Annotated in this window: 47 protein-coding genes and 7 tRNA genes (1 of these 54 running past the window's edge); 19 read left to right on the top strand and 35 right to left on the bottom strand. The window is 66.1% G+C overall.

Annotated features, from left to right (window positions below; genetic code table 11):
* The 13 genes from M2299_RS14640 to M2299_RS14580 form a co-directional block, all read right to left on the bottom strand.
* A tRNA-Val gene (locus M2299_RS14640) sits at positions 1-29 on the bottom strand; it reaches 46 nt to the left of the window's first position.
* Positions 30-40: 11 nt separating this feature from the next.
* Complete coding sequence (locus M2299_RS14635; protein WP_004146343.1) at positions 41-313, bottom strand: HU family DNA-binding protein; 273 nt, start codon at positions 311-313, stop codon at positions 41-43.
* A gap of 218 nt (positions 314-531) precedes the next feature.
* Complete coding sequence (lon, locus tag M2299_RS14630) at positions 532-2,985, bottom strand: endopeptidase La (RefSeq protein WP_025878144.1); 2,454 nt, start codon at positions 2,983-2,985, stop codon at positions 532-534.
* Positions 2,986-3,127: 142 nt separating this feature from the next.
* On the bottom strand, positions 3,128-4,417 hold the full coding sequence (gene clpX, locus M2299_RS14625; RefSeq protein ID WP_025878143.1) for an ATP-dependent Clp protease ATP-binding subunit ClpX: 1,290 nt from the start codon (positions 4,415-4,417) through the stop codon (positions 3,128-3,130).
* A 126-nt stretch (positions 4,418-4,543) separates the two neighbouring features.
* A complete protein-coding gene (clpP, locus tag M2299_RS14620; protein ID WP_025878142.1) occupies positions 4,544-5,170 on the bottom strand; it encodes an ATP-dependent Clp endopeptidase proteolytic subunit ClpP in 627 nt (208 codons plus the stop codon).
* 76 nt (positions 5,171-5,246) lie between these two features.
* The gene (gene tig / locus M2299_RS14615) at positions 5,247-6,542 is read right to left on the bottom strand and encodes a trigger factor (protein ID WP_025878140.1); all 1,296 of its coding nucleotides are present in this window, start codon (positions 6,540-6,542) and stop codon (positions 5,247-5,249) included.
* Positions 6,543-6,733: 191 nt separating this feature from the next.
* Positions 6,734-6,818 (bottom strand) — tRNA-Leu (locus tag M2299_RS14610).
* 123 nt (positions 6,819-6,941) lie between these two features.
* Positions 6,942-7,265, bottom strand: coding sequence for a hypothetical protein (locus M2299_RS14605; protein WP_280884576.1), 324 nt, complete (start codon positions 7,263-7,265; stop codon positions 6,942-6,944).
* 472 nt (positions 7,266-7,737) lie between these two features.
* Positions 7,738-7,813 (bottom strand) — tRNA-Lys (locus M2299_RS14600).
* Positions 7,814-7,964: 151 nt separating this feature from the next.
* Positions 7,965-8,040, bottom strand: a tRNA-Lys gene (locus tag M2299_RS14595).
* A gap of 79 nt (positions 8,041-8,119) precedes the next feature.
* Positions 8,120-8,196 (bottom strand) — tRNA-His (locus M2299_RS14590).
* Between the two features lie 173 nt (positions 8,197-8,369).
* Positions 8,370-8,446, bottom strand: a tRNA-Arg gene (locus tag M2299_RS14585).
* A gap of 39 nt (positions 8,447-8,485) precedes the next feature.
* Positions 8,486-8,562 (bottom strand) — tRNA-Pro (locus M2299_RS14580).
* A 181-nt stretch (positions 8,563-8,743) separates the two neighbouring features.
* Here M2299_RS14580 and M2299_RS14575 point away from each other — a divergent pair.
* Both M2299_RS14575 and M2299_RS14570 read left to right on the top strand, forming a co-directional pair.
* Positions 8,744-9,502, top strand: coding sequence for a Bax inhibitor-1/YccA family protein (locus M2299_RS14575; protein ID WP_025878135.1), 759 nt, complete (start codon positions 8,744-8,746; stop codon positions 9,500-9,502).
* Positions 9,503-9,599: 97 nt separating this feature from the next.
* A complete protein-coding gene (locus tag M2299_RS14570; RefSeq protein ID WP_099841982.1) occupies positions 9,600-10,232 on the top strand; it encodes a flavin reductase family protein in 633 nt (210 codons plus the stop codon).
* Between the two features lie 4 nt (positions 10,233-10,236).
* Here M2299_RS14570 and M2299_RS14565 read toward each other — a convergent pair whose 3' ends face one another.
* From M2299_RS14565 to grxC, 6 genes are all read right to left on the bottom strand, one after another.
* Positions 10,237-10,998 (bottom strand): sulfite exporter TauE/SafE family protein, encoded by a 762-nt coding sequence (locus M2299_RS14565; protein ID WP_099841981.1) that lies wholly within the window; start codon positions 10,996-10,998, stop codon positions 10,237-10,239.
* A gap of 27 nt (positions 10,999-11,025) precedes the next feature.
* Positions 11,026-11,934 carry a LysR family transcriptional regulator gene (locus M2299_RS14560; RefSeq protein WP_025878130.1) on the bottom strand — a complete coding sequence of 303 codons (909 nt, stop codon included), beginning with the start codon at positions 11,932-11,934 and terminating at the stop codon, positions 11,026-11,028.
* Between the two features lie 53 nt (positions 11,935-11,987).
* Positions 11,988-12,731 carry a cysteine hydrolase gene (locus tag M2299_RS14555; protein WP_025878128.1) on the bottom strand — a complete coding sequence of 248 codons (744 nt, stop codon included), beginning with the start codon at positions 12,729-12,731 and terminating at the stop codon, positions 11,988-11,990.
* A gap of 219 nt (positions 12,732-12,950) precedes the next feature.
* The gene (locus tag M2299_RS14550) at positions 12,951-13,955 is read right to left on the bottom strand and encodes an isocitrate dehydrogenase (RefSeq protein ID WP_033830456.1); all 1,005 of its coding nucleotides are present in this window, start codon (positions 13,953-13,955) and stop codon (positions 12,951-12,953) included.
* 350 nt (positions 13,956-14,305) lie between these two features.
* The gene (locus tag M2299_RS14545; protein ID WP_005408260.1) at positions 14,306-14,698 is read right to left on the bottom strand and encodes a carboxymuconolactone decarboxylase family protein; all 393 of its coding nucleotides are present in this window, start codon (positions 14,696-14,698) and stop codon (positions 14,306-14,308) included.
* A complete protein-coding gene (gene grxC / locus M2299_RS14540; protein WP_025878124.1) occupies positions 14,695-14,985 on the bottom strand; it encodes a glutaredoxin 3 in 291 nt (96 codons plus the stop codon). Before grxC ends, M2299_RS14545 begins: the two co-directional genes overlap by 4 nt.
* 92 nt (positions 14,986-15,077) lie before the next feature.
* Between grxC and M2299_RS14535 the strand changes: the two genes are divergently transcribed.
* The 9 genes from M2299_RS14535 (at position 15,078) to lpxH (ending at position 29,165) form a co-directional block, all read left to right on the top strand.
* Positions 15,078-16,778, top strand: a complete 1,701-nt coding sequence (locus M2299_RS14535; RefSeq protein WP_181950205.1) for a M48 family metalloprotease — start codon at positions 15,078-15,080, stop codon at positions 16,776-16,778.
* Positions 16,779-16,894: 116 nt separating this feature from the next.
* A complete protein-coding gene (phoB, locus tag M2299_RS14530; protein ID WP_025878121.1) occupies positions 16,895-17,584 on the top strand; it encodes a phosphate regulon transcriptional regulator PhoB in 690 nt (229 codons plus the stop codon).
* A gap of 105 nt (positions 17,585-17,689) precedes the next feature.
* Positions 17,690-19,021: a phosphate regulon sensor histidine kinase PhoR gene (phoR, locus tag M2299_RS14525; protein ID WP_025878120.1), complete on the top strand. Its 1,332-nt coding sequence runs from the start codon at positions 17,690-17,692 to the stop codon at positions 19,019-19,021.
* 4 nt (positions 19,022-19,025) lie between these two features.
* On the top strand, positions 19,026-21,113 hold the full coding sequence (ppk1, locus tag M2299_RS14520; protein WP_025878118.1) for a polyphosphate kinase 1: 2,088 nt from the start codon (positions 19,026-19,028) through the stop codon (positions 21,111-21,113).
* A 686-nt stretch (positions 21,114-21,799) separates the two neighbouring features.
* A complete protein-coding gene (ppx, locus tag M2299_RS14515) occupies positions 21,800-23,326 on the top strand; it encodes an exopolyphosphatase (RefSeq protein ID WP_025878116.1) in 1,527 nt (508 codons plus the stop codon).
* A gap of 315 nt (positions 23,327-23,641) precedes the next feature.
* The gene (locus tag M2299_RS14510; protein ID WP_280884575.1) at positions 23,642-26,569 is read left to right on the top strand and encodes a TonB-dependent receptor; all 2,928 of its coding nucleotides are present in this window, start codon (positions 23,642-23,644) and stop codon (positions 26,567-26,569) included.
* A gap of 166 nt (positions 26,570-26,735) precedes the next feature.
* On the top strand, positions 26,736-27,881 hold the full coding sequence (locus M2299_RS14505) for a glycosyltransferase family 1 protein (protein ID WP_280884574.1): 1,146 nt from the start codon (positions 26,736-26,738) through the stop codon (positions 27,879-27,881).
* Entirely contained in the window at positions 27,862-28,401 is a 540-nt protein-coding gene (locus M2299_RS14500; protein WP_025878111.1) for a phosphatase PAP2 family protein, read from the top strand. Before M2299_RS14505 ends, M2299_RS14500 begins: the two co-directional genes overlap by 20 nt.
* A 17-nt stretch (positions 28,402-28,418) precedes the next feature.
* On the top strand, positions 28,419-29,165 hold the full coding sequence (lpxH, locus tag M2299_RS14495) for a UDP-2,3-diacylglucosamine diphosphatase (RefSeq protein ID WP_180831509.1): 747 nt from the start codon (positions 28,419-28,421) through the stop codon (positions 29,163-29,165).
* An 87-nt stretch (positions 29,166-29,252) separates the two neighbouring features.
* Here the strand turns inward: lpxH and M2299_RS14490 are convergent, their stop codons facing one another.
* Positions 29,253-30,506: a zinc-dependent metalloprotease gene (locus M2299_RS14490; RefSeq protein ID WP_025878107.1), complete on the bottom strand. Its 1,254-nt coding sequence runs from the start codon at positions 30,504-30,506 to the stop codon at positions 29,253-29,255.
* Between the two features lie 226 nt (positions 30,507-30,732).
* On the opposite strand from M2299_RS14490, the gene M2299_RS14485 reads away from it, so the two are divergent.
* A complete protein-coding gene (locus M2299_RS14485; protein ID WP_100436578.1) occupies positions 30,733-32,199 on the top strand; it encodes a DUF2235 domain-containing protein in 1,467 nt (488 codons plus the stop codon).
* A gap of 74 nt (positions 32,200-32,273) precedes the next feature.
* Here M2299_RS14485 and M2299_RS14480 read toward each other — a convergent pair whose 3' ends face one another.
* From M2299_RS14480 to M2299_RS14450, 7 genes are all read right to left on the bottom strand, one after another.
* Complete coding sequence (locus tag M2299_RS14480; protein ID WP_032977403.1) at positions 32,274-33,098, bottom strand: ferritin-like domain-containing protein; 825 nt, start codon at positions 33,096-33,098, stop codon at positions 32,274-32,276.
* A 10-nt stretch (positions 33,099-33,108) separates the two neighbouring features.
* Positions 33,109-34,575 (bottom strand): amidophosphoribosyltransferase, encoded by a 1,467-nt coding sequence (purF, locus tag M2299_RS14475; protein ID WP_025878104.1) that lies wholly within the window; start codon positions 34,573-34,575, stop codon positions 33,109-33,111.
* Between the two features lie 30 nt (positions 34,576-34,605).
* Positions 34,606-35,385: a CvpA family protein gene (locus tag M2299_RS14470; protein WP_025878103.1), complete on the bottom strand. Its 780-nt coding sequence runs from the start codon at positions 35,383-35,385 to the stop codon at positions 34,606-34,608.
* A 46-nt stretch (positions 35,386-35,431) separates the two neighbouring features.
* Positions 35,432-36,469: an SPOR domain-containing protein gene (locus M2299_RS14465; RefSeq protein WP_280884573.1), complete on the bottom strand. Its 1,038-nt coding sequence runs from the start codon at positions 36,467-36,469 to the stop codon at positions 35,432-35,434.
* An 81-nt stretch (positions 36,470-36,550) separates the two neighbouring features.
* Entirely contained in the window at positions 36,551-37,822 is a 1,272-nt protein-coding gene (folC, locus tag M2299_RS14460) for a bifunctional tetrahydrofolate synthase/dihydrofolate synthase (RefSeq protein ID WP_280884572.1), read from the bottom strand.
* Positions 37,823-37,864: 42 nt separating this feature from the next.
* Positions 37,865-38,509 carry a histidine phosphatase family protein gene (locus M2299_RS14455; protein WP_025878100.1) on the bottom strand — a complete coding sequence of 215 codons (645 nt, stop codon included), beginning with the start codon at positions 38,507-38,509 and terminating at the stop codon, positions 37,865-37,867.
* A gap of 199 nt (positions 38,510-38,708) precedes the next feature.
* Positions 38,709-40,871 carry a S46 family peptidase gene (locus M2299_RS14450; protein ID WP_025878099.1) on the bottom strand — a complete coding sequence of 721 codons (2,163 nt, stop codon included), beginning with the start codon at positions 40,869-40,871 and terminating at the stop codon, positions 38,709-38,711.
* A gap of 289 nt (positions 40,872-41,160) precedes the next feature.
* Between M2299_RS14450 and tdh the strand changes: the two genes are divergently transcribed.
* Positions 41,161-42,183: an L-threonine 3-dehydrogenase gene (tdh, locus tag M2299_RS14445; RefSeq protein WP_032952044.1), complete on the top strand. Its 1,023-nt coding sequence runs from the start codon at positions 41,161-41,163 to the stop codon at positions 42,181-42,183.
* Positions 42,184-42,368: 185 nt separating this feature from the next.
* On the opposite strand, the gene M2299_RS14440 is transcribed toward tdh, so the two are convergent.
* Positions 42,369-43,061: a TorF family putative porin gene (locus M2299_RS14440; protein ID WP_025878097.1), complete on the bottom strand. Its 693-nt coding sequence runs from the start codon at positions 43,059-43,061 to the stop codon at positions 42,369-42,371.
* 212 nt (positions 43,062-43,273) lie between these two features.
* Between M2299_RS14440 and kbl the strand changes: the two genes are divergently transcribed.
* Positions 43,274-44,479 carry a glycine C-acetyltransferase gene (gene kbl, locus M2299_RS14435; RefSeq protein WP_059066100.1) on the top strand — a complete coding sequence of 402 codons (1,206 nt, stop codon included), beginning with the start codon at positions 43,274-43,276 and terminating at the stop codon, positions 44,477-44,479.
* Positions 44,480-44,601: 122 nt separating this feature from the next.
* Here kbl and M2299_RS14430 read toward each other — a convergent pair whose 3' ends face one another.
* The 4 genes from M2299_RS14430 to M2299_RS14415 all read right to left on the bottom strand — a co-directional run bounded on the left by M2299_RS14430 (position 44,602) and on the right by M2299_RS14415 (position 47,667).
* On the bottom strand, positions 44,602-44,940 hold the full coding sequence (locus M2299_RS14430; RefSeq protein WP_080149947.1) for a hypothetical protein: 339 nt from the start codon (positions 44,938-44,940) through the stop codon (positions 44,602-44,604).
* A gap of 84 nt (positions 44,941-45,024) precedes the next feature.
* On the bottom strand, positions 45,025-45,834 hold the full coding sequence (locus tag M2299_RS14425; protein WP_207759515.1) for a pseudouridine synthase: 810 nt from the start codon (positions 45,832-45,834) through the stop codon (positions 45,025-45,027).
* Between the two features lie 20 nt (positions 45,835-45,854).
* Entirely contained in the window at positions 45,855-46,361 is a 507-nt protein-coding gene (locus M2299_RS14420; protein ID WP_025878093.1) for a hypothetical protein, read from the bottom strand.
* Positions 46,362-46,578: 217 nt separating this feature from the next.
* Entirely contained in the window at positions 46,579-47,667 is a 1,089-nt protein-coding gene (locus M2299_RS14415; protein ID WP_032977421.1) for an OmpA family protein, read from the bottom strand.
* 358 nt (positions 47,668-48,025) lie between these two features.
* Between M2299_RS14415 and M2299_RS14410 the strand changes: the two genes are divergently transcribed.
* The 5 genes from M2299_RS14410 to M2299_RS14390 all read left to right on the top strand — a co-directional run bounded on the left by M2299_RS14410 (position 48,026) and on the right by M2299_RS14390 (position 53,374).
* The gene (locus M2299_RS14410; RefSeq protein WP_280884571.1) at positions 48,026-49,045 is read left to right on the top strand and encodes a zinc-binding alcohol dehydrogenase family protein; all 1,020 of its coding nucleotides are present in this window, start codon (positions 48,026-48,028) and stop codon (positions 49,043-49,045) included.
* A gap of 106 nt (positions 49,046-49,151) precedes the next feature.
* Positions 49,152-49,781: a hypothetical protein gene (locus M2299_RS14405; RefSeq protein ID WP_100435861.1), complete on the top strand. Its 630-nt coding sequence runs from the start codon at positions 49,152-49,154 to the stop codon at positions 49,779-49,781.
* Positions 49,782-49,887: 106 nt separating this feature from the next.
* Positions 49,888-51,918, top strand: a complete 2,031-nt coding sequence (locus M2299_RS14400) for an NADPH-dependent 2,4-dienoyl-CoA reductase (protein ID WP_280884570.1) — start codon at positions 49,888-49,890, stop codon at positions 51,916-51,918.
* Positions 51,919-52,217: 299 nt separating this feature from the next.
* Positions 52,218-52,676 carry a cell wall hydrolase gene (locus M2299_RS14395; RefSeq protein WP_025878087.1) on the top strand — a complete coding sequence of 153 codons (459 nt, stop codon included), beginning with the start codon at positions 52,218-52,220 and terminating at the stop codon, positions 52,674-52,676.
* Between the two features lie 86 nt (positions 52,677-52,762).
* On the top strand, positions 52,763-53,374 hold the full coding sequence (locus M2299_RS14390; protein WP_280884569.1) for a glutathione S-transferase N-terminal domain-containing protein: 612 nt from the start codon (positions 52,763-52,765) through the stop codon (positions 53,372-53,374).
* A 65-nt stretch (positions 53,375-53,439) separates the two neighbouring features.
* Here M2299_RS14390 and M2299_RS14385 read toward each other — a convergent pair whose 3' ends face one another.
* From M2299_RS14385 to prpE, 3 genes are all read right to left on the bottom strand, one after another.
* Positions 53,440-54,483: a suppressor of fused domain protein gene (locus tag M2299_RS14385; protein ID WP_100435859.1), complete on the bottom strand. Its 1,044-nt coding sequence runs from the start codon at positions 54,481-54,483 to the stop codon at positions 53,440-53,442.
* A 46-nt stretch (positions 54,484-54,529) separates the two neighbouring features.
* Positions 54,530-55,033 (bottom strand): hypothetical protein, encoded by a 504-nt coding sequence (locus tag M2299_RS14380; RefSeq protein ID WP_025878083.1) that lies wholly within the window; start codon positions 55,031-55,033, stop codon positions 54,530-54,532.
* A 227-nt stretch (positions 55,034-55,260) separates the two neighbouring features.
* The gene (gene prpE, locus M2299_RS14375; RefSeq protein WP_099841971.1) at positions 55,261-57,141 is read right to left on the bottom strand and encodes a propionate--CoA ligase; all 1,881 of its coding nucleotides are present in this window, start codon (positions 57,139-57,141) and stop codon (positions 55,261-55,263) included.
* Positions 57,142-57,671 lie beyond the last annotated feature (530 nt).

Raw genomic sequence — 57,671 nt, 5'->3', positions numbered from 1 at the left:
GAGACGCTCTACCGCTGAGCTAAGCACCCCAGCGAGCCGCTTAGTTTACAGCATCCTTCAGGGCCTTACCAGCCTTGAACGACGGATTCTTCGAAGCAGCGATCTTGATGGTGTCGCCGGTCTTCGGGTTACGGCCGGTGCGGGCAGCACGGTCGCGGACCTGGAAGGTACCGAAGCCGACCAGGGTGACCGCATCGCCGTCCTTCAGCGCCTTGGTGACGGCAGCAACGACGGCATCGACAGCGCGGCTGGACTCGGCCTTGGTCAGGTCGGCAGCTTCAGCAACGGCATCGATCAATTCGGTCTTGTTCATTCTTTACAACTCCTTTGGCGGTGGGTTCCGCGTATTCGACAGGGAAGCAACCGCACGACGTCTGCATGCGGTTGCCATGTGGAAACGGTTCGCCGAATTCAGTGAGCGCTGACTGCGATCACTCATTCGCGAGTGCTGCTTTTATACCAGCGGCCCTACCCCCACGCAAGCTGGAAAGCCAGCAACGACGCGGGTTTCAAGCATTTCGACAGGACGCATCAATGCTTGACGCGCGCGTTTCCACTCGGTTTGGCCTTGCTGCGCACCGTGACGCGCTGCGCACTCTTGCGCGTCTTCTTCGGTGCCAGCGGACGTTCCAGGGCCAGATCGAGCACTTCCTCGATGTACTTCACCGGCACGATCTCCAGGTCGCGGGTGACGTTGGCCGGAATGTCGGCAAGATCCTTACGGTTCTCATCGGGGATGATCACCGTGCGGATTCCGCCGCGCAGGGCCGCCAGCAGCTTCTCCTTGAGACCGCCGATCGCGGTGACGCGACCACGCAGGGTGATTTCGCCGGTCATCGCCACGTCGGCGCGCACGGCGACCTTGGTCAGCATCGACACCAGCGAGGTCACCATTGCCGCACCGGCACTGGGGCCATCCTTCGGCGTCGCACCATCGGGTACATGCAGATGCACGTCGTGCTTCTGCAGGAAGTCCGCATCGATGCCGAAGCGCTCGGCGCGCGAACGCACCACCGACAACGCCGCCGACGCTGATTCCTTCATCACGTTGCCGAGCTGGCCGGTCAGGATCAGCTGGCCCTTGCCCGGTACCAGCGTCGATTCGATCTGCAGCAGATCGCCACCGACTTCGGTCCAGGCCAGGCCCGTGACCAGGCCGATCTCGTTCTCTTCTTCGGCACGGCCGAAGTCGAAGCGACGCACGCCCAGGTACTTGTCCAGGTTCTTGCTCGACACGCTCACCAGCGCCTTGGACTTGCGCGCACCCTTCTTCGCCTTCGCCACCGGCTGCGGCCCACCCAGCGCGATTTCCTTCACCACCTTGCGGCAGATCTTGGCGATCTCGCGTTCCAGGTTGCGCACGCCGGATTCGCGCGTGTAGTAGCGCACGATGTCCTGGATGGCATCGCTGCCGATCTCCAGCTCTTCCGGCTTCAGGCCGTTGGCCTTGATCTGCTTGGGCGACAGGTAACGGGTGGCGATGTTGAGCTTCTCATCCTCGGTGTAACCGGGGATGCGGATCACTTCCATGCGGTCCAGCAGCGGGCCGGGGATGTTGAGCGAGTTGGAGGTCGCCACGAACATCACTTCGGACAGGTCCAGGTCCACTTCCAGGTAGTGGTCGTTGAACGCGTTGTTCTGCTCGGGATCGAGCACTTCCAGCAGCGCCGAGGACGGATCGCCACGGAAGTCCATCGACATCTTGTCGATCTCGTCCAGCACGAACAGCGGGTTCTTGCTGCCCACCTTGTTGAGGTTCTGCACGATGCGGCCCGGCATCGAACCGACATAGGTACGACGGTGGCCACGGATCTCGGCTTCATCGCGCACGCCGCCCAGCGACATGCGCACGAACTTGCGGTTGGTTGCCTTGGCGATGGACTGGCCCAGCGAGGTCTTGCCCACGCCCGGCGGCCCGACCAGGCACAGGATCGGACCCTTCATCTGCTTCACCCGCGACTGCACCGCCAGGTATTCAAGGATGCGTTCCTTGACCTTCTCCAGGCCGTAGTGATCGGCATCGAGGGTGTCCTGCGCGGCCTTCAGGTCCTTGCGCACCTTGCTGCGCTTCTTCCACGGCACGCCCAGCAGCCACTCCAGGTAGTTGCGCACGACCGCTGCTTCGGCAGACATCGGCGACATCTGCTTGAGCTTGTTGAGCTCGTTGCGCGCCTTGGCTTCCACCGGCTTGGGCATGCCCGCTTCGGCGATCTTGCGCGCCAGCTCTTCCAGTTCGCCCGGCGCATCGTCCAGGTCACCCAGTTCCTTCTGGATGGCCTTCATCTGTTCGTTGAGGTAGTACTCGCGCTGGCTCTTTTCCATCTGCGACTTCACGCGGCCGCGGATGCGCTTTTCCATCTGCTGCACGTCGATCTCGCCGTCGACCAGGCCGACCAGCATCTCCAGGCGTTCGCCCACGGCCAGCGTTTCCAGCAGGCGCTGCTTGTCCGACAACCGCACGCTGATATGGGCGGCGATGGTATCGGCCAGGCGTGTCGGCTCATCGATGCCGGCCAGGGTCTGCAGCAGTTCCGGCGGCAGCTTGCGGTTGGTCTTGACGTACTGCTCGAACAGCGACATCAGCGAGCGGGCGATGGCCTCGATTTCGCGCGGCTCGCGTGCATCGGCGGCTTCGATTTCCACGGCCTGGCCGTGCAGCGATCCATCGCGTTCGCTGACGCTGGTCACCTGCACGCGCGACAGGCCTTCGACCAGCACCTTGATGGTGCCGTCGGGCAGCTTCAGCAGCTGCAGCACCTGCGCCAGCGTGCCGACCTGGTAGAGGTCGGCGGCCTGCGGGTCATCGGTCTCGGCCGACTTCTGCGCCAGCAGCAGGATGCGCTTGTCTGCTTCCATCGCCTGTTCCAGCGCGTGCATGGACTTGTCGCGGCCGACAAACAGCGGGATGACCATGTGCGGGAATACCACTACGTCGCGCAGCGGCAGGACCGGCAGGTCGAGGGTCTCACTTGGGGAACGGGCCATGGGGGCTCCAGGGAAGGGGAAAACCGTCTCCGGGAGGGCATCTTCCGGAGACAAAAAAAGCCGATGGCCCCGTTATGGGGCCATCGGCTTTCAGATGCAAGACGTTCCGAGAAAATTCTTTCTATTCAACAAGTTGAAAGAATCATTCGGCGCCAGCGGCCTTCTGTTCAGGGACCGGCGGCGTCTGGTAGATCAGGTACGGCTCGGACTTGTGCTCGATCACCGATTCATCCACGACAACCTTGCTGACGTTTTCCTGCGACGGCAGGTCGTACATGGTGTCCAGCAGGACCGATTCGACGATGGTACGCAGGCCGCGGGCACCGGTCTTGCGCTTGAGCGCCTTCTTGGCGATGGCCGACAACGCGTCCGGCCGGAACTCCAGCTCGACGTTCTCCATCTCGAACAGCTTCTTGAACTGCTTGGTGATGGCGTTCTTCGGCTCGGTCAGGATGCGGATCAGGGCCGGCTCGTCCAGCTCTTCCAAGGTCGCGACCACCGGCAGGCGGCCCACGAACTCGGGAATCAGGCCGAACTTGATCAGGTCTTCCGGCTCGACTTCAGCCAGCACCTTACCCACTTCCTGCTTGCGCTCACTGCTCTTCACCTTGGCGCCGAAACCAATGCCGCCGGCGTCGTTGGAGCGCTGCTGGATCACCTTGTCCAGGCCGGCAAACGCACCGCCGCAGATGAACAGGATGTTCTTGGTGTCCACCTGCAGGAATTCCTGCTGCGGATGCTTGCGCCCACCCTGCGGCGGAACGCTGGCAACGGTGCCTTCGATCAGCTTCAACAGGGCCTGCTGCACGCCTTCGCCGGACACATCGCGGGTGATCGACGGGTTCTCGCTCTTGCGCGAGATCTTGTCGATTTCATCGATGTAGACGATGCCCTGCTGTGCCTTCTCGACGTCGTAGTCGCACTTCTGCAGCAGCTTCTGGATGATGTTCTCCACGTCCTCGCCCACGTAACCGGCCTCGGTCAGCGTGGTGGCGTCGGCCATGGTGAACGGCACGTTGAGCAGGCGGGCCAGGGTCTCGGCCAGCAGGGTCTTGCCCGAACCGGTCGGACCGACCAGCAGGATGTTCGACTTCGCCAGCTCGACTTCGTCGTTCTTCTGGCGGCTCTCGATGCGCTTGTAGTGGTTGTACACGGCCACGGCCAGGGTCCGCTTGGCGCGGTTCTGTCCGATCACGTACTGGTCGAGCACCTCGAGGATCTCGCGCGGCTTGGGCAGCGAACTGCGCGCCGACTGCGCCTTTTCCTCAAGCTCCTCTCGGATGATGTCGTTGCACAGCTCCACGCACTCATCGCAGATGAACACGCTCGGACCGGCAATCAGCTTGCGCACTTCATGCTGGCTCTTGCCGCAGAAAGAGCAGTAGAGGATCTTGCCGGTGTCCGTGGAACGACCTTGGCGGTCTTCGCTCATGCTTCGCTTACCCAGTTACCCCACCCGCTGAACGGGGGTTCGATTCGAGAATAACACAGGGCCGGAGGGACATCAGTCCACCCGACCCTGCAGGAACGGGGCCTGCCATGGCCCCGTGAGTGCCGGTCAGCCGGCCTGGATCGACTCTTCCGGACGACGCTCCAGGACCTGGTCGACCAGGCCGTAGGCGACCGCATCGACCGCGCTCTTGAAGTTGTCGCGCTCGGTATCGCGCGCGATGGTCTCCAGCGACTGGCCGGTGTGCTTGGCCAGCACTTCGTTCAGGCGCGCACGCAGGGTCAGGATCTCGCGTGCGTGGATGTCGATGTCGGTGGCCTGGCCCTGGAAGCCACCCAGCGGCTGGTGGATCATCACCCGCGAGTTCGGCAGCGCATAGCGCTTGCCCGCCGCACCGGACGCCAGCAGCAGCGCGCCCATCGAGGCGGCCTGGCCAACGCAGATGGTGCTCACGTCCGGCTTGATGTACTGCATGGTGTCGTAGATCGCCATGCCGGCGGTGACCACGCCACCCGGCGAGTTGATGTAGATGCTGATGTCCTTTTCCGGGTTTTCCGCTTCCAGGAACAGCAGCTGCGCCACCACCACGTTGGCCATGTGATCGTCGATCGGGCCAACCAGGAAGATCAGGCGCTCCTTCAACAGGCGCGAATAGATGTCGTAGGCACGCTCGCCGCGGCTGGTCTGCTCGACCACCATGGGAACCATGTTCAGGGCTTTGGTTCGGTTGTCCATTTCGTGAGGTACCTATCTTGGGGGGAAACACCCCCGCGCCAGGGCTGGCGCGGGGTATCCGGCAATCCGCCAGGGATTACTGGCGGATCGCGTCCTGGAACGACAGCTTTTCTTCAGTGTGCTGGGCGCGCTCGGCGATCCAGTCGATCACCTGCTCTTCCATCACGCGGTTCTGCAGGCCAGACATCAGCTGGGGGTCGTTGCGGTACATCTCAATGACCTGTTCCGGCTCTTCGTAGGTCGAGGCGATCAGACGCATCGTTTCATTCAGACGCTTCGGCTCCAGGCGCAGGTCGTTGCTGCGGGCCACTTCGCCGACCACCAGGCCGACCAGCACGCGCTTGGCAGCAGCGTCCTTGAAGCCTTCGTGGGCGTCGGCCGGGATCTCGCCCGGGTTGCGGCCACTGCGGCGGATCTGCTCGACCTGCTGGGCCAGCATGGCACGGGCTTCGTTCTCGACCAGGCGCGGCGGCATTTCCACCGACGAATAGGCCGCGATCAGCTGCTCGCCGACTTCACGACGCAGGCGGTTCATCAGTGCGCCCTTCAGCTCACGCTCGAGGTTGGCGCGGATGTCGCTGCGGAACTGCTCGACGTCGCCACCCTTCACGCCGAAGCTCTTGATGAAGGCTTCATCGACGGCCGGCACGACCGGCTCGGACACGTCGCTGACCTTCACGGTGACCTGCACGGTCTTGCCCGCCAGCGCCGGCACGCGCCAGTCAGCCGGGAACTCGACGTCCAGGGTCTTCTCTTCGTCCTTGGCCATGCCGACCAGGCCCTGTTCGATGGTCTCGAACATCATGCCCTGGCCGAGCACGATGCTGCCCTTCTCGGTGCCTTCGGCCGGCAGGCGCTCGTCACCGGCCTGCGACCAGGTTTCCAGTGCGACCAGGTCGCCGTCCTGCGCGGCACGGGTGACCGGCGACCAGCTGCGACGCTGCGTCTGCAGGTTCTCGATCATCTGGTCGATGTCGGCATCGGTGATTTCGGCGGTGTGGCGCACCACGGTCAGCTTGCTGACGTCGATGTCACCGAAGTCCGGCACCACTTCGACGGTGGCCACGAAGGAGAACTCACCCTCGTCACCCTTGTCGATGCGAGGGCTGCCGACGATGCGCAGGTCGTGCTCACGCACGGCGGCGTCGAAGGTTTCGCGCAGCAGGCCGTCCAGCGCCTCGCCACGGACCTGCGCGCCGAAGCGCTGCTCGATCACCTTGGCCGGCACTTTGCCCGGACGGAAACCCTTGATGCGGGTGGTGCGGGCGATTTCGCCCAGGCGGCCGTTGATGTGGCTCTGCAGACGGTCTTCCGGCAGCGAGAAGCTCAGGCGGCGTTCCAGGTTGCCGATGGTTTCAATCGAAGCTTGCATGTTGACTCCTGCCACCGGTGGCGCCCTGGCCCCCGGCTCGATGATGGATGAAACGGTTGTAAGGACACGACGTCGATGACGCGCCTGCTTGCCGCAGCCCTTTAGTTTCGCCCAATTCGGGCGGCGCCGCCAGCACGGCCGGGCGCAGGGGTTGACGCGGAATGCCCGACTGGGCGGGGGACGGGCCGGCCTGGTGCGAAAGGGGGGACTCGAACCCCCACGCCTTGCGGCACTGGAACCTAAATCCAGGGCGTCTACCAATTCCGCCACTTTCGCGTGGCCGGCTCAGGTGTTCATTGTTGCAGGCGGGGGCGGAAAGCGGAAGGCTTCCACAAAACTGAACAGGGAAATTACCCTTTGGAGCCGGCCTGGGCGCATCCCGCCCCAGGCCGATCCTGGTCAGCGGGCGGCCGGCGCGGGCCCGGGTGTTTCGCCCGCAGGGACGCCGGCCGCATCGTCACTGGGTGTTTCCAGCGTGGCGCCATCGACGGAGCGCGCCACTTCAACCGCGCCAGCAGGCAGCGCCTCCCCTGTCGCCCCGGTCGACTGCGTGGCGTCGCGACCCTCCACCGGCTGTGCCGCGATGTGGTCGACATCCGCAGATCGCTCGACCGTCCGCGCGTAGTCCGGTGCAGCGGCGGTAGCCGCCTCGTCCGCCCTGCAGCCCGACAGGGCGACCACCACGGCGGCCAGCATCACGCCCATGCTCTTGTTGAACGTCATCGAAGCACTCCTCATGCATGCGCCTTCGGCGCGGAGCACCTATTGGGAGCGATGCCGGCAGCAACCGGTGAGAAGCAGCTCACAGCATTGAACATGCTGATGACGCATGTGACGCTGATTTCAGCCACGCTTCAGTAGATCCACGCCATGCGTGGATGAACCCATCAATGCCTGCGATATCCACCCATGACGGGGATCTGCCGACGCTGCCGCAGGCAAGAAAAAAGCCACTTGGCGGACCAAGTGGCTTTCGTCTGGTGGGCTGTCAAGGATTCGAACCTTGGGGAGGCGGCTGCGCATTCGCGCTGCCGCCCCACGCGCTGCTGCACACCGCGCGGGCCCCTCTCACCAACGCCCACATCCCCCCGGCTTCGCCGCGCCCCCTTGACTCAAGGGGGCTATCCTCCAGCCGGCTCCACGCCAGCGGAGACATAAAGAAAAAAGCCACTTGGCGGACCAAGTGGCTTTCGTCTGGTGGGCTGTCAAGGATTCGAACCTTGGACCTATTGATTAAGAGTCAACTGCTCTACCAACTGAGCTAACAGCCCGAAATCGGGGGGCGAATTATGACCCGATCCGCGAGGGCGTTGCAAGCACTTTCTTCAACGTCGTTGAAACAAGCACTGCAACCAGCGATCCATCGCGAAGGGTTACATCTTGAAGAAAAAAGCCACCGGGCGGACCCGATGGCTTCTGTCTTGGTGGGCTGTCAAGGATTCGAACCTTGGACCTATTGATTAAGAGTCAACTGCTCTACCAACTGAGCTAACAGCCCTTGAAACTCAGGCGCACATTATAGCCGGCGACCTGTTTATTGCAATACCGTTTCGGCGATGCCGATGCGGTTGAATCAGTGGGGTGGCTGAGGGGATTCGAACCCCCGACCACCGGAATCACAATCCGGTACTCTAACCAACTGAGCTACAGCCACCACTGAAACTTTAGCTTCACCGCCAATGCTGCCGACGCTGACGCTTGATACGTTGCCCGAGGACTGTCACCGAAGTTCAGGTCCGCCGAAGCGAGTCCGATATTCTGGTGGAGTCTGCATGCTTTTGCAAGCACTTCTTCACATCCGCCAGCTACGTTCCGGTGTCGCACCAATGGCGCGCCCGACAGGAATCGAACCTGTAACCGCCGGCTTAGAAGGCCGGTGCTCTATCCAGTTGAGCTACGGGCGCCCGAACCGGAACGGCGTCCAATCCGACGTGACGTGGGATTGGTCGGGGTAGAGGGATTCGAACCCCCGACATCCTGCTCCCAAAGCAGGCGCGCTACCAGACTGCGCTATACCCCGGTGTTGCAATCCCCTCGGGCATGGACCCGGGGAGCTGGCCATTGTGGCCAAGCGCCCTGCGAACTGTCAACGCGCAATCCCAGCCCTGCCCCGCCATGACCACAGCTTGCGCAGTCATCGGCTATGCTCGCAGCCAGCGGCCGGATGGCCCAATCGCCCCCTTTTCGCACGGAGACCTCGCATGCGCAGCGGCAACCCGGCTCTTTCCGAGTCGACCTTCCTCGATCTGGCCAGTGGCTCGGTGGTGACCAGCCCCGACCAGGCCATGACCCTCAATGGCACCGTCAACAAGACCGGCTTCCTGCTGCTGCTGACCGTGCTGACCGCGGCCTTCGCCTGGAACCAGACCGTGGACGACTACGGCCAGGTGATGGCCGGCGCCAAGCTGTACGCCATGGGCGGGGCGATCGGTGGCTTGGTGCTGGCCCTGATCACCGTGTTCAAGAAGGAATGGTCGCCGGTCACCGCACCGCTCTATGCGCTGGTGGAAGGCCTGTTCCTGGGTGCCATCTCAGCCGTGTTCAACATGAAGTTCCCGGGCATCGTGTTCCAGGCCGTGCTGCTGACCTTCGGCACCCTGTTCGCACTGCTGTTCGCCTACCGCAGCGGCCTGATCAAGGCCACCGAGAACTTCAAGCTCGGCGTGGTCGCCGCCACCGGCGGCATCGCCCTGCTGTACCTGGCCTCGTTCGTGCTGGGCTTCTTCAACATCAACGTGCCGGTGATCCATGACGCCAGCTGGCTGGGCATCGCCTTCAGCCTGTTCGTGGTGGTCGTGGCCGCGCTGAACCTGGTGCTGGATTTCGACTTCATCGAAACCGGCGTGGCCCAGCGCGCGCCGAAGTACATGGAATGGTATGGCGCATTCGGCCTGATGGTGACCCTGGTCTGGCTGTATGTGGAGTTCCTGCGCCTGCTGTCGAAGATCCAGCAGCGCTGATCCAGCCCATGCCGTAAACGACAAGGCCGCGGTCCGTCGGGATCGCGGCCTTTTTTTGTAGCGTCGAGCACGCTCGACTCCCGCGGAGACACGCCCAATGGCAGACACCCTCCCTCCCCGCTTCCACAGCTATCGCCCGGCCGATGGCCATCGCCTGCCACACGATCCGTTCAACGCCATCATCGGCCCCCGACCCATTGGTTGGATCTGCAGTCGTGATGCCGACAGCAATGTGAACCTGGCGCCCTACAGCTTCTTCAACGCGTTCAACTACACGCCGCCGATCATTGGCTTCAGCAGCCAGGGCCGCAAGGACTCGCTGCGCAACATCGAAGCCACCGGCGAGTTCGTCTGGAACCTCGCCACATTTGATCTGGCCCAGGCAATGAACGAGAGCTGCCGCGCAGTCGCGCCAGACGTGGACGAGTTCGTCCTGGCCGGGCTGACACCACTGGCCTCGGAGCAGGTTGCACCGCCGCGCGTTGCGCAGAGCCCGGTGAGCATGGAGTGCCGCTGCACGCAGATCGTGCGTCTGCGCGACGCGGCCGGTAACGACACCAATGGCTGGCTGGTACTGGGAGAAGTGGTCGCCGTGCATATCGATACGCGGTTGCTCGTCGACGGCATCTACGACACCGCAGCGAGCGACACCATCCTGCGCGGTGGCGGACCGGCCGACTACTTCCGGATCACCGCCGACCAACGCTTCCGCATGCTGCGGCCCGCCTGAGCCCTCATCCCGCCACCCCACGGGACAGCAGCAACGGCAGCGACGAGGCCAGCATGGCCACACCGGAAGCGGTCAGCAGGCCGAGGACGATCTGCCGGAAACGCGCCTCACTGATACCGATATACAGCTTCGCCCCCAGCAGCGTGGGTACCAGCATCGCCGGCGCGACAATGGCGAAGTACGGCAGCATCTGCCGGGTGACCATGCCGGTACCGACATAGGTGGCCATGGTCACCGCCAGCATCGCCAGATTGAAGTTCTGGATGACCGCGCGCTGCTCGTCCTTGCCGAAGCCGCGCAACGTGCTCCACAGGGTCGGCACCGGCCCGGCGAAGCCACCGATGCCACTGAGCACACCACCGGCCATGCCGGCCAGCGCGTCGCCGAACCGGCCGCCAACGGTGACCGGTGGCAACGAACGCGCCATCAGCATCACCGGGCACCACAGCGCCAGGAAACCTCCCAACAGCGCCTTGAACCAGGCCATGTCCAGCTGCGGCAGCACCAGCACGCCAAGCGGAATGCCCGCCAACCCACCGAGCACGAACGGCAGCAGCAGGCGCAGGTTGAAGCCACGGCGCACGGTGAATACCGCCAGCAACTGGCCGACCAGCGCGCCGAACACCGACAGCGTCGCCGCAAGCCGGGGATCCAGCCCCCACGCCCAGAACGACATCGCGACCATGCCGAACGCGAATCCCGACAGGCCCTGCACGAACCCCGCGACGATCGCGCCCAGCGCGACCAGCAGATACACCGGCTCCATCCCCACTCCTCACCACTGCCGTGCGACTTACCCTGCCGCACCCGACGCTGCAGCGTAATGCGTGGCGAGATGATCGACCAGCGCGCGCACCTTCGGCGCCAGCGCACGCGCATGGGGATACAGCGCGAAATAGCAGCGCGTGCCACCGTGCCAGCTGGGCAGCACGCGGATCAAGCGGCCGGCGCGAAGATCTTCCTGCACCGTAAGCGCGGTGAACAGACTGATGCCCATCCCGGCCAGCACGGCCGCATACAGTGCCGGCGTGGCGTCCACGCGCAGTCGTTGGCCTGCTTCCACGCTGGCGATGACACCGCGCGGTCCGTGCAGCTGCCACGGCGTCATCGCCGCAACAGGGTTGAACCCCAACAAGGTGTGGTTCTGCAGGTCGGCCACCTGTCGAGGCAGTCCCTGCCGGGCGAGGTACGCCGGTGCCGCAACCAGGATGCGCGGGCATCGCGCCAGTTCACGGGCGACCAGCTGACTGTCAGGCAGGGACGGTGCGATGCGCAGGGCGAGGTCGAAGCCCCCGCCGACCACATCGACCAGCTGATCGTCGGCCGACAGTTCCAGCGCAACCTGCGGATAGCGCGCCAGGAAGCCAGGCAGCCAATGCGGCAGCTCCTGGCTGGCGACCACCTGCGGCACGCTGACCCGCACGCGCCCGCTGGGCTGGGCCTGGCCGGCCCGCGCACGGTCATCGGCGGCCTCCAGCCGGTCAAGCAGCGCCACCGCCTCGCGGTAGTAGTCGCGCCCGGCCTCGGTCAACGACAGCCGCCGGCTGTTGCGATCCAGCAGCCGCACCTGCAGGTGCTCTTCAAGTTGACGCAACTGCCGCGACATCGCCGAATGGGTGGTACCCAGCCGCTCGGCGGCGGCAGTGAAACTGCCGGCGTCGACGATCGCGCGCAGGGCTCGCAGGGCGGCGAAATGGTCCATCGGCAGCGCGCTCCAGTCGGCGGGGCCCGCAGGCTGCGGACCCCGCCAGCTTATCAAGTGCCGTTGCCTGCCTTGCGCACCGGCAGGGCCAGAATCGCCGAGGTGGTCATCACATCGCCAAAGGCATCCTCGATCTGCGCCAGCGACGCCTCATGCAATGCGCGATGGCCGATGGTCCCGCCATTGGCCAGATCAAGATCACGGCTGGCAGAGGCATCGGAAGCCACGATCACCCGATAGCCGCGCGGCGCCGCAGCAGCATCGCGTGCAGCACCGGCAACGCAGGCGTGGGTCTGCAGCCCGGTGACGATCAGGGTGTCGATACCGGCATCCTTCAACACCTTGTCCAGGGCCGCTGCCGAGGTACCGGCGAACACGCTGACGTTGTCCTTCTGCACCACGGTCTCGCCCTTGCGCGGTTGCATGTCACGGTGGAATGCGGCGTTGACACTGCCTTCTGCAAACAGCGGCGCGCCTGCCGGCAGTACGTGCTGCACATGGATCACGCGGATGCCGTTGGCATCAGCGAAGTCGACCACACGACGCGTCTGCCGCAGGGCCGCTACACCATCGGGAATGACCATGCGACCACCGGCGAAACCGGACGCGGCGCTGGCGTCGAAGTACTCGTTCTGGAAGTCGATCACCAGCACGGCCGTCTTCGCTGCGTCGAGCGAGGTGGCAGCCGCAGCGCCGGCCATATGGCGGATGGTGGGGTGGACCGGCTCGGCGGCGACAACCGGGACGGTGGCAGCCATGCCGATCAGGCCGGCCAGGCCGAAAGCAGTGAGGTTCATGGTCAAACTCCTGTGCGGTGGAAAGTGGGCACAGGATGAGGAGCATTGAATGCACGAACCAGCCGCCGTTGAGCACACAATCTGTGCGGTTTTCGCACAGATCATTTTCATTGCAGATGATGCCGCCATCCACGCATGGCGTGGATCTACTGGCCGGTGAAACGCAGCGGGGCGCCCGAAGGCGCCCCGCTGTGGACCCAATCGGAGTCGAACCGCCGCTTACAGGCGGCTGGCGATCGCCTTGGCGAAGCCCATCGTGTTGCCGGTGCCGCCGAGGTCGCCGGTCAGCGAATCCTTGGCTTCCATCGTGGCGACGATGGCCTTGCGCAGGCGCTCGGCGTTTTCCGGCTGGCCGACGTGGTCCAGCATCTGTGCCGCCGCCAGCAGCAGGGCGCATGGATTGGCCTTGCCCTGGCCGGCGATGTCCGGCGCGGTGCCGTGCACGGCTTCGAAGATCGCCGCGTCCTTGCCGATGTTGGCGCCCGGGGCCAGGCCCAGGCCACCGACCAGACCGGCGCACAGGTCGGAAATGATGTCACCGAACAGGTTGGTGGTGACGATCACATCGAACTGTTCCGGACGCATCACCAGCTGCATGCAGCAGTTGTCGACGATCATTTCCTGGAACTCGATGTCCGGGTACTGCGCGGCGACTTCGCGCGCCACGGCCAGGAACAGGCCCGAGGTCGACTTGATGATGTTGGCCTTGTGCACGGCGGTGACCTTCTTGCGGCCGACACTGCGGGCCAGCTCGAAGGCGTAACGCACGATGCGCTCGGAGCCCTTGCGGGTGATGCGGGTGCCGGAGAAAGCGGTCTCGCCGTCGGCCGACACTTCCTGGCCTTCGGCCAGGTACGCACCTTCGGTGTTCTCACGAACGGTGATCAGGTCGACGTTGTCGAAACGCGACTTGGTGTTCGGGAAGGTGTGGGCCGGACGCACGTTGGCGTACAGGTCGAAGTGGCGGCGCAGGCTGACGTTGATCGAGGTGAAGCCGCCACCAACCGGCGTGGTCAGCGGGCTCTTCAGCGCGACCTTGTTGCGCGCGATCGATTCCAGGGTCACCGCCGGCATCAGATCGCCGTGCTTCTCCAGGGCCACCAGGCCGGCGTCGGCGTCTTCGTACTCCAGGCCAGTGTTGAGCTGGTCGAGCACGAACAGGGTGGCGTCCATGATTTCCGGGCCAATGCCGTCGCCGCGGATGACCGTAATTTTCTGCGTCATTGATCGATGTTCCGAACAGGGGGAAAAACGCCGTCCGGACGTGCCCGGAAACGCCGGCGCAAAGGAAGTTTCACCCGCAATTATGCCTGAGCCGGGGCCGAGGTCCCAAATAGACCATGGTCCCAGTCCCCGGCTCAGGCAGAATTGCCCGCGCATTCCTCCTAATCCCCGCGCCTTCGGCGCGCCCCCTTTAACAACAAGGGGGCTCCTGGGCTGCGGGATCGCGGGGAGGCCCGGCGCATGCGTGGTAGTGCCGGCCGCTGGCCGGCAACCTCTGCCGATTTGGGTCCACCAGATGCCGGCCAGCGGCCGGCACTACCAGAGGGCCCGGTTCGCGGGAGCGGCCAAGCTCAGTGCTCGTGCGCTGCCGGGGCGGCGGCGCCACCTTCGAGCTGGTCGAGGAAGTCCACCGCGCGGCGCAGGTGCGGGATCACGATCGAGCCGCCGACCACCAGGCCTACCGAGAAGGTCTCGAAGAACTCCTCACGGGTGACGCCGGCGTCCTTGCACTGGGCCACGTGGTAGCTGATGCAGTCGTCGCAGCGCAGCACCATCGAGGCCACCAAGCCCAGCAGCTCCTTGGTCTTCACGTCAAGCGCGCCGGCCTGGTAGGTCTGCGTATCCAGCGCGAAGAAGCGGCGCACCACCTGGTTCGGCTCGCCCAGGATGCGTTCATTCATGCGCTTGCGGAAGTCGGTGAACTCGGCGATCCGGTCCTTGCTGCCGTCGTCGGCCGCGCTCATGCCTGGCCCTGCCCGGCCAGCAGCGGCTCGAGCTTGCCTTCACGATGCAGGGCCATCATGTCGTCGTAGCCGCCCACGTGGACGTCGCCCACGAAGATCTGCGGGACGCTGGTGCGGCGGGTCTTGGCCATCATCTTCTCGCGCTCGACCGGATCCAGGTCGATGCGGACCTCGGTCCATTGCTGGCCCTTGCTCTTGAGGAAGTTCTTGGCGGCCACGCAGTACGGGCAGACGGCGGTGGAATAGATGGTGATGGCGGGGGTAGCGCCGGCGGACTGGGCTGTCACGGGAAACTCCACGATGGATCGACGGTCCATATATGGTACCGGTGCGCTGGAATTTCCACGCCACGCCCGCAACACTGTGGATTGATTAACGAATGGTTGCCCCCTGCCCTGCCACGCTGGGCCGACCCTGCCCGAGGACCGACCGCTTGCGACCCCTGCTGCTCACCGCTGCCCTGACCCTGGCCCTGGCCGCCCCGCTGGCGCAGGCCCAGGAGAAGCTGCCGGACATCGGCTCCTCGGCGGGCGAACTGCTGACCCCGGCCCGGCAGGCCGAGTACGGCGCGATGATGCTGCGCGAACTGCGCAACTATGGCTACCTGCTGGACGATCCCCTGGTCAACGACTGGCTGCAGACCATGGGCACCCGCCTCGGATCCAACAGTGACCAGCCACGCCAGCCCTACACGTTCTTCGTGATGAAAGACCGCCAGATCAATGCCTTCGCCACCCTCGGCGGCTATATCGGCGTCAATGCCGGCCTGGTGCTGACGGCCGAGCGCGAGGACGAGGTGGCGGCGGTGCTGTCGCACGAAATCGCCCACGTCACCCAGCAGCACGTGCTGCGCGGGGTCGAGCGCGCCCAGCGCGACCAGATCCCGATCCTGCTGGGGATGCTGGCGGCGGTGGTTGCCGCCCAGGCCAGCAACAGTTCGTCCTCGGGCAACGCGACCATGGCCGCGATCAGCTCGGGCATGGGCCTGATGCAGCAACGGCAGATCGACTACACCCGCTCCAACGAATCGGAGGCCGACCGGCTGGGCATCCGCACGCTGTCGCGCAGCGGCTACGACGTGGATGCGATGGCCGGCTTCTTCGAACGCATGTCCTCGGCGATGCGCGGCAACGATGGCGGCTACAGCGTTCCCGACTTCCTGCGCACCCACCCGGTCAACACCACCCGCATCAGCGAGGCCAAGGCCCGTGCCGAACAGATGAAGAAGGACACGGTGCTGCTGACCACGCGCACGCCCAGCGGCGAGCGCAAGGAACGAGTGGATCCCGCCGACCCGACCTTGGGCGATCCGCTGCTGCGCGGCATCAACCCGCTGCTGCCCGGCAGCGTGCTGCGGGTTCCGATCGGCCAGCTCAGCCGCGGCGCCAGTGGCGATTTCAACTGGGCCCGTGAGCGCCTGCGCGTGCTCAGCGCCGACAGCCCGGCCGACCTGCAACGCGAGTACACCGATCTTGCGCGCAGGCAGAAGGACGGTCTGGATGACGCCCAGCGCTATGGCCAGGCGCTGGCCACGATGCGCGGTGGCCGCAGCGGTGCCAGCCAGGCCCGGCAGACCCTCACCGACCTGCTGAAGACCCACCCGGACAGCCTGTGGGTCGCCCTGGCCCTGGCCGAAGCGGAGTCGCGCACCGGCCAATCCACCCAGGCCAATGCGCGCTTCGAGCAGCTGCTGCACGAACACCCCAACAGCCGGCCGGTGGCCCTGACCTACGCCGAGATCCTGAACGAGCAAGGAGGCCAGGCCGCGGGCCAGCGCGCGCAGGCGATGCTGCGCCCCCTGCTGTCGCAAAGCGGTAACGATCCGGTCTTCCAGCAGCGCTACGCCCGCGCCAGTGAACTGGCCGGCGACAGTGTCCGCGCCAGCGAGGCCTATGCCGAGGCGGCGTTCCTGGGCGGGCGCCCGGAACAGGCCCTGATGCAGCTGCAGGCACTCAAGCGCAACCCCGCGCTGGACTATGTCGGTCGGGCCCGGGTGGATGCGCGGATCGAGTCGATCACGCCCACCGTGCTCGAGCTGCGCCGGCAGGGCGTGCAGGACCCGGATCTGGACCGCCGCTGAGTGCGGCATGACCGGCAGATGGCAGCAATGCCAGATGCCGGCCAGGCAGTCACAAACATGTCATCAAACCGTAGTCTACTGGCACCACTCCAGTAACTGAGCCCTACGGTGCCCTCGTGCAGAAACGCATCCTGATCGTCGATGACGAGCCCGCGATCCGCGAAATGGTCGCCTTCGCCCTTCGCAAGGGCGATTACGAACCTGTCCACGCCGGTGACGCCCGCGAGGCCCAGACCGCCATCGCCGACCGCGTCCCCGACCTGATCCTGCTCGACTGGATGCTGCCCGGCACCAGCGGCCTGGACCTGGCCCGGCGCTGGCGCAAGGAAACCCTCACCCGCGAAGTGCCGATCATCATGCTGACCGCGCGCGGCGAAGAGAACGACCGCGTCGGCGGCCTCGAAGCCGGTGTCGACGACTACGTGGTCAAGCCGTTCTCGGCGCGCGAACTGCTGGCGCGTATCCGCGCGGTCATGCGCCGCGCCCGCGACGATGACGAGGACGGCAGCGTGGCGGTGGGTGCGATCCGCATCGACGGTGCAGCCCATCGCGTGTTCGCCAACGACCAGCCGGTGCCGATCGGCCCGACCGAGTACCGCCTGCTGCACTTCTTCATGACCCACCCGGAGCGCGTGTATACCCGCGCGCAGTTGCTGGACCACGTGTGGGGCGGCAGCGTGTATGTGGAAGAACGCACCATCGACGTGCATATCCGCCGCCTGCGCAAGACGCTGGAACCGTTCAACGCCGAGAACATGGTGCAGACCGTGCGCGGCGCCGGTTACCGCTTCTCCACCGCAACCTGAGCCTCGTCGTGCCGGCGCCGTGCACCCCACGGTGCCGGCGTCGGCAACTCTGCTATAACTTCCGGTTCACCTGCGTGAACCGCCGCAACCCACGACGAGACCGCAATGCCCCGCCACATCCGCTCTGCCTGGTTGAAGACACTGGCCACCGTGGCCACCGTGTTGCTGTTGGCCGGTCTGGTCGGTTGGTTCACTGGCCACCTGTGGCTGTGCATCGCGCTGGCGGCACTGGCGACGCTGGTCTGGCACTACTGGCGGCTGCGCCGCGTGCTGCGCCGGCTGACCGCGCGCCAGCGCTGGGACACCGCCGCCGAAGGCACCGGCGTCTGGAACGAGCTGGACCGCCTGCTGTACCGCAACCAGGTCGAGATGCGCGTACGCAAGCGGCGACTGCTGGACATGCTGCGCAGCTATCGCGCTGCAGCGGCCGCGCTGCCCGACGCCGTGGTGGTGCTGGACCGCAACAGCCAGCGCGTGCAGTGGTTCAACGAAGCGGCCACGGCCCTGCTCGGCCTGCACCATCCGGGCGATCTGGGTGAGGCCTTGGTCGAACGCCTGCAGCCGATGCCGCTGGCCCACTGGCTGGCCGGTGGCCGCAATGCCGAACCGATCCTGGACGTGCCCTCGCCGGTCGATCCTGCGATCCGCCTGAACCTGCGCCTGATTCCCTATTCGTCCGACTACTGGCTGTTGATCGCCCGTGACGTCAGCAAGCTGCTGCGCCTGGAACAGGTACGCCGCGACTTCGTGGCCAACGTTTCACATGAGCTGCGCACCCCGCTCACCGTGGTCCACGGCTACCTGGACATGATGGACCCGGAGGACTTCCCGGGAACCGGACCGATGCTGGAGGAAATGCGCAAGCAGAGCCAGCGCATGGCCCAGCTGGTGGAGGACCTGCTGACCCTGTCGCGGCTGGAATCGCAGGAACACAGCGAGGCCGAGACGGTGGCGATGCAGCCCATGCTGGCCACCCTGCGCCGCGAAGCCGAAGCGCACAGCCAGGGCCGGCACCAGATCAGCATCGACGACCTGGCCGGCGTGGACCTGCAGGGCTCGACCAAGGAACTGCACAGCGCGTTCTCCAACCTGGTCACCAACGCGGTCCGCTACACCCCGGCCGGTGGCCGCATCGCGGTGGAGTTCCGCCGCGAGGGCGACGGCGTGGTGCTGGCGGTACGCGATACCGGCTACGGCATTCCGGCCACCCACCTGCCCCGCCTGACCGAACGCTTCTACCGCGTCTCCAGCAGCCGCTCGCGCGAAAGCGGCGGCACCGGCCTGGGCCTGTCGATCGTCAAGCACATCCTCGGTCTGCACCACGCACGCCTGGAAATCGACAGCGAGGTCGGCAAGGGCTCGGTGTTCGCCTGCCATTTCGATGCCGACCACGTGCGACCGCGTGAGTCCGCCCCCCTGACCTCCTTCGAAGAATGACGCCATGAGCAGCCTCGGATCCCTCCCCCTCCCCGTGAGCACGGACAGCGATCCGTTGCGCGACCCGGCGCTGTACATCAACCGCGAGCTGTCGCAGCTGGATTTCAACTTCCGCGTGCTGGCGCAGGCGATGGATCCGCAGGTGCCGCTGCTGGAGCGCCTGCGCTTCATGTGCATCTCCTGCACCAACCTGGATGAATTCTTCGAGATCCGCGCCGCTGCGGTCCGTCATGCACAGGAGTTCGGCCTGCCGCCGGCGCCGGACGGCATGAGCCCGCAGGCCATTCTCAATGCCATCCACGAGCGCGCCGCCGAGCTGGTGGACCAGCAGTACCGCTGCTGGAACCAGACGCTGCGCCCGGCGCTGATGGAGGCCGGCATCGGCGTGCTCGGCCGCAACTCCTGGACCCACCGCCAGAAGCGCTGGCTGCGTGCCTATTTCCGCAACGAGATCATGCCGGTGCTGTCGCCGCTGGGCCTGGATCCGGTGCATCCGTTCCCGAAGATCCTCAACAAGTCGCTGAACATCGTGGTGGTGCTGAAGGGCACCGATGCGTTCGGCCGCAGCGGCCATCTGGCCATCGTGCGCGCACCGCGTTCGCTGCCGCGGATCATCCAGCTGCCGGAAAAACTCGGCGGCCCGCAGAATTTCGTGTTTCTGTCCTCGGTGCTGTCCACCTTCGTGGACGAATTGTTCCCGGGCCTGGAAGTGCTGGGCGCCTACCAGTTCCGTGTCACCCGCAACTCCGAGCTGGTGGTGGATGAAGAGGAAGTGGAAAACCTGGCGCTGGCCCTGCGCGATGAGCTGGTGGACCGCGGCTACCGGCCTGCAGTGCGGCTGGAGATCGCCCACGACATGCCGCGCGACATCGTACGCACCCTGCTGCAGAACTTCGGCCTGACCGAGAACGCGGTGTACCGCATCGACGGACCGGTCAACCTCAACCGCATCATCCAGCTGTACGACCTGATCGCCCAGCCGGACCTGAAGTATCCGCCGATGACCCCGCGCACCCTGCGCGACAGCGACGGCATCTTCGAGACCGTGGCCCGCCAGGACCTGCTGCTGCACCACCCCTTCGACGCGTTCGCGGCGGTGCTCGACCTGATCCGCCAGGCCGCGCTCGATCCGAACGTGCTGGCGATCAAGCAGACCCTGTACCGCACCGGCAAGGACTCATTGATCGTCGATGCACTGATCCAGGCGGCGCGCGCCGGCAAGGACGTGACCGTGGTGGTCGAACTGCGCGCGCGCTTCGATGAAGAAGCCAACCTGGGCCTGGCCGATCGGCTGCAGGAAGCCGGCGTGCAGGTGGTGTACGGCGTGGTCGGCTACAAGACCCACGCCAAGATGCTGCTGATCGTGCGCCGCGAAGGCCGCAAGCTGCGCCGCTACGTGCACCTGGGCACCGGCAACTACCACAGCGGTACCGCACGCGCGTACACCGACCTGAGCCTGATCACCGCCGATGCGGACATCGGCAACGACGTGCACCTGCTGTTCCAGCAGCTGTCCGGGCTGGCGTCGAAGATGAAGCTCAAGCGCCTGCTGCAGTCGCCCTTCACGTTGCACACCGGGATCCTGGCGAGGATCGAGCGCGAGACGCGCATCGCCGCCGCCGGGCGACCGGCGCGGATCATCGCCAAGATGAACGCTCTCAACGAAGCGCAGGTGATCCGTGCGCTGTACGCCGCCTCGCAGGCGGGTGTGCAGATCGACCTGATCATCCGTGGCGCCTGCACCCTGCGCCCGGGCGTACCGGGCGTGTCGGACAACATCCGCGTGCGCTCGATCGTCGGCCGTTTCCTGGAACACAGCCGGGTCTACTGGTTCGGCAACGACGGCGCACCGGAGCTGTACTGCGCCAGCGCCGACTGGCTGGAACGCAACCTGCTGCGCCGGGTGGAAACCTGCTTCCCGATCCTCGACCCGGCGCTGGCCAAGCGGGTGTACCGCGAAGTGCTGCAGAACTACCTGGACGACAACCTCAACGCCTGGGAGCTGGATGCCGAAGGCATCTACCACAAGCGCGCACCGGCCCACGACGAAGCCCCGCATTCGGCGCAGATGGCGTTGATGCAGGGCCTCTGACCCGGTAGGTGGCCAGGTAGGTGCCAACCTTGGTTGGCACGTTTGGATTCATCCACGCATGGCGTGGATCTACCGTGTCGACCAAGGTCGACACCCACCAACAGCCGCGTGAACCTGTCGAAGGTCGACATATGCAGGCCCTTTGATCCGGTAGATGCCGACCTTGGTTGGCACGTTTGGATTCATCCACGCATGGCGTGGATCCACCGTGTCGACCAAGGTCGACACCTACCAACAGCCGCGTGAACCTGTCAAAGGTCGACATATGCAGGCCCTTTGATCCGATAGATGCCAACCTCGGTTGGCACGTTTGGATTCATCCACGCATGGCGTGGATCCACCGTGTCGACCAAGGTCGACACCCACCATGCGCAGGCCATGCCATTCCGACAGATCGCGAAAAACTGTCAAAGGCGGGGTGGGGCCGGTTGCGGGGGTGTCCGCGGCATGGATGCCGCGGTCAAGCCCCCATGGACGGGTTTACGGCGTCCCCCGCAACCGGACCCACCCCGCCATCCCACAGGAAGCCAGCTGTTGCTGTTGCTGTGCTGTTACGTTGAGGTTGCCGGCCAGCGGCCGGCACTACCGCTTCGGCGGGTGCAGGGCGCAGCCCTGCCGCACTCCCCCTCCAAAATGTGAAGGCCGCGCGGTGACGAGTTCACCGCCCCTTCGGCTAACATTCGCCCATGCCGCATACCACCACGACTCCGCCCGCATTGCAGGATGGCGACCTGCTGGCCGCCATCGACCTTGGCTCCAATAGTTTCCACATGGTCATCGCGCGTTACACGCTTGGCCAGCTGCGGGTGATCGACCGCCTGCGCGAAACCGTGCGCATGGCCGACGGCCTGGACGGCAAGGGTGGACTCTCCGCCGCAGCGCGACAGCGCGCGCTGGAGTGCCTGGCCCGCTTCGGCCAGCGCATCCGCAACGTCCCGCCGCATCGCGTGCGTGCACTGGCCACCAACACCGTGCGCCAGCTGCGCTCGCCGCAGGCGTTCCTGATGCCGGCCGAAACCGCGCTCGGGCACGCCATCGAAGTGGTCAGTGGCCGCGAGGAAGCGCGCCTGATCTACCTGGGCGTGGCCCATGCGCAACCGCCCAAGCCCGACCAGCATCGCCTGGTGATCGACATCGGCGGCGGCTCGACCGAGTTCATCATCGGCAAGGGCATGCAGACCCTGGAGCGCGAAAGCCTGCAGGCCGGTTGCATCGCCAGCACCCGTCGCTTTTTCCCGGGCGGCAAACTCAGCAAGAAGCGCTGGAAGGACGCACTGGCCGAGATTGGCCGGGAGTTCCAGCCTTTCGCCAGCAAATACCGCGCGCTGGGCTGGCAGGAAGCACTGGGGTCGTCTGGTACCCACAAGGCCATCAGCGAAATCTGCGCGACGATGAAGCTGAGCAAGGGTGCGATCACCGCCGAGGCGTTGCCGCAGCTCCGCGATGAGCTGTTGAAGGCCAAGAAGATCGACGACATCGTGCTGCCTGGCCTGTCCAGCGATCGCCGCCCGATCATCGCCGGCGGCATCCTGGTGCTGGAGGCCGCCTTCCAGGCGCTGGGCCTGCAGAAGCTGCTGGTCAGCAAGGCCGCGATGCGCGAGGGCATCCTCTATGACATCCTCGGCCGTGCCGGCGACAACGACCCGCGCGATGAATCGGTGGCCGCCCTCACCCATCGCTATGGCATCGATACGGTGCAGGCCGGCCGCGTGCAGGACACCGCGCTGTCGTTGCTGGAGCAGGTGCAGGAGCGCTGGAAGCTGGATGCCGATGACGCACGCATGCTCGGCTGGGCCGCACGCCTGCATGAGCTGGGGTTGATGATCGCCCACAGCGGTTACCACGTGCATGGCAGCTACGTGCTGGAAAACTCGGACATCGCCGGCTTCTCGCGGCAGGAACAGCAGATGCTGGCGACGCTGGTGCGCAATCACCGCCGCGGCATCAGCAAGACCGCCTTCGATGCCATTCCCGAACGCCTGCTGCTGACCGCACGGCGCCTGGCTGCCCTGCTGCGCCTGGCGGTCCTGCTCAACCGCGCGCATGAGGACGCACCGCTGCCGGTGCTGGAACTGACTGCCGACGACAGCCGCCTGTCGCTGATCGTGCCGCAGGACTTCATCGATGCGCGCCCGCTGCTGCGCGCCGACCTGATCGGCGAGACCGAGGGCATCGCTGGACTCGGCATCCAGTTCCGTCCGTTCGTGGTCTGAGCAGGCGACGGGACGCCGTCCGATCGCTGACCGGCGCCCGATTACATTTCGTTACAGTTCGCGCAATCGACCGCCAATTCCTGCTGCAACGCAGCAGCTGGCGGTGGCCGTGCCTGCCGCGTCTTCACGTAAACCCCTGCTTTTGTTCACATTTCGTGAAACAACGCGATGTGTAGCGACACAAACCGACACACGCTCTTTACAGGGCATTAACCAACGAGACTACTATCGGGTCATCGGCTCGGTCATGGACCGGCCGATTCCTTCGACGCCCGTTTTGGCGTCCTTTGCACGACCCGAGAGAGAGAGCTCGTCATGACTTCACGCACCACCGCACTGGGGCACGCCATCCGCTACGCCCTGGCAACCACCGCGACGCTGGCTGCGCTGCCGGCGTTCGCCCAGAGCAGCAGCACCGCTTCGCCGACCAACCTGGACCGCATCGAGATCACCGGTTCGCGTATCCGCCAGGTGGACGTTGAAACGTCGCAGCCGGTACTGGCGCTGACCCGCGCCGACATCGAACGCCAGGGCTTCAGCTCGGTGTCGGATATCCTGCAGAACGTGACCGCGATGGGCAGCCCGACCATCAGCCGTGCCAACGTGCTGTCGGCCGGTGAGGATGCCGGTGGTACCTACGTGAACATGCGCAACCTGGGCACCCAGCGCACGCTGGTGCTGGTCAACGGCAAGCGCCTGGGCATCAGCACCTCCGGCTACCAGGACGTGTCGACCCTGCCCGTGTCTGCGGTCGAACGCATTGAAGTGCTGAAGGACGGCGCCTCGGCCATCTACGGTTCCGACGCGATGGCCGGCGTGATCAACATCATCACCCGCACCAACGTCAACGGCGTCACCGCCAACGTCTACCACGGCCAGTACAGCGAGGGCGACGGCGCCCGTGATCGCGTCGACGTGGTTGCCGGCTGGTCCAACGACCGCTTCTCGGCCACCTTCGCTGCCGAACACTCGGAAGAAAAGGCCGTGTGGGCGCGCGACCGCGGCTTCAGCCGTTACGGCAACACTGACCGCCACCCGACCGATGGCTGGACCACCAACAGCCAGTGGGGCCAGTTCTACGGCGTGAAGGGCGGCCCGGGCTGCACCAAGGCAGCCGGTTGCGACTACGCGCTCAACCGCGGCACCGACCCGACCAACCCGGCGAACTACCACTTCACCGATCCGACCGCGTTCACCGGTGATGTCAGCAACACCAATGAACAGATGCACCTGAGCTACCCGATCAAGCGTGATTCGCTGTACTTCTCGGGCACGGCCAACATCACCGACAACGTCCGTTTCAAGGCCGAGCTGGGCTACAACAAGCGCTCCTCGACCCGCGTCACCGCCGGCTATCCGTTCGACACCGCCACCGCCAAGATCAAGGGCATGTCGGTGGACAGCTACTTCAACCCGTTCGGCAACCAGCACGGTTACGCCAAGCCCACCGAGGTGAGCTGGAACCGCCGCCTGTGGGAGGTGCCGCGCACCAGCACCAGCGAGCTGAAGACCTACCGCGCCGTGGCTGCGTTCGAGGGCTCGTTCGACATCGGTGAGCGCTACTTCGACTGGGAAGTGGGCTACCAGTACAACAAGAACGAACTGCGCCAGAGCACTTTCGGCAACCTGCACAAGGGCCGCGTCGAACAGGCTACCGGCAAGTCCTACCTGAACCCGGCAACGGGCAAGGTCGAGTGTGGTGCGCCGGGTGCGCCGATCGCCAACTGCATGCCGTGGAATCCGTTGATTCCCTATGGCGTGGAAAGCCCGTACGGCATGACCAACAACCAGGCCCTGCAGGACTGGCTGTTCCCGCCGGAGAACGCAACCGGCCGCACCACCTCCAAGAACGCCTTCGCCACCATCAGCGGCAGCCTGTTCACCCTGCCGGCCGGCGACCTGGGCTTCGCCTTCGGCGTCGAAAACCGCGAGGAAACCGGCAAGTTCGTACCGGACCCGCTGGCGCAGACCGGTGCCACCACCAACCTGGCCGCCGGCCCGACCGGTGGGTCGTACAAGGTGAAGGAAGCCTACCTGGAGTTGAACGTGCCGGTGCTGGCCGACCTGCCGGGTGCGCGTGAGCTGAGCTTGAACGCGGCGACCCGCTTCTCGGACTACAACACCTTCGGCAATACGCTCAACAGCAAGTTCGGCTTCAAGTGGAAGCCGATCGACCAGCTGCTGGTGCGTGGCACCTGGGCACAGGGCTTCCGCGCTCCGACCATTTCCGACCTGTACGGCGGTGGCTCGGAAACCTTCGCCAACTTCTCCGACCCGTGTGACAGCAAGTACGGCTCGGCCCGCAGCAGCGCCGAAGTGCGTGCCCGCTGTGCACGTGACATCGCCGATGTGGCCAACTTCCGCCAGCTGGACAACCGCAACCAGCCGACCGAAGGCTCCGTCGCCGCTACGCCGACGCCGTTCACCTCCGGCTCGAACCCGGACCTGAAGCCGGAAACCTCGACCAGCCGCACGTTGGGCGTGGTCTGGAGCCCGACCTTCATCAGCAACTTCAACGTTTCGCTGGACTGGTGGAAGATCCGCATCGACGACACCATCGTCGACGACAGCCCGAACCAGATCCTGATCGACTGCTATGAGCAGGGCCTGGCCGACCGTTGCGCGCGCTTCACCCGCAACGCGACCACCGGTATCGTCACCGGCCTGAAGTTCGGCAACCGCAATGCCGGCTTCATGGAAACGGAAGGCTACGACATGGACCTGACGTACCGCCTGGATACCGACTACGGCAAGCTGAGCACCTCGTGGTCGACCACCTACGTGGCCAAGGACGTCTTCCGCTCGTCCAACGACAGCACGATCGTGCCGACCGTCAACAACGGCATCGCCACCAACACCGGCATCGGCTTCCGCGTGCGTTCGAACCTGACCGTGGGCTGGGATCTGGAGAACTTCGGCGTCAGCTGGACCGCACGCTACTATTCCAGCGTCAAGGAACAGTGCGTCAACCCGGGCAAGTACGCCGACGAGTGCTCGGACCTGAACGTTGCAGCTCCCTGGTACAAGGGCACGCGCAACTACAACGAGCGTGGTTCGGTCACCTTCCACGACGTCCAGTTCCGCTACAACCTGCCGTGGGATGCCACCGTGTCGGTCGGCGCCAACAACGTGTTCGACAAGCAGGGCCCGGTCATGTACACCAAGCCGCGCTCGGTCTTCTCGTACTACGGCGGCTATGACATCGGTCGTTTCATCTACATGAAGTACACCCAGCGCTTCTGATCCACGCGCTGTCGTAACACCATGACCACGGCCCTTCGGGGCCGTGGTTTTTTTGTGCCGCTGAACTGCGCAGGCACCGCCTTGCCCGGTCGTCATCGCGTTGTCGCAAAGCGGTCATGTCGGCTACATCGCCAGGCCCGAGCATGCGTAAAACCGGAGGCCCGCCATGCGCTATGCCATCGTCACCGAAACCTACCCGCCGGAGATCAACGGCGTCGCACTGACCGTGCAGGGCCTGGAGCAGGGATTGCGCGCCGCCGGCCACGAGGTCGACCTGATCCGTCCGCGACAGGTCAGCGAAGCACTGGATGCGGCGCCGGGCACCCTGCTGGTACCGGGCGCGGCCTTGCCGCGCTACCCCGGCCTGCGCTTCGGCCTGCCGGCACCGATCCGGCTGGGCCGGCACTGGCGGCAGCAGCACCCCGATGCGGTCTACGTGGCGACCGAAGGTCCGCTGGGCTGGTCGGCACTGCGCACCGCGCGCCGCCTCGGCATTCCGGTGGCTACCGGATTCCACACCCGCTTCGACGAATACCTGCCCGACTATGGCGTGGCGTGGCTGCAGTCGGCGGCAATGCGCTGGATGCGCCGCTTCCACAACCAGGCCGACGCGACCCTGGTGCCCACCCGCGAACTGCAGGAATTCCTGAGCGACCAGGGCTTCGAGCGCGTGCGCCTGCTCGCCCGTGCGGTCGACAGCCAGCAGTTCGACCCATCACGCCGCGACCCGGCGCTGCGCGAGGAATGGGGTATCGATGGCACGGGCCTGGCGGCGATCTACGTTGGCCGCATCGCCGCCGAAAAGAACCTCGGCCTGGCGGTGAAGGCCTTCCGCAAGCTGCAGCAGGTGCGCCCGAAAGCGCGTTTCATCTGGGTCGGCGATGGCCCGGCGCGCGAGAAACTGGCGCATGAGAATCCCGATTTCATCTTCTGCGGCATCCAGCGCGGCGATGCCCTGGCCCGACACTTCGCCAGTGGCGATCTGTTCCTGTTCCCCAGCCGCAGCGAGACCTTCGGCAACGTGACCCTGGAAAGCATGGCAAGCGGCCTGGCCACGGTTGCTTTCGACTACGGCGCGGCCCGCGAGTACCTGCGCAACGGCGAGAACGGTGCCGCAGTGGATGACGACGAGCAGTTCGTGCAGGCAGCGGTGCAACTGGCTGCCGATGATGCCCAGCGCCGCGGGTTGGGTGGCAACGCGGCACGGGCGATGAAGCGGCTGCACCCGCAGCAGGTGGTGGCGGAGTTCGAAAGCCTGCTGGCGGAACTGGCCAGCGCGCGGAGGAGCGGACATGCGCACCACGCCGCTTGAGCTGCTGGCCGGTCGCGAAGCCCGGTTGTGCCGCCGCGCCAACCACTACTGCCGACGTCGCCGCGTGCGGCGCGTCTTTTCGATCATCAGCCGGCTCGGCGATGGCGTGTTCTGGTATGTGCTGATGGGCGCGCTGGTGCTCATCGATGGCTTCGACGGCCTGCGCGCATCAGTGCACATGGCCGCCACCGGCCTGGCCGCGCTGCTGCTGTACAAGGGCCTGAAACGCTGGACCCGGCGGCCACGGCCGTACGCGGCCGACCTGCGTATCCGTGCCTGGGTGGCGCCGCTGGATGAGTTCAGTTTCCCGTCCGGCCATACCCTGCACGCGGTGTCGTTCACCATCGTCGCGCTGGCCTACTATCCTTGGCTGGCGCCGCTGCTGGTGCCGTTCACCTTCGGCGTGGGCCTGTCGCGCGTAGTGCTGGGCCTGCACTACCCAAGCGACGTTCTGGCTGCCACCGGCATCGCTGCACTGCTGGCCTCGGCCAGCCTGGCCTGGCTGCCGTTGCCGGTGTGATGCCCTAGAATGTCCGCATGACCACGCTGTTCATCTCCGATCTGCATCTGGACCCCAGCCGTCCGGCCATCACCGACCTGTTCCTGCGCTTCCTGCGCGAGGAAGCGCCTGGCGCCGATGCGCTGTACATCCTCGGCGATCTGTTCGAAGCCTGGATCGGCGATGACACCCCCTCGGCCGCAGCCGACGCGGTGGCCGATGCGCTGAAGGTACTGTCCGACAGCGGCGTGCCGGTCTTCTTCATCCGCGGCAACCGTGACTTCCTGCTGGGCGAAGACTATGCCCGCCGCGCCGGCCTGCGCATCCTGCCGGACCCGTGCATGATCGAGCTGTACGGCCGCTCGGTGCTGCTGCAGCACGGTGACCTGCTGTGCACCGATGACATCCCCTACCAGCAGTTCCGTGCCCAGACCCGCGACCCGGTCTTCCAGGCGCAGTTCCTGTCGCAGCCGCTGGAAGCGCGTATCGCCTTCGCGCAGAAGGCGCGTGATGCCAGCCAGGCGCGCCAGTCGGAAATGAAGCAGGGCGACCGTGCGCAGTTCGAAACAGTCACCGACGTGGCCCCGGCCGAAGTGGAAGCCACTTACGTGCGCCACGGCGTGGACACGATGATCCATGGCCACACCCATCGCCCGGCGATCCACACCCTGCAGGCCGGCGGACGCAGCTGCACCCGCATCGTGCTGGGCGACTGGTACGAACAGGGTTCGGTGCTGCGCGTGGATGCCAACGGCTGGACCCTGGATACGCTCAGCCGCGCATGATGGATCACAGGATGCCAACCAAGGTTGGCATCTACCAGAGCAGGTGCACGCGCCCTGGTAGACGCCGACCCTGGTCGGCGCTTGGACTCAGCGGAAGGCCGCGATGGTGGCCTTGGTATTGACCAGCACGCGCTGGTTGTCGGCACTGCTGGCGATGCCCATCGGCACGCCGTTGTAGCTGATGTTCGGATTGGACCAGTAGTTCAGCCGCGGGCAGCCGGCCGAGCAGTCATAGGCCATGATCGTGCGCCAGCGCGATCCGCTGGCCGGCTCATAACGATAGCCATGGCCATAGGCATACGGCGACGTGCTCGGATCACTGGCGATGTCGTGCCGTGCGCTCTGCAGGTGGCCGATTTCATGGGCGAACGAGTAGTAGCCGGTGGCGCAATCCCAGTACACCGCAGCAAACGCGGTCGATGCGGTGGAACCGATGCCCGACGCCAGTCCGCAGTAACTGGTGTTGTTGATCAGCAGTACGCCGACGTCGGCGGCGGTGTTGTTGCGGCTGGTGTGGATGCTGTCCATGTAGCCGTCGCTGGTGCCACGGAAGCGCGACAGGTCGGTGGTGAAATTGCCGGACTCGGTGTAGTTGGTGGTTTCATAACCGGCCAGCTGCAGGGTGAGGCCTACGTTGCTGTTGGTGTAACCCTGGTTGGATTCGGCAACCGCCAACTGCACCAGCGACTGCATGTTGCCACCGTAGGCGGTCACTGCCGCATTGGTTGCCACCACCAGCACGCGGATGGTCGCCGGGCTGCCTGAGGAGGCCTGCGCAGTGCCGAGGCGATCATTGGCAGGCATGGCGATCTTCGGCAACTGGTTGTAGTCGGCCGGATGATCGGCCGGCATCCGCGATTCATCCACCTCGACCAGCACGTGGCGATTGCCCAGCGGACGCAGACGATAGAGTTTGCCGTCCTTGCGGATCGAGCCGGTGAGGGTATTGCCCGAGCGCACCAGGATCAGCGAATTGCCCGGATCGTCCTGGCCATTGGACGTGGCCGCCTGCAGGCGATCGGACGGAGCGCGCAACTGGCCGTACCAGATGCTGCCACCATCGGGCAGCGCCTCGACCTTGCTGCGAACGGCCTGCACCTTCTGCCCGAGCAGCTCGAATTCCAGCTGCGGCTGCGCGGTGGCGGCAGCATCGACACGCACTTCCTGTACGGCGGCGGTGGACGGGGTGGCCAGCAATCGCCCCAGTGCCGGCTCGCTGGTGGCCGATGCACGGCTGAGCACGGTGACCGGCTCGAACAGCGGCGCCGCATGGGCGGCCGCGGCTACCGACAATCCCAACAACAGACCACCTGTCGCTTTACCTATCGATCTGGACATCATCTTGTCGCTCCTTGAAGTGAAGTGGACAGCGTTGATGCAGCACGACCCGGGGTGCCGGGTCCGGCCATCAGGCCTGCGCAGAGCGTGTGAATTCAATAGACGAGAGGAATGGAAATCCCGATCTGTGATCGACCGCATCTGCGTTCAGTCAGGTCAAAAGCGTCAGTACACTTCGCCAACACACGGCTTTCGCGCTACCGTGACGTGGCCACGACAGGGGATGCACATGGCGCCAGCGCAGCACAGCGGTGACACGACGGCTGATCCGGGCCTGCTGCGGATCGGCCTGTTCTTCGATGGCACCCGCAACAACGCACACAACCTGGCGCAGGGCCACCGGCAGGTGCCGCGACCGCGCCCCGCCCTGCTCCGTGCCGATGATGATTCGACCTACCAGAGCCGGTTGACCAGCAGCTACGACAACGGCGCCACCAACATCGCGCGCCTGCATCAGTTGTATCCGGACAGCCGGCGCACGCCCGGCAGTACACCTTCGCTGGCGATCTACGTGGAAGGCGTCGGCACCCGCGATGATGCCGAAGACGACCTGATCGGCCTGGCCTTCGGTATCGGCGCCAGTGGCGTGCAGGCGAAGGTGCAGCGTGCGTTGCAGGTGCTGTTGCCGGCGGCACTGACGGCTCTTGCGTCGCAGTGGCGCGCGCCCCTGCACAGCGTGCAGCTGGATCTGTTCGGCTACTCGCGCGGCGCGGCCTCCGCGCGTGATGTGGCCAACCATCTGCGCGGATGGGACGGCGCGCGCTGGCGACAGCTGCTGCAGCAGGCGGGGCTTTCATGCAGCGCCGATTTCGCCCTGCCACGGCCGATATTGCGCTTCATCGGCCTGTTCGACACGGTGGTCGCCGTCAACGGCGGCCGCGCCGACGAACACCCCCGCATCGCCCTGCCCGCAGGCATCGCCGAGGCCGTGCTGCAGCTCAGTGCGCGCGACGAGCATCGCCAGCACTATGCGCTGACCACGGTGGCACCAGCCCATCCCGAAATCGCACTACCCGGCGTGCACGCCAACATCGGTGGTGGCTACGACCAGGTGGAAGAAGGGCCCAAGCTGCTCAGCCGGCCGCGGCGGCAGCAACTGCGCCGGCCTGGCGTGGAGGACTACCAGACACCGCCCCTGGCACTGCTGCAGGCGACCACCGCGTACGCTGAAGCACAGGCCGACGCCGAACGCTGGCGGCAGCAGCTGGGGTTGAACCCGAAGGAAGTGTGGGTCGATGTCTGGCACCAGTGGCAGCAGCAGCGACGCGCGGGCAGCCGCAGCGTGCTGATGTCGCCGGTGCTGTACGTCACCGCTGCGGTGGTGCTGCACCGGCGCATCGATTGGCGCTACCAGCTGGTTGCGCTGCAGGTGATGCAGCAGCACGCCATCGCTGCCGGCGTGACCTGGACTACCGACGCGGCCAAGGTGGCGGGTTGGGAACTGCCCAGCGCGCTGCAGCCGATCGCGCGCCGCCTGATTGCCGGCCAGCCGTTGACCCCGACGCAGGAAGCGTTGCTGCGCCGCCGTTACCTGATGCAGTCCGCACACTGGAATTTCGATGCGCTGGGCGATACCGCCCTGACCTACACTGCCGACGCCGGTGTCAGCGAGCTGCCGTATCGCCCCGGGCCGGGGCTGTTCTACATCAACCGGCCGACGGTGGATGGCAGACGCCTGGTGTTGCCGAACGCATGAGAACCAAAAAGGGGACGGAGGGAATCAAGCCGTTTGTGGCACAAACGACTTGATTCCCTCCGTCCCCTTTTCCTTCAACCCGCCTGTTCGACCAGGTTGGCGAGCTCATCCGCATCGAACCCGGCCAGCAGGCGTGCCTCGATGTTGAACGGCCCGTGCAGGTAGCCACCGGCATACTCGACCAGCAGTTCCTTGAAACGCGCTCGTGGCTCGACGCCGGCGCGCTCGCAGTACCAGCGGAACCAGCGCGATCCGGCGGCAACATGTGCAACCTCCTCGCGCAGGATCACCTCCAGCACGTCGGCGGTTTCGCCATCGCCGACGTTGCGCAGCTTGTCGATCATGCCCGGGGTCACGTCCAGCCCGCGCGCTTCCAGCACGCGCGGCACCAGCGCCATCCGCGCCAGGCCGTCGTGCGCGGTCTTCTCGCACATTTCCCACAGGCCGTTGTGCGCAGGGAAATCGGCGTACTCATGGCCATGTGCCAGCAGACGCTCGCGCAGCAGCATGAAGTGGCGCGATTCGTCGTCGGCGCAGCTCACCCAGTCGGCATGGAACGCAGCCGGAAGACCGCGGAAGCGGTACACCGCGTCCCAGGCCAGGTCGATCGCATTGAGCTCGATATGGGCGATGGCATGGATGAACGCCGCACGCCCTTCCACCCCGCCCAGGCCGCGCCGGGGCACTTCACGCGGATGCACCATCACCAGCTGCGGCGGCCGGCCCGGCATGCGGATCGGATCGGCCGGCGGTGCATCGGCCGGTACGTTCAAGCGGCCCGCGCGGAACGCGGCAGCGTAGGCCTGGGTCAGTGCGACCTTGCGCAGCGGATCGGCTTCGGCCAAGCACTGCTGCGCGGCGCGCAGCAGATTGCCGCCGACGTCAGGCACGTCGATCACCGCATGGACCTCAGGCGCGGCGCTTGTGCTTGGCGTCGTCCGAACGCAGCTGCTGGATGCGTTCGAAGTAGCCCGGCTCGATGCCCGTCGGGTAATGGCCGTTGAAGCACGAGGAATCGAAGTTGCGCAGCGCCGGATTGCCTTCGCTCACCGCCGCTTCCATGTCTTCGATGTCCTGGTAGATCAGCCAGTCGCAGCCCAGGTGCGCTTCGATTTCCTCGATGCTGCGGTTGTGCGCGACCAGCTCTTCAGCAGCCGGCATGTCGATGCCGTAGATGTTGGGGTAACGCACCGGCGGAGCGGCGCTGGCCAGGTAGACCTTGCGTGCGCCGGCGTCACGCGCCATCTGCACGATCTGCTGGCTGGTGGTGCCGCGCACGATCGAGTCGTCCACCAGCAGCACCACGCGGTTGCGGAATTCCAGGTGGATCGGGTTGAGCTTGCGGCGCACCGACTTCACCCGTTCGCCCTGGCCCGGCATGATGAACGTGCGGCCGATGTAACGGTTCTTGATGAAGCCTTCGCGGTACTTCACCCCGAGCACGTTGGAGATCTCCAGCGCGGCATCGCGCGAGGTGTCCGGGATCGGGATGATGGTGTCGATGTCGTGGTCCGGGCGCAGGCGCAGGATCTTCTCGCCCAGCTTGATGCCCATGCGCATGCGCGCCTTGTGCACCGACACGTTGTCGATCATCGAATCGGGGCGTGCGAAATACACGTACTCGAAGATGCACGGGGTGTGTTCGGCCGGCTCGGCGCAGATTTCCGAGAACAACTCGCCGCGCGCGGTGATCACCAGTGCTTCGCCCGGCTGCACGTCGCGCACGCGCTGGAAGCCCAGCACGTCCAGCGCGGCCGACTCGGAGGCAACAATGTATTCGTCACCCTCGGCATGGCTGCGCTTGCCCAGCACCAGCGGGCGGATGCCATGCGGATCGCGGAAAGCGACCAGGCCCAGGCCCAGCACCACGCTGACCACCGCATAGCCGCCCTTGCAGCGGCGGTGTACGCCGGCAACCGCGCGGATGGCGGCTTCCGGGCTGAGCTGGCGCTGCTGTTCCAGTTCGTAGGCGAACACGTTCAACAGCACTTCGCTGTCCGAATCGGTATTGACGTTGCGGCGGTCCTGCTCGAACACCTGCTGGCGCAGGTCCTCGGTGTTGATCAGGTTGCCGTTGTGGGCCAGCGCGATGCCGTACGGCGAATTGACGTAGAACGGCTGTGCCTCGTCCATGCCTTCCGAACCGGCGGTCGGATAACGCACGTGGGCGATGCCGACGCTGCCTTCCAGGGTGGACATGGTGCGTGCATCGAAGACATCGCGGACCAGGCCGGTGGCCTTCTGCACCCGCAGGCGGCTGCCGTTGACGGTGGCGATGCCCGCCGCGTCCTGGCCGCGATGCTGGAGGACGGTCAAGCCGTCATACAACTGCCCGGCGACGTTCTGGTTGCCGACGATTCCGACGATGCCACACATGATGCGAGGTCTCCGCTGGGCTGTGCCCAGTTACAAGGAAGGTGGCCGTGCCTGGCCAGAGTTGTCGCCGCGTCTGCGGTCGACATTGGCCGGGTCGTCCGGCTCGATGCTGCCCGGTAGTGCTGGGGCGTCCGGGCGCACTTCGGCCGGATCGTATGCCTCGCCCTGTTCCGCCTTCGCAGGCCGCAGCCATCCGCTGCCCGCCACTATCTGACCGAGTACGCCATTATCGCCTGTCGCCCCCGGCTTGCCCACTCCGGCGCCGGCGCTCTTGCCCAGCTCCATCAACGCAGATGGGGACAGCGCGTCCATCGGCAAGGCCTTGGGCAGCAGGTCGGTGCCCGGCACCTGCCACTGCGGCAGCTTGCTGTTCATCCAGGCCACGGCCGGGTTCAGCACCGGGCGCAGCGCCGAGCCGCGCCAGGAGGGTTCGGCGGTAAGCGGGGTGAAGCCGGCCAGCAACAGCAGCACGGCCGCGATCAGCCCGCCACGCACGGCACCGAGGACCCCGCCCAGCAGGCGGTCCAGGCTGCCCAGCATGTTGCGGTGGACGATGGCCTTGATGACCATGCCGATCACGGCGACCACGACCATCACGCCGATGCCGACGCTGAGGTAGCCGCCGATGAAATGCTCGCCGCCGGGCGCAGCCGGTGCGGCCCACCAGCGTGCGGCGTCATTGCCGAAGGCGAAGGCCGCCCAGGCGGCCACCAGCCACGATACGGTGCCGATGACGATGCCCACGAAGCCGCGCAGCAACCCAAGCAGGGTGGAGGCGGCGATCACGATCAGCAGCACCACGTCGATCATGGCGCCCCGCTCCTTCGGCGGCGCTGGCAACGGGGCTGCGTACAGGTCATGGGTGCGGTCGCACCATGCCGGCCACGCCGACCTTGGCGGCGACCTGCGCCTTCAACTGTTCAGCATCGGCGCGGTTGGCGACCGGCCCGACACGGACGCGGTGCAGGCTGCCCTTTTCGGTACGCACCTGCTCGACGAAGGCGCTGAAGCCTGCCGCGCGCACCTTGTCGCGCAGGGCGTTGGCATCGTTGGCCTGGCCGAAGGCGCCGAGCTGTACGGCAAAACCCACTCCGCTGGCGGCCGGTGCGGCCGGCGTGGTCGGCGGCGTGGCCGGCTTGCTGGCGGTCGCTTCCGGCTTGGGCTCGGGCTTCGGTTCCGGCTTGGCCACCGGCTTGACCGGCTCCGGCTTGGCGGCCGGCGGCGCTGCTGCGGTCGGCGTACTCGGCGGCAGGCTTTCACTGCGCACCGGGTTGCCGGTCGCCGACGGCGTGGCCGCCGCGACGGGAGTACTGGCGCTCGGCGCGGGCGTCGGCGTGCTTGCCACCGGTGCGCTGGTCGAGGGCTTCGCATCGAGCGTGATGACTTCTGCCTTCACGTCGGCACGCACCTTCACCGCCTGCAGCCGGGCCGCTTCGGCCTGGGCACGGTCGGCATACGGCCCAACGCGAACGCGCCAGGCCGGGCGACCGTTGATCGATGCGGTCTCGATGAAGCCCGGAAGCTGCGAACGCTTGAGGTAGGCGATCACCGCATCGGCGTCGGCTTGGCTGCCGTAGGCGCCGAACGTCACCGCATAGTTACCGGCGGCGACGGCTGGCGAAGTGTCCACGGTCGGCGGTGCCGCCGGGGCGGCAGCCTCCTCGACAGGACGGGCCTGGCCACTCTGCAACCCGGTGGCGCCACCGGCCGGTGCGACCAGCGGCAGTTCACGGGTTTCAAACTGGCCATCGGCCGGCGCATCGGGCGCGGCGATCGGCACAGAAGCGACACCGCTGTCCGGGGCCGGGCCCTTGACGAGCATCGGCAGGAAAATGACGGCCAAGGCCACCAGGACGATGGCACCAATCAGACGCTGTTTCAGGGGCGTATCCACGTAGGGCAGGCGGCAGGCTGGACGTTGCGGTCGATTATACGGGTGCGCGACCGCACGGCGTCGGTAATGGCTGAACGGCGGTCAGGCGTGGGCCTGCAGCCATTGCAGCGCAGCGGCGGCGGTATGGAAGGAACCGAATACCAGCACCCGGTCGCCGTGCTCGGCGCGGGCCAGCACCTGCGCCATCGCCTGTTCGACCGTGCCGGCCAGCGGCGCAGTGGCTGCCGCCGTATCTGCCAGCCGTGCCTGCAGTCCCGCCGCACTCTGCCCACGCGCGCCATCGAGCCCGGCCAGGGTCCAATCGCTCACCACCTCCTGCAGGGCCTGCACCACGCCCACGGCGTCCTTGTCCTGCAGCGCGGCGTACACCGCCAGGGTGCGCCCGGGCGATGCTTCGGCCTTCAGCGCGCGGGCCAGCTGACCGGCTGCCTGCGGGTTGTGGCCGACATCGACGCGAACCTGCACGCCATCGCGCTCGAACGCCTGCAGGCGCCCGGCGATGCGCGCCGCTGCCACGCCTGCGGCCCATGCCGCGCGCGGCACCGGCCGGTCCAGCGCGCGCAGCGCCGCGATCGCCGCACCGGCGTTGGCCAGCTGGATCGGCCCGGCCAGCGTCGGCGTCGGCAGCTCCAGGCGGGTGCCGACATCGCGCCAGCGCCAACGCTGCGCGTCGATCGGTTCGTAGAAATAGTCGCTGCCGCCGCGGATCGCATTGGCACCCACCAGGTAGGCGCGCGCCAGCACGCTCGACGGCGGATCGGTCTCGCCCAGGATCACCGGCTTCCAGCCGCGGATGATGCCGGCCTTCTCGGCACCGATGGCCTCGCGGTCCTCGCCCAGCCATTCGGCGTGATCGATGTCCACGGTGGTGATCACCGCCACGTCGGCGTCGACGATGTTGACCGCATCCAGGCGGCCACCGAGGCCCACTTCCAGCACGGCCAGATCAAGATCGGCATCGGCAAACAACTGCAGCGCGGCCAGCGTTCCGTACTCGAAGTAGGTCAGCGTCACATCACCGCGCGCTGCCTCGACCGTGTTGAACGCGGCCACCAGTGCGGCGTCATCGACATCCTGGCCATCGATGCGCACGCGCTCGTTGTAGCGCAGCAGGTGCGGCGAGGTGTACGCGCCGACCTTCCAGCCCGCCGCACGCGCGATGGCCTCGATGAAGGCGACGGTGGAACCCTTGCCGTTGGTACCACCGACCACGATGGTGTGCCTGGCCGGCGTGCCCAGGCCCATCGCGGTGGCCACGGTGCGCACGCGCTCCAGTCCCATGTCGATGCTGGCTGGATGCTGGCGTTCAATGTAGTCCAGCCATTCGGCCAGAGTGGTCGGGGTGTTCTTCACGGCAAGGCTTCCAACAGGTGCAGGTGGTTCAGGGCAGAAGATTCAGAGTGCGCGGTGCTTGGCTTCACCGAAGAACGGCGTGTGGTGGGCGCAGTCGTTCAGGCGCACCACTTCCAGGCTGTCCAGGTCGGCGCCTTCAAGCAGGTTGAGCGTGGTCGGTGCCTGGCGGAAGGTCCACAGCCGCGACAACGGCAGGCCCAGCACCTTGCACAGGATCACCCGGTTGACTGCATCGTGGGCGACCACCAGCAGGGTGTCGTGTTCGCCAAGGCCTTCGGCGGCTCGGGCCAGGCCGCGCCAGCTGCGCTCCAGCACCAGGCGCAGCGATTCGCCACCGGGCATCAGCACGGTGTCCGGTTCATTGCGCCACGCCTGCAGGCGCGACGGGTCTTTTTCGTTGATTTCGCTGGCCAGCAGGCCTTCCCACTCACCGTGGGCGATTTCCTGCAGCTCCGGCTCGGTCAGCAGCATGTCGGCGCGTGCAGCACCCAGGGCCAGTTGCGCGGTGCGTTGGGCGCGTGACAGCGGCGAGGCCACCGCGCGGGTGATGTCCACCGAAGCCAGGCGGGCGCCAAGCGCCTGGGCCTGGGCCTCACCGATGGGCGAAAGCGGGATGTCGATCTGGCCCTGGTAGCGGCCTTCGGCGTTCCACGGCGTTTCGCCGTGACGGGCAAGCAGGATGCGCATGCGAACAAGGGGTCCTTGGGGGAGGAGTTCCGGCGCATTGTTCACATCCTGTGAAGTGCGCGGAACAGGGATGATACCTGTTCGGCGGACCCGGCCGGTCGGGGCATAAAAAAACCCCGCGACAGACGTCGCGGGGTTTCAGAAACTCCGGCTATCTGGTCGAGGTTGCCGGCCAGCGGCCGGCACTACCGCAACCGGTTTATTTCGCCAGGTTCAGTTCCTTCAGCAGCTGCGGCGCCGGCGCCACTTCCTGCATGATCCACTGCATGTAGCGGCTGTCGACGGCGATCATGCGGGTCATCACCGGGTCGAACACCCAGTTGGAACTGACCGATTCCCAGTTGCCGTCGAAGGCCAGGCCGACCAGCTTGCCGTTGGCATCGAGCACCGGCGAACCGGAGTTGCCGCCGGTGATGTCCAGGTTGGACAGGAAGTTCACCGGTACCGAACCGATCCGCTTGTCTTCCAGACCGCCGTAACGCTTGGCCTTGACCGCATCGAGCAGGGCCTTCGGCGAGTCGAATGGATCCTCACCGGTTTCCTTCGCCGCCACACCTTCCAGGGTGGTGAATGGGGTGTACTTCACGCCGTCCTTGCCATAGCCCATCACGTTGCCGAAGGTGATGCGCAGCGACAGGTTGGCATCGGGATAGACGAACTCGCCCTGGCTCTTCTTGTAGTCGGCCACGGCCTGCAGGTAGAGCGGACGAGCGGTCAGCGATTCGCCCTCGCGGATCTTCTTCTGCTCTTCCTGCTTCAGCAGCGCCGGCATGACGGCCACCGCGTACTGGATGGCCGGATCATTGCTGGCTTCAAACGCAGCGCGATCGGCCTTGAACCACTTCAGGCGGTTGTCCAGGCTGCCCAGTCCGGTGCCGCCCAGCTTGGTCACCAGCGACTTCACCGCAGTGGCATCGCTGCCGGCCAACCACGTGTTCAGCACCTCGTTGTCGCGCTGGGCGGCTGGCAGGGCCACGTACTGGTCCAGCCAGTAGGTCTGCAGCTGCTGGTCCATCTTCGCCACGTAGCGGCGATCCATCTGCTTCAGGCTGCCCTCGATGGTGGTCAGGTCGCGGTCCTGGTAACCCGCTTCGCGCTCGGCGTCGGGCTTGCTGCGCTCGATCGACAGGCGGTACAGGGTGATCGCCGCGCCCACTGCAGAGGTGTTGTTGAACTGGCCGACGAACAGGTCGCGCTCGCGCGTCGACTTGCTGGTATCCAGGTGCTGCAGCAGCTGCGCGTGTGCAGCCAGTGCCGGCTTGCCGGCAGCGCCCTGCTTCTTCAGCCAGGCCAGCACCGCCGCTTCTTCGGCCTGCTTCTGGCCGGCGGCATCGATGCGCTTGAAGCCTTCCAGCTGGCCCAGGTAGTTCTTGGCCACGTTGTTCATGCTGGCCGCAGTGGCGGCGTACTTCACCTTGACGTCGGCGTCGGCCTTGCCGGCGTCGGCGATCATCTTCAGCACCGCGTTGTAGTGGCGGGCGATGGTCGGGTAGGTGAAGCTGGCGGTCTCGTTGAACTCGCCGGCCAGCGCGTAGCGGTTGGTGCGGCCCGGGTAGCCGGCCACCATCACGAAGTCGTCGGCGCCCAGCGGCGTATCGGCGAACTTCAGGAAGTGCTTGGGCTGGTAGGGCACGTTGTCGGCCGAGAACGCGGCCGGCTTGCCATCCTTGCCGACGTAGGCACGGTAGAACGAAAAATCACCGGTGTGGCGCGGCCACATCCAGTTGTCGACGTCACCGCCGAACTTGCCGACGCTGCCCGGAGGTGCATAGACCAGGCGCACGTCCTTGATTTCCAGGTTGCGGAACAGGCGGTAGGTGTTGCCGCCGGAGAACGAATACAGGCGGCAGCGGAAGCCGGCATCGGCTTCACACGCGGCGACCTGGGCCTTGTCGAAAGCGTCCAGCGCACGGCTGCGGGCCAGCGGGTCCTTGCCGGCGCCGGCGATGGCCGCCTTGGCCTGGGCGGTGACGTCGGTGATCTGGTCGAGCACGAACACGCGGGCGTTCGGGCCGGCACTCAGTTCATCGCTGAGCTTGGGCGCGTTGAAGCCGTCCTTGATCAGGTTCTTCTGTGCGGTCGAGTTCAGCTGGATCGCACCATAGGCACAGTGGTGGTTGGTGACCACCAGGCCCTGCGGGGAGACGAAGCTGGCGGTGCAGCCGCCCAGCGCGACCACCGCGCCCATCGGGTCGCCGGTCAGGTTGGCCAGCTGTTCCGGGGACAGCTTGAGGCCGGCCTTCTGCAGCGGGCCGGCGATTTCCGGCAGCTGCTGCGGCACCCACATGCCCTCAGCGGCATGGGCGACCTGGACCAGCCCAAGGCTGGCGACGACGGAGAATGCAAGCAGGTTCGAGCGCATGGAGCGGCCCCTGGTAGTGGAACCCTCGATTGTAGCCCGCCGCCCTGCCCCGGCCCGAACCCCGGAAGTCATGGCCCCCGGCCCGCCGGGCATGGCCCGGCGCTACCCGCACGATTTGCCGGTAGCGCCGGGCCATGCCCGGCGAACGCAGTGGCGCTGTTCGAAACGCCCGCCTGTACACAGCTTTCGTTCCACCGCTGCGCCCGCAGCGCAGCATGGGAATTCCGCGTGGCGCCCTATAATCCGCGCTTTCCCCCTGATGAGTTCCACCCCGATGGCGCAGCAAACGATGAAGGCCCTGGTCAAGCGCGAAGCGGCCAAGGGCATCTGGATGGAAGAGGTTCCGGTGCCGACCCCGGGCCCCAACCAGGTCCTGATCAAGCTGGAAAAGACCGCGATCTGCGGCACCGACCTGCATATCTACCTGTGGGACGAATGGAGCCAGCGCACGATCAAGCCGGGCCTGACCATCGGCCATGAGTTCGTCGGCCGCATCGCAGAGATCGGCCCGGGGGTGACCGGCTACGAGATCGGCCAGCGCGTGTCGGCCGAAGGCCACATCGTCTGCGGTCACTGCCGCAACTGCCGCGGCGGTCGTCCGCACCTGTGCCCGAACACCGTCGGCATCGGCGTCAACGTCAACGGTGCGTTCGCCGAATACATGGTGATGCCGGCCAGCAACCTGTGGCCGATCCCCGACCAGATCCCCTCCGAGCTGGCCGCCTTCTTCGACCCGTACGGCAATGCCGCTCACTGCGCGCTGGAATTCAACGTCATCGGCGAAGACGTGCTGATCACCGGCGCCGGCCCGATCGGCATCATCGCGGCGGGCATCTGCAAGCACATCGGTGCACGCAACGTGGTGGTGACCGACGTCAACGACTTCCGCCTGAAGCTGGCCGCCGACATGGGCGCCACCCGCGTGGTCAACGTCGCCAACACGTCGCTGAAGGACGTGATGAAGGAACTGCACATGGAGGGCTTCGACGTGGGCCTGGAAATGAGCGGCAACCCGCGCGCGTTCAACGACATGCTGGACTGCATGTACCACGGCGGCAAGATCGCCATGCTCGGCATCATGCCCAAGGGTGCCGGCTGCGACTGGGACAAGATCATCTTCAAGGGCCTGACCGTGCAGGGCATCTACGGCCGCAAGATGTACGAGACCTGGTACAAGATGACCCAGCTGGTGCTGTCCGGCTTCCCGCTCGGCAAGGTGATGACCCACCAGCTGCCGATCGACGACTTCCAGAAGGGCTTCGACCTGATGGAAGAAGGCAAGGCCGGCAAGGTGGTCCTCAGCTGGAATTGACCCTTCGGGTCAATTCCCCCGCAGGTTTCCTTATCCCCGCGCCGTCGGCGCGCCCCCTTGAACAACAAGGGGGCTCTCCCCCAGATGGAATCAAGAACGCTGCGGAATCGAAAAAGGCGCCCATTGGGCGCCTTTTTCGTGAAGCGTGCCAGGCAAGCCAGGCACCTACCGTAACGCCTGCGGCGTTACTTGCCTACGGCCACGCTCAGCATCACCCGGCTGTGGGCCAGCTTGCCGGAGTTGTCGCGGCCGTTGCCATCGGTGCCGTAGTAACCCAGGCCGACATTGAACAGGCCGAACTGGCGGGCGACGCCGACGTTCCAGTCGGTGTAGTCCTTGGCGATACCGTCCTCGAAGGTGCTGCGGCCGACGTTGGCGTTGAGCGTGAAGTCCTTCGGCAGGCCCCAGCTGCCACCCAGGCCGAAGTACCAGCCGTCGGTGCTGCTGTTCCACACATCGTTGCTGTAGGCCACCGTCAGCTTGTAGGTGTCGTCCAGCGTGGTGGTGGTGATCAGCTCGTTGTAGTTCTGGTGGCTGGCCTTGAGGTAGGTGTAACGGTTCAACAGCACGTCGAAGTTGACGCGCTCGGTCACGTCCACGCCGTAGCCGATAAGGTAGTCGACCTCGGTATTCGGATCGCCCGGACCGAAGTCCACGCCCGAACCCCAGACACCGGCATACAGGCCAACCGGGCTGGTGTAGGTGAAGCCGGCCTGCAGGGTCGGATCCTCATCGGTCTGCGACACACCACGGAACAGGTAGTCCGAGACGGCGGTGACGTTCCAGCTGTACGGAGATTCGTTGTCCTGGGCGCTGGCGGCGAACGGCGCGAGGGTCAGGGCGGCGGCAATGGCGAGGCAGGCACGGGCGTGCTTCATGAGCGTCTCCGGTGGGGTCGGTGGCGTGGAAGGCGGGGATCTGCAGCGGGCGCAGCAACCGGAGCCAGACAGCCCCGGTTCACGAATTTTTAACCCGTTTGCTATTGCGATGCAACATGTGCCGGCCATGGCGGTGCCCCATCCGGCCCGGTCCGCAGCCGTCGATGCCCGGTAGAATCAGCGGTTTCCCCGTGCTGAGCCGTGCCCACGCCATGACCGACTCCTCCGCCCTGACCCGCCACTATGCTGAGGAACTGGACGCCATCCGCGCCCAGGGCCTGTTCAAGTCCGAGCGGATCATCACCAGCCCGCAGTCCGCCGAGATCACCCTGGAGGACGGCCGCAAGGTGCTGAACTTCTGTGCCAACAACTATCTCGGCCTGGCCGACCATCCTGACCTGATCCAGGCCGCGAAGGACGCGCTGGACAGCCACGGTTTCGGCATGGCATCGGTGCGCTTCATCTGCGGCACCCAGGACCTGCACAAGCAGTTGGAGAAACAGATCGCCGACTTCTTCGGCAAGCAGGACACCATCCTGTACGCGGCCTGCTTCGACGCCAACGGCGGCCTGTTCGAACCGCTGCTGGGCGAGAACGACGCGATCATTTCCGATGCACTGAACCATGCCTCGATCATCGACGGCGTGCGCCTGTGCAAGGCCAAGCGCTTCCGCTACGCCAACTGCGACATGGCTGACCTGGAAGCGCAGCTGCAGGCCGCCGATGCGGCCGGCTGCAAGACCAAGCTGATCACCACCGACGGCGTGTTCTCGATGGACGGCTTCATCGCGCCGCTGGACGAGATCACCGCGCTGGCGAAGAAGTACAACGCGCTGGTGCACATCGACGAATGCCATGCCACCGGCTTCCTCGGCGCGACAGGCCGCGGCTCGGCCGAGGTCAAGGGCGTGCTGGAGAAGATCGACATCATCACCGGCACCCTGGGCAAGGCCATGGGCGGCGCACTGGGTGGCTTCACCTGCGCCAGCGCCGAAGTGATCGAGCTGCTGCGCCAGCGCTCGCGCCCGTACCTGTTCTCCAACTCGCTGCCGCCGCACGTGGTCGCCGCCGGCATCAAGGCGTTCGAGATGCTGGCCGCGGCCGATGACCTGCGCAGCACCCTGGCCGCCAACACCACCTACTTCCGCGAGAAGATGACCGCTGCCGGCTTTGACGTGAAGCCCGGCGTGCATCCGATCAGCCCGGTGATGCTGTACGACGCACCGCTGGCGCAGAAATTCGCCGAGCGGCTGCTGGAAGAAGGCATCTATGCGATCGGCTTCTTCTTCCCGGTGGTGCCCAAGGGCCAGGCCCGCATCCGCACCCAGATCAGCGCCGCGCACAGCCGCGAGCACCTGGACCGCGCGATCGATGCATTCACCCGCATCGGTGTCGAGCTGGGCGTGATCAAGGGCTGATCACCCACGGATAACGCCGGGCCATGCCCGGCGGTTTCCCGATAGCCGCGCCATGCGCTCGCCGGGCACGGCCCGGCGCTACCCATCAGGACGTGCCGACCAAGGTCGGCACCTGCCAGGCCTTATTTCTTCTTTTTCTTCTTGTCCTTGGGCTCGTCCTTGCTGGCGACCACCACCGGCTTGGCCACAGCGTCCTGCCCGTTGCCCTTGGCAACGCGGATGCCATTGGCTTTCATCCAGGCATCGAACTGGTCGGCGGTCATCTTCTGGTCGCCGTTGCTCATCATGAAGCGATAGCTGCCGCGGCCATCCAGCTCCGGGGTCTTTACTTCAACCACCGGGGTTTCGGCCGGGCGATCGGCCTTGGCCGCCTTCTTGTGGCCGCCGCAGGCCGTCAACAGCACGATCGGCAACAACAGGCTGGCGCAGCGCAGGGTTTGCTTGAGGGTCGGGTGATACATGGCAGGCTCCGTTCTGGACATTCGACAACCAGGCGCCCCCTACGCCTGGAACGGTGGCCGGCAAGCGCCGGCCGTGGGCATCACTCAGCCCGGTGCAGCGGCCCCCAGCCGCTGCTGGTCGCTGACCTCCAGCGCCCGCCACTGGCCCTTGCCGAGATCGCCGAGCGTGAGCTCTCCGATCGCAACGCGGACCAGGCGCAGCACCTGCAGGTCGAAGGCCGCCAGCAGGCGACGGATATGGCGGTTGCGGCCCTCGTCGAGGACCACCTCCAGCCAGGCGGTCTTGTCGCCGCTGCGCAGCACGCGCACGGCCAGGGCAAGCAGGAACTCGCCCTCGTCTTCGACACCGGCGCGCAGCGCGGCCAGGGTGTCCTCGTCGGGCAGGCGATCCACCTGCACGTGGTAGGTCTTGTGCGGGCCGGTCTGCGGATCAGTCAGGCGCGCAGCCCACTGCGGATCATTGCTGAACAGCAACAGGCCTTCACTGGCCTTGTCCAGGCGACCGACCGGCGCGATCCACGGCAGGCCGGCACCATCGAAGCAGCGGTACACGGTGTCGCGGCCACGCTCATCCTGCACGGTGGTGACCACCCCGCGCGGTTTGTTGAGCATCAGGTACAGACGTTGCGGTGCGCCCATCGGCTGGCCGTCGACCTCGATCGGTGGCGCCGGGCTGGCAATCGGGAATTCCGGATCACGGACGATGCGCCCGGCGACACGAACGCGGCCATCGGCGATCCAGCGCGCGGCCTCGCTGCGCGAGCACACACCCGCCTTGGACAGCACGCGCGCCAGGCCATGGCGCACGCCAGCGGAAACCGCAGCGGGATTCGCACGCCCACGCGCCGCGTGGGAGCGGGCAGCGGGGGCGGCAGGTGGGCGGCGCGTGCGCAAGCCTCTGCTCCCCGCCGCGCTTACTTCTTGTCGACCGGCTTGGTCTCAGCCGGCACTTCGGCTGCGGCCGGGGTGGCTGCCGGAACCGGACGCGCCTTGACCACGCGTACGCCGCGCGCCTTCATCCAGGCGTCGAACTCTTCGGCGGTCATGCGCTTGCCGTTCTGGCTCATGTCGAAGCGCCACGGCGTGTTGTCGAACTCGGTCTGCGGCTTGTACGCGGCCGGATCATTCGGCTTCACCGCCGGCGCGCTCGGAATCGCCTTGGCGATGTTCTGGCAGCCATCGATGCGCAAGCGCTGCAGCACCTGGTCCAGCGACTGCGACGGATCGTAGCTGCTGCCCAGCACGCCGCTGGACATGCCCAGCTGGCTGCTGCGGATGTACAGCTCGTCGGCCACCGGGGCGACGGCCGTGGCCGGCAACGGCAGCGGCGAGGCGCTGGTGTTGACCGAGCAATCGACCGCAGCGTGAGCAGCAGGAACCAGGGCCAGCGCCAGAACGGCAGCCGATGCAGAGCGCAGCATGAGGGCATCCACGAAAGGAAGTGACGCGGCGAGTTTAGCAATGCCGCGTCATCTTTCAAGCGCCACTTTCAATGAATACGCCAACTCATTGGTTTCATAAGCAAATTGCCGACGAACGGTCACCATTCCAGCGCTGATTCATCATTGCGGACCGCACAAACAACAAGACCCGGCCGAAGCCGGGTCCTGCTGTGTCTTACTGGCAGAGCGTCAGAACTTAGTTCTGGACGTTCAGCTCGGTACGACGGTTCTTGGCGCGACCTTCCGGATTGTCCGAACCATCCGGGTTGGTGTTCGGCGCAATCGGACGGCTCTCGCCGTAGCCGATCGGACCGGCCAGACGGCCAGCGTCGACGCCGTTCTTGGTCAGGTAGTTGTACACCGCGGTAGCACGACGCTCCGACAGCTTCTGGTTGTAAGCGTCGGTACCCTTCGAGTCGGTGTGACCGGCAACTTCAACGCGCAGATCCGGGTAACGCTTCAGGATCTCGGTGGCTTCGCTCAGGATGGCCACAGCGTCCGGACGCAGGTTCGACTTGTCGAAGTCGAAGTTCACGCCCTTCAGGTCGATCGAGACCGGCACCGGGCAACCGTCCGGACCGATGGTCTGACCCGGCTGCGAGTTCGGGCACTTGTCGTCGCAGTTGTTGACGCCGTCACCGTCGTCATCCAGGTCGGCGCAGCTCGGGGCAACCGGAGCCGGAGCCGGAGCAGCAGCCACCGGGGCCGGGCCCAGCGGGATCACGACGCCGACCGAAGCCAGCACGTCGCCGAACCAGCTTTCGTCGCGCGCGGCGATGCTCTGGTCGTCGAAGTCAGCGCGGTACGCCACTTCGGCGCGGACAGCAACGCGCTTGTCGAAGGTGGTCTGCAGGCCGACGCCGAGCTTGGCAGCCAGGTTGCCGTCCTTGCGGTCAGCCAGGCCACCGGCGATCGGGTTGTACTCTTCTTCCGACTTCTGGTAGCCCAGGCCGCCCACGATGTAGGGGTTCCAGCCGCGGCCTTCCTTGATGAAGTGGCGACGCAGATCGAACGACACGCCGTACTGCGACCAGTTCTTGTCCTGGTTGGCGTCGAAGTTCGGGTTCTGGTAGTTCAGCTCACCATCCAGCGACCAGTTCGGGCTGATGAACTTGCCCAGACCCAGGGTCACGAACGGAGCGTCGTTGGTCAGGCGGTCGTTGTCCTGGAAGTTGAAGCCGGCCGAACCGGTCAGGTACCAGCGGTCATCGAACTCCTGCGCCGACGCAGCCTGGGCGAAAGCCAGACCGCCCAGCAGCGCGGCAGTAAGGATCTTCTTGTTCATTGAGTACAGCTCCTATTTCGGGGGTATGAAACCGGTAGAGGCATGGGCCAGCACTACTGCGTCGATGTTCAGACAGCCGATTCAGCACGCCACCGCCGCGAACATTATGCTCAGGCGGGTGAAGGTCATGTTAACAGTCCCGTAACATGTGAAGCGCCGCGCACGACCGGCCACCGGTCCGACGTTGAAACCCTATACAGGATGATGAAAATCCGCAAGACCCACGCACCACAAGGGTTTGGAAGGGTTTAACGGCCAGATGCGTCAGATTTGGCGCGGGTTATCCCAAAGCGGTTCAGCGCGCGCCCATCGAGGTGAGGAACCTTATGATGCAGACAGGAACCGAGCTGGAGCTGCAATGAAAGCCGTCGCCCTGTGCCGTGACTCCGCCCCTGCCCTGCGCGATCTGGTGCTGCCACCGCCGCAGCCGCCGCGTGGCCGTGACCTGCTGATCCGTGTCGAAGCACTTTCCGTCAATCCTGTCGACGGGAAGCTGCGTGCAGCCACGCCGGCCGCGTCGCTGGATACCCCGCGCATTCTCGGCTGGGACGCGGCAGGGGTGGTCGAAGCGATGGGCGAGGAGGCCAGCCTGTTCGCCTCCGGTGACGAGGTGTACTACGCAGGAGATGTCACCCGCCCTGGCTGCAATGCGCAGTATCAGCTGGTGGATGAGCGGCTGGTGGCACGCAAACCGACCACCCTCGATTTCGCCGAAGCGGCCGCACTGCCGCTGACCACCCTTACTGCCTGGGAACTGCTGTTCCAGCGCATGCCCCTGCAGCTTGATGATCGCCGCCACGCCGGCCAGCGCCTGCTGGTGATCGGTGGCGCCGGCGGCGTCGGCTCGATGGCGATCCAGCTGGCCCACCACGCGGGGTTTGAGGTCATTGCCACCGCCTCGCGTGAAGCCTCGATCGACTGGTGCCGGCGGATGGGCGCCCAGCATGTCATCGACCATCGCCAGCCCCTGTTGCCGCAGCTGCAGGCGCTTGGCGTCGACGAAGTGCAGGTGGCACTCAACCTGGCCGACACCGATCACTACTGGGACGAACTGGGCCAGCTGCTGGCACCACAGGGACATGTAGGCCTGATCGTGGAACCCCGCGGCCCGCTGCGCATCGGCGATCCCTACAAGGCCAAGTGCATCGGCATCCATTGGGAATTCATGTTCGCCCGCGCGCGCTTTGCCACCGCCGACCGCATCGAACAGCACCGCATCCTCAACCGCGCCGCCAGCATGATCGACGCGGGCCAGTTGCGCGGCACGCTGAGCGAAGTGCTGGGCCCGATCAATGCGGCCAACCTGGACGTCGCTCATCAACGTCTGGCCGGCGGCCGCACCATCGGCAAGCTGGCGCTGGCCGGCTGGGACGACTGATTCACCACCCACAGCTGTCACAGTGGATTGGCCGGCATCTGTATCTATTGAATGACCTGTTTCGGGGATAGGGTGGAAACAGATTTCCCTCCCCCCCGAGCCTGTCATGCCCACCGCCCTGCCCCTGCGCCTGCTGCAACTGATCATCGGCCTGTTCCTCTACGGCTTCGGCGCCTCGCTGATGATCCGCGCCGCCATCGGTGTCGCGCCGTGGGACGTGCTTTCGCAGGGCATTGCTGCACAGACCCCGTTGTCGTTCGGCCTGGCCACCAACGTGATCGGCGCGCTGGTGCTGCTGCTGTGGTGGCCGCTGCGGCAGAAGCCAGGTGTCGGTACCGTGCTCAACGTGATGCTGATCGGCCCTTCGGCCCAGTTCGGACTGTGGCTGCTGCCCCCGGCGGTCGGCCTCGGCTGGCAGGTGGCGATGTTCTGCGCCGGCATGCTGCTGGTGGCGCTGGCCACCGGCCTGTACATCGGCGCCAAGCTCGGCCCTGGCCCGCGCGATGGCCTGATGACCGGACTGCACGCGCGCACCGGCTGGCCGATCTGGAAGGTGCGCAGCCTGATTGAAGGCAGCGTGCTGCTGCTGGGTTGGTGGCTGGGCGGCAATGTCGGCGTCGGCACGCTCGCCTTCGCGTTGCTGATCGGACCGTTGTGCGGGGTCACGCTTGGCTGGTTCGGGATCGGCCGCACACCGGTAGTGCCGGCCGCTGGCCGGCAACCGCAATCGCCCTGAGCTGACCGGTAGGCCGGGCATGGCCCGGCGCCACCGAGCGAGGCAGCCCTTGCCCCGGGACCCGTTTCGCGGCACCCTTCGCGCTTCCGTACGCAAGCGTATCGACATGTCGCCAGCCAACGAAAGCGCCTACCCCCACCTGTTCGCCCCGCTGGACCTGGGCTTCACCCAGCTGCGCAACCGGGTGCTGATGGGCTCGATGCACACCGGCCTGGAGGACCGCGCACGCGACTTCCCGCGCCTGGCCGCCTACTTCGCAGAGCGCGCCGAAGGTGGCGTCGGCCTGATCGTCACCGGTGGTTTCGCGCCGAACGTGGTCGGCTGGCTCAAGCCGTTCGGCGGCAAGCTGTCCTGGCCTTGGGAAGTGCGCCCGCATCGGCAGCTGACCGCCGCCGCGCACCAGCACGGCGCGAAGATCTGCCTGCAGCTGCTGCATGCCGGGCGCTACGCCTATCACCCGCTGTCGGTAGCGCCGTCGAAGCTGAAGGCGCCGATCAATCCGTTCACCCCGCGCGCCTTGTCGGCCAGCGGCGTCGAGCGGCACATCGCCGACTATGCACGCAGCGCGAAGCTGGCCCGCGAAGCCGGCTACGACGGCGTGGAAGTGATGGGCTCGGAGGGTTACCTCATCAACGAGTTCATCGCCCCGCGCACCAACAAGCGCAAGGATCGCTGGGGCGGTGATGCCGCACAACGCATGCGCTTCGCGGTGGAGATCGTGCGCCGCATCCGCGAAGCCTGCGGCCCGGATTTCATCATCATCTACCGCCTGTCGCTGGTCGACCTGGTCGAAGACGGCAGCAACTGGGAAGAGATCGTGCAGCAGGCCCAGGCCATCGAGGCCGCCGGCGCCACGATAATCAACTCAGGCATCGGCTGGCACGAAGCGCGCATTCCGACCATTGCCACCTCGGTACCGCGTGGCGCATTCGCCGCGGTCACCGCCAAGCTCAAGCCGCACGTGTCGTTGCCGCTGGTGGCGACCAACCGCATCAACATGCCCGAGGTCGCCGAACGCATCCTCGCCGATGGCGGTGCCGACATGGTGTCGCTGGCACGCCCGCTGCTGGCCGACCCGCAGTGGCCGAACAAGGCCCGCGCCGGCCGCGCCGAGGCCATCAACACCTGCATCGCCTGCAACCAGGCCTGCCTGGACCACGTGTTCGAAAACAAGCTGGCCAGTTGCCTGGTCAACCCGCGTGCCGCCCACGAGACCGAGCTGGTCTACACCCCGACCACCGCACCGAAGCGGGTGGCCGTGGTCGGCGCAGGCCCGGCCGGCCTGGCCTGCGCTACGGTCGCTGCCGAACGCGGCCACCAGGTCACCCTGTTCGACGCCAGCGAGGAGATTGGTGGCCAGTTCAACGTGGCCAAGCGCATTCCCGGCAAGGAAGAGTTCCACGAGACCCTGCGATACTTCCGCCACAAGCTGGGCGAGACCGGCGTGCAGCTGCGCCTGGGCACCCGTGCCGACGCGGCCAGCCTGGCCGGCTTCGACGAGGTCGTACTGGCCACCGGCATCCTGCCGCGCAAGGTCGACTTCCCCGGTGCCGACCACGCCAAGGTGGTCAACTACCTGGACGTGCTGCTGGGCCGGGTCGAGGTGGGTGCCAGCGCCGCCATCATCGGCGCCGGTGGCATCGGCTTCGATGTCGGCGAGTTCCTTGCCCATGACGGCCCCTCGCCATCGCTGGACCCGCAACGCTGGATGGCCGAATGGGGCGTGGATGCCACCTTCGAGGCCCGCGGTGCACTGGCCCGCCCGGCCGTGGAGGCGTCGCCGCGCAGGCTGTGGCTGCTGCAGCGCAGTGCCGGCAAGCCCGGTGCACGCCTGGGCAAGACCACCGGCTGGATCCACCGCGCCACGCTGAAGGCCAAGGGCGTGCGCATGCTGGGTGGTGTCGAGTACCTGGGCGTGGACGATGCGGGCCTGCGCATCCGCGTGGACGGCAGCGAACAGCTGCTACCGGTCGACCACGTGGTGATCTGTGCCGGCCAGGAACCGCAGCGCGCGCTGCAGGCCGAACTGCAGGCTGCAGGCATCGCCCCACACCTGATCGGTGGTGCAGACGTGGCCGCCGAACTCGATGCAAAACGTGCGATCGATCAGGGCAGCCGGCTCGCCGCCGCGCTCTGATGAGCACCTGAATGGGGGCCGGAATGTGATTTCCGTCACCGGTCCCCAAGCTGAATGTCAAGCCGGACGATTCAGGATGCGTTCGGCAATGCCCCCCTACCTTGCGCCGACTTTCTGCTCACCAGCCAGTTTCCGGTGAGCCGGTGCGGACCCCGCCGATCGATCCACGATCGTGTTCTTGGGGCCGCCCACGGGGCAGCCCCGATGGCCGCCTCCCCATGACGCCAAGTCGTACCCCGCCTCCAGCAGCCTGCGCTGCCGGAACCGCCAGGTGCGTCCCACACGGAGCAAGGAGTTATATGAAACTGGCCTGGATTCTCTGGCTGTCGCAGTTGCTGCCGCAGCCGGCCGCTGATTCATTGTGTTTGAGCACCACCGTTTACCTGGAAGCCCGCGACCAGACCCTGCGTGGCCAGCAGGCCGTGGCCGAGGTCGCCCTGCGTCGCCTCGACAGTGGCCTGTGGGGCGACTCGATGTGCCAGGTGGTGACCGCGCGCAAGCAGTTCGCCCCCACCATCGTCTCCCCCGGCACCCAGCTGGGCAACGATGCGGCGTGGAGTGAGGCGATGGACGTGGCCTTCGACGCCGAGCGCAACTGGGCGCTGCCAGCCGGCGAGCGCCGCGAGATCGTGCCTGGCGCCAGCCACTTCGCTGCGCTGGCCATCGCCAGCCCGAACTGGCGCAACGCCTACCAGGTGGCCACCATCGGCGATCACACCTTCTACAAAGTGCAGAACCTCAAGCCCCGGCAGTCGTAACGATCCGTTGCCGGTGGCAGCGTTGCCGCGTGCGGCTGGGCTCTGGGATAGTGGTGGTTTCCCGCCACACCCCGCCTGGAGTTCCCATGAAGCTGTACAGCAAGCCCGGTGCCTGTTCCACCGCCGACCACATCGCCCTGCAGTGGACCGGCCAGCCGTTCGAGGTTGAACTGCTGAACAAGGACACCCTGAAGGGTCCGGAATTCCTCAAGATCAATCCGGCCGGCGCGGTACCGGCGATCGTCGATGGCGACTTCGTGCTGGTGCAGAACGCGGCGATCATGGGCTACATCGCCGACAGCTACCCGCAGGCCGGTCTCGGCGGCGATGGCAGCCCGCGCCAGCGCGCTGAAGCCACCCGCTGGCTGGCCTTCGTCAACTCCGACGTGCACCCGGCGTTCTCGCCACTGTTCGCGCCGGGCAAGTTCATCGCCGATGAAGGCCAGTACGACGCGATCCGCGCCGCCGCGCACAAGCGCCTGCGCGCCCTGTTCGAGACCGCCGACAGGCAGCTGGCCGACAAGCCTTGGCTGGCCGGCTTCCGCAGCTTCGCCGATCCCTACTTCTACATCACCCTGCGCTGGGCGGCCGGCACCAAGGTCGACCTGTCGGGCCTGGACAACCTGGCCGCCTACAAGGTGCGCATGGACGCCGATCCGGGCGTGCAGGCGGTGCTGAAGGCCGAAGGGCTGGCCTGATGGAACCGGGGTCGGATACGTCTGCGCAGCAGGCGGCTCCGACCCCATCGGTGCCATCGGCGCGGTCAGCCGATTTCGCGGATCACTTCGCCCTTCGCATCGCGCAGGAACGTCGGCACCACTTCAACCTGCAACGTACTCGACACCGGGTAGGTCCCGCGTTGCGGCCGCACGCCATGCCAGGCCTGCAACGCCGCCTCATCCAGTATCCAGCGCACGTTGTCGTCCTCGACCGCGACCGCGCCATCGGTGGCCGGCATGAACTCCCATTGCCGTTCGCGGCTGACCAGCGTCAGTGCCTTGCCGTGGCGCAGGCGCAGTGGCAGCAGCTCACCCACACTGCCGACCTGCCCGGCCCCCAGCACCAGCGTGGTGATACCCGCCGTCTGCCGCCAGTCCAGCGTCTCGATGAACAACATGCCGGTACTGGATCCCTCACGCTCGCTGCCGGCCTCCACCCGCGCGGCCAGCGCCGGATCGTCCAGCAGATTGCCGCGATGCAGATCGGTGATCCACAGCGGCATCGCTTCCTCAAGCACCTGCAGGACACCGCGCGTGGACCAGCGCTTGATCGCGTCCATTTCCTCGTCGGTCAGCCCCACCACCTGAAGGAACTGCAAATGTCCATTGGCGGTGTCGCGCGGTGGCAGCTGCGGATCGGCAACGAATGCCAGATGGCAGAGACGGGTGTCGGTCTCCAGCGCGATCGGGCCATTGGCGTTGAGGTGGTGGCCATCCTCGAACACATTGCCGCTGCTGAATACATAGCGCGCCAGATTCTGCAGCAGGTTCATCGGCCACGCAGGCGGCGTGCTGCCTGCATCCTCCCCCTTGTCCGCAGCCAGGCGGAACGTCAGCTCGAAACCATAGCCACTGGTGGCCGCATCACTGCTCTCTTTTGCATACAGCTCTGACAGACCGTAGGTGACGTAGTGCCAATGCGGAACCGGTGATTCCGCCCAGTACACGCTGATGCCGTCGAGCGGATCCTGGCCACCCAGCGTGTACGGCAGCGCGGTACCGAAGTGACGCGGCTCCTGGCCGGCGTACAGCGGTGCCAGCGCGGCATTGATCGCATCCCAACCGGGGGTATCGGTGTCGTCCTGCATGCGGGGCTCCTGGGCGGAAAAAGAGCGGACCACTTTACCCCGCGCGTCAGCCGGGCACGACCTCGGCAGTGACCGGTGCCATCGAGATCTGGATCTCCTGCCACCAGCGCTGGGCCAGCGCCGGGCTGCGTGCCTTGCCGATCGCGGCGATCATTTCCGGGCACAGTTTTTCCAGGGCGACCGCGTCGGTACAGCGCTCGATCTTCAACTGCATGAAGTAGCCTTTCAGGCCCAGATGGCGGCGCACGGCATCGCTCATCGCGTCGTACAACTGCTGGTACAGCGCCGGATCCTGCTCGCGGCCGCTGCACAGCCCGCGCTGCGGCACAGGTTCGGCCCTGCCGCCGACCACTTCGATCAGGCCCAGTGCCGCCAGCTGCTGCAGCGCATCCGGCGGCGCGCGCAGTCCTTCGAACAAGCCGCGCAGTTCGCTTTCATCACGCTGGCCGTCAACCATCAACAGGATCGAACGCAGCGCCGCCGGCAGGCGCCGGGCACGATCTTCGATTTCCTGGCGGCCAGCGGCCGTCTTGGCATGCAGCAGTGCCATAGCTCCCCCTTCCCACGATGCGATACGCATGCACGCCCTTGCGGGCACGCCCCCCTGTTCGCCATCCCCGGGTGGCACGCGCGTTCCCCGGCGCGTGCCGCGTGTTGCAGGTCGATGACAGGCGGAGCTTAGCGCATGTCCTGGCAGGCCTGGGTAGCGCCAGGCCATCCCTGGCGGCTTTTCCGCGCTTTGCGCTCGCCGGGCATGGCCCGGCGCTACCACCCCGATCAGCGTCCCAGCGCGCGGCGGATCTCTTCCAGCGCGCCCGGGTCGTCCAGCGTCGACAGGTCGCCCGGGTCGCGCTGCTCGGCCAATGCCTGCAGCGAGCGACGCAGCAGCTTGCCCGAACGGGTCTTGGGCAGCGCGTTGACCACATGGATGTGCGCCGGTCGCGCCACCGCACCCAGCGAGGTGGTCACCGTAGCCATCATCTCGGCCACCACTGCGGCCGGGTCTTCGCCATCGAGCCCCTGCTTGAGGGTGACGAACACCAGCGGCACCTGCCCCTTCAATTCGTCCTTCACCCCGATCACCGCTGCCTCGGCCACGCGCGGGTGACTGGAGATGGCCTCTTCGATCTCACGCGTGCCCAGACGGTGCCCGGCCACGTTGATCACATCGTCGGTGCGGCCGAGGATGAAGGTATAGCCATCGTCATCGCGGATGGCCCAGTCCAGCGAGCTGTACAGCAGTTCCTTGAAGTGGCTGAAGTAGCTCTGCAGGAAGCGGCTGTCGTCATTCCAGACCGTGCTCATGCAGCCCGGCGGCAACGGCGGCGTCATCACCAGCACACCCTTCTGCCCGGCAGCCACCTCTTCACCGGTGTTCTCGTCGATCACCTTCATCCGGTAGCCGAGATTGGGGAACCCGGGCGAGCCGAACCGCACCGGCTTCATGTCCAGCCCAGGCAGCAGGGTCAATGCCGGCCAACCGGTTTCGGTCTGCCAGTAGTTGTCGATGATCGGCTTGCCCAGCGCGTCGCTGATCCAGTGTGCGGTCGGTTCATCCAGCGGCTCGCCGGCCAGGAACAGATACTTCAGCGCATCCAGGTCGTGGCGGTGGATGAAGTCGGCATCGTGCTTCTTCAGCACGCGGATCGCCGTCGGCGAAGAGAACATCGTGCGCACGTTGTACTGCTCGCACAGCGCCCACCAGATGCCCGGATCGGGGTTGGTCGGCAGCCCTTCGTACAGCAGCGAGGTGCAGCCGCCGATCAGCGGGCCATACACGTTGTAGGAATGGCCCACGGCCCAGCCGACATCGGAGGTGGAGAACATCACCTGTCCCGGCTTGCAGTCGAACACGGTCTGCATCGACTGCGCCATCGCCACCGCATAGCCACCGACATCGCGCTGCACGCCCTTCGGCTTGCCGGTGGTGCCGGAGGTATACAGCAGGTAGCTGGGCTCGCTCGATTCCAGCCATTGCACCGGCACATCGGTCTGCCCGATCTGCGCACGCAGGGTGGCGTACTCGACGTCGCGCCCTTCGATGCGTGGCTCGGCCGGGTCCAGCCCGCGCGAAACGATCAGCACGTGCGGCGGCGGACTGCTGGCTTCGGCGCAGGCGGCATCGACCATCGCCTTGTACGGAATGAGCTTGCCGCCACGCATGCCGGCATCGGCAGCGATCAGCAGCTTCGGCTTGGCATCGTCGATGCGCAGCGCGAGGTTGTGCGCAGCGAAGCCACCGAACACCACCGAGTGCACCGCACCGATACGTGCACAGGCAAGCATGGCGAACACGGCCTCGGCCATGTTCGGCATGTAGATCACCACGCGGTCGCCGTGGCCGACGCCAAGGTGCTTCAGCACGGCGGCGAAGTCGTTCACTTCGCGATACAGCTGGCGATAGGTGATTTCGCGGGTGCTGTTGGTTTCGGTGGAGATGGCGACCAGGGCGAGCTGGTCCGGGCGGTCGGCCAGATGCCGGTCGACGGCGTTGTAGCAGAGGTTGGTTTCACCACCGACGAACCAGCGCCGGAACGGCGGGTTGCTGTAGTCGAGCACCTGTTGCGGCGGCGTGTGCCAATGGATGCGCTTGGCTTCCTCGCCCCAGAATGCCTCCGGCTCGTCGATCGAACGGCGGTAGGTTTCCTCGTAGTTCATGACGCAGCCCTCCCAGACAAAGTCATGGCTTCGAGCATAGTCCGGCGCTGGCGCGTGGGCCGCCCTACCTTGGTAGGGGGTGTGTTGCCGGCAGGGCTGCGCCCTGCACCCGCAGAAGCAACGGCAACGGCAATGACAACTGCAACAGCCGAAGCAACAGCAATGGCAGATTCCGGGTTTGGCGGGGAGGGGGCAGATGGCGGGGGACGCTGCAAGTACGTCCCTGTAAGCTCGGTCGCGCCATCCATGGCGCTCACGCCCCCGCCATCTGCCCCCTCCCCGCCTCCGACAATTTCCCGCTGCTGTTGGTGGGTGTCGACCTTGGTCGACACGTAGATCCACGCCATGCGTGGATGCTCTTCGTTCAATTGTCGAAATATTCGATTCCGATGGATTTGATCCATCGCAAAGCGTGGATAGACCATCCGTCACCGAAGATCTGTCGAAGGCGGGGTGGGTCCGGTTGCGGGGGTGTCCGCGGCATGGATGCCGCGGCCAAGCCCCCAGGGATGGGTTTACGGCGTCCCCCG

Source organism: Stenotrophomonas sp. 1278, assembly GCF_029892765.1.
GTDB classification, from domain to species: Bacteria; Pseudomonadota; Gammaproteobacteria; order Xanthomonadales; family Xanthomonadaceae; genus Stenotrophomonas; species Stenotrophomonas indicatrix.
Note: the sequence above shows the minus strand (reverse complement) of the source record. Positions and strands in the feature narration are given on the sequence as shown.

What these genes read in the sequence shown, in the direction of transcription:
- M2299_RS14635 (WP_004146343.1), bottom strand. Translation starts at nt 313, where the DNA reads ATGAACAAGACCGAATTGATCGATGCCGTTGCTGAAGCTGCCGACCTG.
- lon (WP_025878144.1), bottom strand. Translation starts at nt 2,985, where the DNA reads ATGGCCCGTTCCCCAAGTGAGACCCTCGACCTGCCGGTCCTGCCGCTG.
- clpX (WP_025878143.1), bottom strand. Translation starts at nt 4,417, where the DNA reads ATGAGCGAAGACCGCCAAGGTCGTTCCACGGACACCGGCAAGATCCTC.
- clpP (WP_025878142.1), bottom strand. Translation starts at nt 5,170, where the DNA reads ATGGACAACCGAACCAAAGCCCTGAACATGGTTCCCATGGTGGTCGAG.
- tig (WP_025878140.1), bottom strand. Translation starts at nt 6,542, where the DNA reads ATGCAAGCTTCGATTGAAACCATCGGCAACCTGGAACGCCGCCTGAGC.
- M2299_RS14605 (WP_280884576.1), bottom strand. Translation starts at nt 7,265, where the DNA reads ATGACGTTCAACAAGAGCATGGGCGTGATGCTGGCCGCCGTGGTGGTC.
- M2299_RS14575 (WP_025878135.1), top strand. Translation starts at nt 8,744, where the DNA reads ATGCGCAGCGGCAACCCGGCTCTTTCCGAGTCGACCTTCCTCGATCTG.
- M2299_RS14570 (WP_099841982.1), top strand. Translation starts at nt 9,600, where the DNA reads ATGGCAGACACCCTCCCTCCCCGCTTCCACAGCTATCGCCCGGCCGAT.
- M2299_RS14565 (WP_099841981.1), bottom strand. Translation starts at nt 10,998, where the DNA reads ATGGAGCCGGTGTATCTGCTGGTCGCGCTGGGCGCGATCGTCGCGGGG.
- M2299_RS14560 (WP_025878130.1), bottom strand. Translation starts at nt 11,934, where the DNA reads ATGGACCATTTCGCCGCCCTGCGAGCCCTGCGCGCGATCGTCGACGCC.
- M2299_RS14555 (WP_025878128.1), bottom strand. Translation starts at nt 12,731, where the DNA reads ATGAACCTCACTGCTTTCGGCCTGGCCGGCCTGATCGGCATGGCTGCC.
- M2299_RS14550 (WP_033830456.1), bottom strand. Translation starts at nt 13,955, where the DNA reads ATGACGCAGAAAATTACGGTCATCCGCGGCGACGGCATTGGCCCGGAA.
- M2299_RS14545 (WP_005408260.1), bottom strand. Translation starts at nt 14,698, where the DNA reads ATGAGCGCGGCCGACGACGGCAGCAAGGACCGGATCGCCGAGTTCACC.
- M2299_RS14535 (WP_181950205.1), top strand. Translation starts at nt 15,078, where the DNA reads ATGGTTGCCCCCTGCCCTGCCACGCTGGGCCGACCCTGCCCGAGGACC.
- phoR (WP_025878120.1), top strand. Translation starts at nt 17,690, where the DNA reads ATGCCCCGCCACATCCGCTCTGCCTGGTTGAAGACACTGGCCACCGTG.
- ppk1 (WP_025878118.1), top strand. Translation starts at nt 19,026, where the DNA reads ATGAGCAGCCTCGGATCCCTCCCCCTCCCCGTGAGCACGGACAGCGAT.
- ppx (WP_025878116.1), top strand. Translation starts at nt 21,800, where the DNA reads ATGCCGCATACCACCACGACTCCGCCCGCATTGCAGGATGGCGACCTG.
- M2299_RS14510 (WP_280884575.1), top strand. Translation starts at nt 23,642, where the DNA reads ATGACTTCACGCACCACCGCACTGGGGCACGCCATCCGCTACGCCCTG.
- M2299_RS14505 (WP_280884574.1), top strand. Translation starts at nt 26,736, where the DNA reads ATGCGCTATGCCATCGTCACCGAAACCTACCCGCCGGAGATCAACGGC.
- M2299_RS14500 (WP_025878111.1), top strand. Translation starts at nt 27,862, where the DNA reads ATGCGCACCACGCCGCTTGAGCTGCTGGCCGGTCGCGAAGCCCGGTTG.
- lpxH (WP_180831509.1), top strand. Translation starts at nt 28,419, where the DNA reads ATGACCACGCTGTTCATCTCCGATCTGCATCTGGACCCCAGCCGTCCG.
- M2299_RS14490 (WP_025878107.1), bottom strand. Translation starts at nt 30,506, where the DNA reads ATGATGTCCAGATCGATAGGTAAAGCGACAGGTGGTCTGTTGTTGGGA.
- M2299_RS14485 (WP_100436578.1), top strand. Translation starts at nt 30,733, where the DNA reads ATGGCGCCAGCGCAGCACAGCGGTGACACGACGGCTGATCCGGGCCTG.
- purF (WP_025878104.1), bottom strand. Translation starts at nt 34,575, where the DNA reads ATGTGTGGCATCGTCGGAATCGTCGGCAACCAGAACGTCGCCGGGCAG.
- M2299_RS14470 (WP_025878103.1), bottom strand. Translation starts at nt 35,385, where the DNA reads ATGATCGACGTGGTGCTGCTGATCGTGATCGCCGCCTCCACCCTGCTT.
- M2299_RS14455 (WP_025878100.1), bottom strand. Translation starts at nt 38,509, where the DNA reads ATGCGCATCCTGCTTGCCCGTCACGGCGAAACGCCGTGGAACGCCGAA.
- M2299_RS14450 (WP_025878099.1), bottom strand. Translation starts at nt 40,871, where the DNA reads ATGCGCTCGAACCTGCTTGCATTCTCCGTCGTCGCCAGCCTTGGGCTG.
- tdh (WP_032952044.1), top strand. Translation starts at nt 41,161, where the DNA reads ATGAAGGCCCTGGTCAAGCGCGAAGCGGCCAAGGGCATCTGGATGGAA.
- M2299_RS14440 (WP_025878097.1), bottom strand. Translation starts at nt 43,061, where the DNA reads ATGAAGCACGCCCGTGCCTGCCTCGCCATTGCCGCCGCCCTGACCCTC.
- kbl (WP_059066100.1), top strand. Translation starts at nt 43,274, where the DNA reads ATGACCGACTCCTCCGCCCTGACCCGCCACTATGCTGAGGAACTGGAC.
- M2299_RS14430 (WP_080149947.1), bottom strand. Translation starts at nt 44,940, where the DNA reads ATGTATCACCCGACCCTCAAGCAAACCCTGCGCTGCGCCAGCCTGTTG.
- M2299_RS14420 (WP_025878093.1), bottom strand. Translation starts at nt 46,361, where the DNA reads ATGCTGCGCTCTGCATCGGCTGCCGTTCTGGCGCTGGCCCTGGTTCCT.
- M2299_RS14415 (WP_032977421.1), bottom strand. Translation starts at nt 47,667, where the DNA reads ATGAACAAGAAGATCCTTACTGCCGCGCTGCTGGGCGGTCTGGCTTTC.
- M2299_RS14410 (WP_280884571.1), top strand. Translation starts at nt 48,026, where the DNA reads ATGAAAGCCGTCGCCCTGTGCCGTGACTCCGCCCCTGCCCTGCGCGAT.
- M2299_RS14405 (WP_100435861.1), top strand. Translation starts at nt 49,152, where the DNA reads ATGCCCACCGCCCTGCCCCTGCGCCTGCTGCAACTGATCATCGGCCTG.
- M2299_RS14400 (WP_280884570.1), top strand. Translation starts at nt 49,888, where the DNA reads ATGTCGCCAGCCAACGAAAGCGCCTACCCCCACCTGTTCGCCCCGCTG.
- M2299_RS14395 (WP_025878087.1), top strand. Translation starts at nt 52,218, where the DNA reads ATGAAACTGGCCTGGATTCTCTGGCTGTCGCAGTTGCTGCCGCAGCCG.
- M2299_RS14390 (WP_280884569.1), top strand. Translation starts at nt 52,763, where the DNA reads ATGAAGCTGTACAGCAAGCCCGGTGCCTGTTCCACCGCCGACCACATC.
- M2299_RS14385 (WP_100435859.1), bottom strand. Translation starts at nt 54,483, where the DNA reads ATGCAGGACGACACCGATACCCCCGGTTGGGATGCGATCAATGCCGCG.
- M2299_RS14380 (WP_025878083.1), bottom strand. Translation starts at nt 55,033, where the DNA reads ATGGCACTGCTGCATGCCAAGACGGCCGCTGGCCGCCAGGAAATCGAA.
- prpE (WP_099841971.1), bottom strand. Translation starts at nt 57,141, where the DNA reads ATGAACTACGAGGAAACCTACCGCCGTTCGATCGACGAGCCGGAGGCA.